General features: G+C 61.0%; 56 protein-coding genes and 1 tRNA gene (2 of these 57 cut by a window edge). 32 read left to right on the top strand and 25 right to left on the bottom strand.

Annotated elements, in window-relative coordinates; genetic code table 11:
* The 9 genes from ABWV42_RS14025 to ABWV42_RS13985 all read left to right on the top strand — a co-directional run.
* Window positions 1–541 carry the 3' portion of an adenylate kinase gene (locus ABWV42_RS14025; RefSeq protein WP_353340712.1) on the top strand. 146 nt of this gene lie to the left of the window's left edge, so only the last 541 of its 687 coding nucleotides appear in the window; its start codon lies off the left edge, out of view; the stop codon is at window positions 539–541.
* 76 nt (window positions 542–617) lie between these two features.
* Complete coding sequence (locus ABWV42_RS14020) at window positions 618–875, top strand: DUF4212 domain-containing protein (RefSeq protein ID WP_255106302.1); 258 nt, start codon at window positions 618–620, stop codon at window positions 873–875.
* 15 nt (window positions 876–890) lie between these two features.
* A complete protein-coding gene (locus ABWV42_RS14015) occupies window positions 891–2,678 on the top strand; it encodes a sodium:solute symporter family protein (protein WP_255106300.1) in 1,788 nt (595 codons plus the stop codon).
* A 108-nt stretch (window positions 2,679–2,786) separates the two neighbouring features.
* Window positions 2,787–4,613, top strand: a complete 1,827-nt coding sequence (locus ABWV42_RS14010; RefSeq protein WP_353340711.1) for a DUF294 nucleotidyltransferase-like domain-containing protein — start codon at window positions 2,787–2,789, stop codon at window positions 4,611–4,613.
* Window positions 4,614–4,691: 78 nt separating this feature from the next.
* Window positions 4,692–5,213, top strand: a complete 522-nt coding sequence (locus ABWV42_RS14005) for a hypothetical protein (RefSeq protein WP_353340710.1) — start codon at window positions 4,692–4,694, stop codon at window positions 5,211–5,213.
* The gene (locus ABWV42_RS14000; RefSeq protein ID WP_255106290.1) at window positions 5,213–6,625 is read left to right on the top strand and encodes a 3'-5' exonuclease; all 1,413 of its coding nucleotides are present in this window, start codon (window positions 5,213–5,215) and stop codon (window positions 6,623–6,625) included. Before ABWV42_RS14005 ends, ABWV42_RS14000 begins: the two co-directional genes overlap by 1 nt.
* Before the next feature lie 85 nt (window positions 6,626–6,710).
* Window positions 6,711–7,208: a flavin reductase family protein gene (locus ABWV42_RS13995; RefSeq protein WP_353340709.1), complete on the top strand. Its 498-nt coding sequence runs from the start codon at window positions 6,711–6,713 to the stop codon at window positions 7,206–7,208.
* A 161-nt stretch (window positions 7,209–7,369) separates the two neighbouring features.
* Window positions 7,370–8,341 (top strand): bifunctional enoyl-CoA hydratase/phosphate acetyltransferase, encoded by a 972-nt coding sequence (locus ABWV42_RS13990; protein WP_255106287.1) that lies wholly within the window; start codon window positions 7,370–7,372, stop codon window positions 8,339–8,341.
* Window positions 8,338–9,501 (top strand): acetate/propionate family kinase, encoded by a 1,164-nt coding sequence (locus ABWV42_RS13985; protein ID WP_353340708.1) that lies wholly within the window; start codon window positions 8,338–8,340, stop codon window positions 9,499–9,501. The genes ABWV42_RS13990 and ABWV42_RS13985 overlap by 4 nt, the downstream gene beginning before the upstream one ends.
* Window positions 9,502–9,620: 119 nt before the next feature.
* Here the strand turns inward: ABWV42_RS13985 and ABWV42_RS13980 are convergent, their stop codons facing one another.
* The 3 genes from ABWV42_RS13980 to ABWV42_RS13970 all read right to left on the bottom strand — a co-directional run bounded on the left by ABWV42_RS13980 (window position 9,621) and on the right by ABWV42_RS13970 (window position 15,064).
* On the bottom strand, window positions 9,621–10,196 hold the full coding sequence (locus ABWV42_RS13980) for a TetR/AcrR family transcriptional regulator (protein WP_353340707.1): 576 nt from the start codon (window positions 10,194–10,196) through the stop codon (window positions 9,621–9,623).
* A gap of 8 nt (window positions 10,197–10,204) precedes the next feature.
* Window positions 10,205–10,777, bottom strand: coding sequence for a dihydrofolate reductase family protein (locus ABWV42_RS13975; RefSeq protein WP_353340706.1), 573 nt, complete (start codon window positions 10,775–10,777; stop codon window positions 10,205–10,207).
* Between the two features lie 210 nt (window positions 10,778–10,987).
* On the bottom strand, window positions 10,988–15,064 hold the full coding sequence (locus ABWV42_RS13970) for a calcium-binding protein (protein WP_353340705.1): 4,077 nt from the start codon (window positions 15,062–15,064) through the stop codon (window positions 10,988–10,990).
* A gap of 282 nt (window positions 15,065–15,346) precedes the next feature.
* Between ABWV42_RS13970 and tyrS the strand changes: the two genes are divergently transcribed.
* The 4 genes from tyrS to ABWV42_RS13950 all read left to right on the top strand — a co-directional run bounded on the left by tyrS (window position 15,347) and on the right by ABWV42_RS13950 (window position 19,427).
* Entirely contained in the window at window positions 15,347–16,600 is a 1,254-nt protein-coding gene (tyrS, locus tag ABWV42_RS13965; protein WP_255106277.1) for a tyrosine--tRNA ligase, read from the top strand.
* Between the two features lie 225 nt (window positions 16,601–16,825).
* Window positions 16,826–17,581: a 3-hydroxyacyl-CoA dehydrogenase gene (locus ABWV42_RS13960; RefSeq protein ID WP_353340704.1), complete on the top strand. Its 756-nt coding sequence runs from the start codon at window positions 16,826–16,828 to the stop codon at window positions 17,579–17,581.
* A 559-nt stretch (window positions 17,582–18,140) separates the two neighbouring features.
* Window positions 18,141–18,770 (top strand): hypothetical protein, encoded by a 630-nt coding sequence (locus ABWV42_RS13955; RefSeq protein WP_353340703.1) that lies wholly within the window; start codon window positions 18,141–18,143, stop codon window positions 18,768–18,770.
* A gap of 63 nt (window positions 18,771–18,833) precedes the next feature.
* Window positions 18,834–19,427, top strand: coding sequence for a hypothetical protein (locus ABWV42_RS13950; protein ID WP_353340702.1), 594 nt, complete (start codon window positions 18,834–18,836; stop codon window positions 19,425–19,427).
* 189 nt (window positions 19,428–19,616) lie between these two features.
* On the opposite strand, the gene ABWV42_RS13945 is transcribed toward ABWV42_RS13950, so the two are convergent.
* From ABWV42_RS13945 to ABWV42_RS13935, 3 genes are all read right to left on the bottom strand, one after another.
* Entirely contained in the window at window positions 19,617–21,428 is a 1,812-nt protein-coding gene (locus ABWV42_RS13945; RefSeq protein ID WP_353340701.1) for an ABC-F family ATP-binding cassette domain-containing protein, read from the bottom strand.
* A 49-nt stretch (window positions 21,429–21,477) separates the two neighbouring features.
* Complete coding sequence (locus tag ABWV42_RS13940) at window positions 21,478–22,215, bottom strand: GNAT family N-acetyltransferase (protein ID WP_353340700.1); 738 nt, start codon at window positions 22,213–22,215, stop codon at window positions 21,478–21,480.
* Between the two features lie 67 nt (window positions 22,216–22,282).
* On the bottom strand, window positions 22,283–22,750 hold the full coding sequence (locus ABWV42_RS13935) for an outer membrane protein assembly factor BamE (protein ID WP_353340699.1): 468 nt from the start codon (window positions 22,748–22,750) through the stop codon (window positions 22,283–22,285).
* 87 nt (window positions 22,751–22,837) lie between these two features.
* On the opposite strand from ABWV42_RS13935, the gene ABWV42_RS13930 reads away from it, so the two are divergent.
* The 8 genes from ABWV42_RS13930 (at window position 22,838) to ABWV42_RS13895 (ending at window position 28,392) form a co-directional block, all read left to right on the top strand.
* Window positions 22,838–23,410 (top strand): YceD family protein, encoded by a 573-nt coding sequence (locus ABWV42_RS13930; RefSeq protein WP_353340698.1) that lies wholly within the window; start codon window positions 22,838–22,840, stop codon window positions 23,408–23,410.
* Window positions 23,411–23,618: 208 nt separating this feature from the next.
* Window positions 23,619–23,825 carry a 50S ribosomal protein L32 gene (rpmF, locus tag ABWV42_RS13925; RefSeq protein ID WP_255106261.1) on the top strand — a complete coding sequence of 69 codons (207 nt, stop codon included), beginning with the start codon at window positions 23,619–23,621 and terminating at the stop codon, window positions 23,823–23,825.
* A 21-nt stretch (window positions 23,826–23,846) separates the two neighbouring features.
* The gene (plsX, locus tag ABWV42_RS13920) at window positions 23,847–24,953 is read left to right on the top strand and encodes a phosphate acyltransferase PlsX (RefSeq protein WP_353340697.1); all 1,107 of its coding nucleotides are present in this window, start codon (window positions 23,847–23,849) and stop codon (window positions 24,951–24,953) included.
* Window positions 24,950–25,924: a beta-ketoacyl-ACP synthase III gene (locus ABWV42_RS13915; protein WP_353340696.1), complete on the top strand. Its 975-nt coding sequence runs from the start codon at window positions 24,950–24,952 to the stop codon at window positions 25,922–25,924. The genes plsX and ABWV42_RS13915 overlap by 4 nt, the downstream gene beginning before the upstream one ends.
* Window positions 25,925–26,044: 120 nt before the next feature.
* Window positions 26,045–26,347, top strand: coding sequence for an integration host factor subunit alpha (gene ihfA / locus ABWV42_RS13910; protein ID WP_255106256.1), 303 nt, complete (start codon window positions 26,045–26,047; stop codon window positions 26,345–26,347).
* 15 nt (window positions 26,348–26,362) lie between these two features.
* Window positions 26,363–27,109 (top strand): MerR family transcriptional regulator, encoded by a 747-nt coding sequence (locus tag ABWV42_RS13905; protein ID WP_353340695.1) that lies wholly within the window; start codon window positions 26,363–26,365, stop codon window positions 27,107–27,109.
* A gap of 59 nt (window positions 27,110–27,168) precedes the next feature.
* Window positions 27,169–27,245 (top strand) — tRNA-Pro (locus ABWV42_RS13900).
* A 70-nt stretch (window positions 27,246–27,315) separates the two neighbouring features.
* Complete coding sequence (locus ABWV42_RS13895) at window positions 27,316–28,392, top strand: 2'-deoxycytidine 5'-triphosphate deaminase (RefSeq protein WP_353340693.1); 1,077 nt, start codon at window positions 27,316–27,318, stop codon at window positions 28,390–28,392.
* Window positions 28,393–28,395: 3 nt separating this feature from the next.
* Here the strand turns inward: ABWV42_RS13895 and ABWV42_RS13890 are convergent, their stop codons facing one another.
* On the bottom strand, window positions 28,396–28,932 hold the full coding sequence (locus tag ABWV42_RS13890; RefSeq protein ID WP_255106250.1) for an Lrp/AsnC family transcriptional regulator: 537 nt from the start codon (window positions 28,930–28,932) through the stop codon (window positions 28,396–28,398).
* A 74-nt stretch (window positions 28,933–29,006) separates the two neighbouring features.
* On the opposite strand from ABWV42_RS13890, the gene ABWV42_RS13885 reads away from it, so the two are divergent.
* Window positions 29,007–30,155: an MFS transporter gene (locus ABWV42_RS13885; protein WP_353340692.1), complete on the top strand. Its 1,149-nt coding sequence runs from the start codon at window positions 29,007–29,009 to the stop codon at window positions 30,153–30,155.
* A 78-nt stretch (window positions 30,156–30,233) separates the two neighbouring features.
* On the opposite strand, the gene ABWV42_RS13880 is transcribed toward ABWV42_RS13885, so the two are convergent.
* The 7 genes from ABWV42_RS13880 to ABWV42_RS13850 all read right to left on the bottom strand — a co-directional run bounded on the left by ABWV42_RS13880 (window position 30,234) and on the right by ABWV42_RS13850 (window position 36,958).
* Complete coding sequence (locus ABWV42_RS13880; protein ID WP_353340691.1) at window positions 30,234–30,446, bottom strand: hypothetical protein; 213 nt, start codon at window positions 30,444–30,446, stop codon at window positions 30,234–30,236.
* Window positions 30,447–30,526: 80 nt separating this feature from the next.
* Window positions 30,527–31,222 (bottom strand): SMC-Scp complex subunit ScpB, encoded by a 696-nt coding sequence (gene scpB, locus ABWV42_RS13875; protein ID WP_353340690.1) that lies wholly within the window; start codon window positions 31,220–31,222, stop codon window positions 30,527–30,529.
* Window positions 31,215–32,012 (bottom strand): segregation and condensation protein A, encoded by a 798-nt coding sequence (locus tag ABWV42_RS13870; RefSeq protein ID WP_353340689.1) that lies wholly within the window; start codon window positions 32,010–32,012, stop codon window positions 31,215–31,217. Before ABWV42_RS13870 ends, scpB begins: the two co-directional genes overlap by 8 nt.
* The gene (nagZ, locus tag ABWV42_RS13865; RefSeq protein WP_353340687.1) at window positions 32,005–33,009 is read right to left on the bottom strand and encodes a beta-N-acetylhexosaminidase; all 1,005 of its coding nucleotides are present in this window, start codon (window positions 33,007–33,009) and stop codon (window positions 32,005–32,007) included. The genes ABWV42_RS13870 and nagZ overlap by 8 nt, the downstream gene beginning before the upstream one ends.
* The gene (locus tag ABWV42_RS13860) at window positions 33,006–33,944 is read right to left on the bottom strand and encodes an SPOR domain-containing protein (protein ID WP_353340685.1); all 939 of its coding nucleotides are present in this window, start codon (window positions 33,942–33,944) and stop codon (window positions 33,006–33,008) included. Before ABWV42_RS13860 ends, nagZ begins: the two co-directional genes overlap by 4 nt.
* 80 nt (window positions 33,945–34,024) lie before the next feature.
* Complete coding sequence (argS, locus tag ABWV42_RS13855) at window positions 34,025–35,770, bottom strand: arginine--tRNA ligase (RefSeq protein WP_353340683.1); 1,746 nt, start codon at window positions 35,768–35,770, stop codon at window positions 34,025–34,027.
* A gap of 51 nt (window positions 35,771–35,821) precedes the next feature.
* Window positions 35,822–36,958, bottom strand: a complete 1,137-nt coding sequence (locus ABWV42_RS13850; protein ID WP_353340682.1) for a deoxyguanosinetriphosphate triphosphohydrolase — start codon at window positions 36,956–36,958, stop codon at window positions 35,822–35,824.
* Between the two features lie 103 nt (window positions 36,959–37,061).
* Between ABWV42_RS13850 and ABWV42_RS13845 the strand changes: the two genes are divergently transcribed.
* Window positions 37,062–37,385 carry a HesB/IscA family protein gene (locus tag ABWV42_RS13845; protein WP_353340681.1) on the top strand — a complete coding sequence of 108 codons (324 nt, stop codon included), beginning with the start codon at window positions 37,062–37,064 and terminating at the stop codon, window positions 37,383–37,385.
* A gap of 10 nt (window positions 37,386–37,395) precedes the next feature.
* Here the strand turns inward: ABWV42_RS13845 and ABWV42_RS13840 are convergent, their stop codons facing one another.
* The 3 genes from ABWV42_RS13840 to ABWV42_RS13830 form a co-directional block, all read right to left on the bottom strand.
* A complete protein-coding gene (locus ABWV42_RS13840) occupies window positions 37,396–38,340 on the bottom strand; it encodes a DMT family transporter (protein WP_353340680.1) in 945 nt (314 codons plus the stop codon).
* Window positions 38,337–39,413: a DUF6902 family protein gene (locus tag ABWV42_RS13835; protein ID WP_353340678.1), complete on the bottom strand. Its 1,077-nt coding sequence runs from the start codon at window positions 39,411–39,413 to the stop codon at window positions 38,337–38,339. The genes ABWV42_RS13840 and ABWV42_RS13835 overlap by 4 nt, the downstream gene beginning before the upstream one ends.
* Before the next feature lie 68 nt (window positions 39,414–39,481).
* Complete coding sequence (locus ABWV42_RS13830) at window positions 39,482–40,045, bottom strand: hypothetical protein (protein WP_353340676.1); 564 nt, start codon at window positions 40,043–40,045, stop codon at window positions 39,482–39,484.
* 408 nt (window positions 40,046–40,453) lie between these two features.
* On the opposite strand from ABWV42_RS13830, the gene xth reads away from it, so the two are divergent.
* Window positions 40,454–41,260, top strand: a complete 807-nt coding sequence (gene xth, locus ABWV42_RS13825) for an exodeoxyribonuclease III (protein ID WP_353340674.1) — start codon at window positions 40,454–40,456, stop codon at window positions 41,258–41,260.
* Between the two features lie 57 nt (window positions 41,261–41,317).
* On the opposite strand, the gene ABWV42_RS13820 is transcribed toward xth, so the two are convergent.
* Window positions 41,318–42,490 carry an FAD-dependent monooxygenase gene (locus ABWV42_RS13820; protein WP_353340672.1) on the bottom strand — a complete coding sequence of 391 codons (1,173 nt, stop codon included), beginning with the start codon at window positions 42,488–42,490 and terminating at the stop codon, window positions 41,318–41,320.
* 72 nt (window positions 42,491–42,562) lie between these two features.
* Window positions 42,563–42,985 (bottom strand): RNA polymerase-binding protein DksA, encoded by a 423-nt coding sequence (gene dksA / locus ABWV42_RS13815; RefSeq protein ID WP_255106211.1) that lies wholly within the window; start codon window positions 42,983–42,985, stop codon window positions 42,563–42,565.
* Window positions 42,986–43,398: 413 nt separating this feature from the next.
* Here dksA and ABWV42_RS13810 point away from each other — a divergent pair, with 413 nt between their 5' ends.
* The 8 genes from ABWV42_RS13810 (at window position 43,399) to ABWV42_RS13775 (ending at window position 50,390) form a co-directional block, all read left to right on the top strand.
* Window positions 43,399–44,244 carry an AAA family ATPase gene (locus ABWV42_RS13810; RefSeq protein ID WP_255106209.1) on the top strand — a complete coding sequence of 282 codons (846 nt, stop codon included), beginning with the start codon at window positions 43,399–43,401 and terminating at the stop codon, window positions 44,242–44,244.
* Between the two features lie 183 nt (window positions 44,245–44,427).
* Window positions 44,428–44,964, top strand: coding sequence for a hypothetical protein (locus ABWV42_RS13805; RefSeq protein ID WP_353340670.1), 537 nt, complete (start codon window positions 44,428–44,430; stop codon window positions 44,962–44,964).
* 198 nt (window positions 44,965–45,162) lie between these two features.
* Entirely contained in the window at window positions 45,163–45,621 is a 459-nt protein-coding gene (locus tag ABWV42_RS13800) for a GNAT family N-acetyltransferase (RefSeq protein ID WP_353340668.1), read from the top strand.
* Window positions 45,618–46,976, top strand: coding sequence for a DUF2927 domain-containing protein (locus ABWV42_RS13795; protein ID WP_255106204.1), 1,359 nt, complete (start codon window positions 45,618–45,620; stop codon window positions 46,974–46,976). The genes ABWV42_RS13800 and ABWV42_RS13795 overlap by 4 nt, the downstream gene beginning before the upstream one ends.
* A 5-nt stretch (window positions 46,977–46,981) precedes the next feature.
* Window positions 46,982–47,149 carry a hypothetical protein gene (locus ABWV42_RS13790; RefSeq protein WP_255106200.1) on the top strand — a complete coding sequence of 56 codons (168 nt, stop codon included), beginning with the start codon at window positions 46,982–46,984 and terminating at the stop codon, window positions 47,147–47,149.
* A 5-nt stretch (window positions 47,150–47,154) separates the two neighbouring features.
* On the top strand, window positions 47,155–48,339 hold the full coding sequence (locus tag ABWV42_RS13785) for a vWA domain-containing protein (RefSeq protein ID WP_353340666.1): 1,185 nt from the start codon (window positions 47,155–47,157) through the stop codon (window positions 48,337–48,339).
* A gap of 178 nt (window positions 48,340–48,517) precedes the next feature.
* Window positions 48,518–49,666: a M24 family metallopeptidase gene (locus ABWV42_RS13780; RefSeq protein WP_353340664.1), complete on the top strand. Its 1,149-nt coding sequence runs from the start codon at window positions 48,518–48,520 to the stop codon at window positions 49,664–49,666.
* A gap of 37 nt (window positions 49,667–49,703) precedes the next feature.
* The gene (locus ABWV42_RS13775; protein ID WP_353340662.1) at window positions 49,704–50,390 is read left to right on the top strand and encodes a M48 family metalloprotease; all 687 of its coding nucleotides are present in this window, start codon (window positions 49,704–49,706) and stop codon (window positions 50,388–50,390) included.
* A 12-nt stretch (window positions 50,391–50,402) separates the two neighbouring features.
* Here ABWV42_RS13775 and ABWV42_RS13770 read toward each other — a convergent pair whose 3' ends face one another.
* The 6 genes from ABWV42_RS13770 to ABWV42_RS13745 all read right to left on the bottom strand — a co-directional run.
* The gene (locus ABWV42_RS13770) at window positions 50,403–50,954 is read right to left on the bottom strand and encodes an RSP_2648 family PIN domain-containing protein (protein WP_353340660.1); all 552 of its coding nucleotides are present in this window, start codon (window positions 50,952–50,954) and stop codon (window positions 50,403–50,405) included.
* Window positions 50,951–52,147: an RSP_2647 family RNA methyltransferase gene (locus ABWV42_RS13765; protein ID WP_353340658.1), complete on the bottom strand. Its 1,197-nt coding sequence runs from the start codon at window positions 52,145–52,147 to the stop codon at window positions 50,951–50,953. The genes ABWV42_RS13770 and ABWV42_RS13765 overlap by 4 nt, the downstream gene beginning before the upstream one ends.
* A gap of 37 nt (window positions 52,148–52,184) precedes the next feature.
* Window positions 52,185–52,844 (bottom strand): DUF6778 family protein, encoded by a 660-nt coding sequence (locus ABWV42_RS13760; RefSeq protein ID WP_255106184.1) that lies wholly within the window; start codon window positions 52,842–52,844, stop codon window positions 52,185–52,187.
* A 132-nt stretch (window positions 52,845–52,976) separates the two neighbouring features.
* Window positions 52,977–53,234, bottom strand: a complete 258-nt coding sequence (locus tag ABWV42_RS13755; protein ID WP_353340656.1) for a hypothetical protein — start codon at window positions 53,232–53,234, stop codon at window positions 52,977–52,979.
* 4 nt (window positions 53,235–53,238) lie between these two features.
* On the bottom strand, window positions 53,239–56,022 hold the full coding sequence (glnE, locus tag ABWV42_RS13750) for a bifunctional [glutamate--ammonia ligase]-adenylyl-L-tyrosine phosphorylase/[glutamate--ammonia-ligase] adenylyltransferase (protein ID WP_353340654.1): 2,784 nt from the start codon (window positions 56,020–56,022) through the stop codon (window positions 53,239–53,241).
* A 59-nt stretch (window positions 56,023–56,081) separates the two neighbouring features.
* Window positions 56,082–56,113: the 3' end of a DUF4440 domain-containing protein gene (locus tag ABWV42_RS13745; RefSeq protein ID WP_353340652.1), read on the bottom strand. 334 nt of this gene lie beyond the right edge of the window; 32 of the gene's 366 nt are visible here — the last part of the coding sequence; its start codon lies beyond the right edge, outside the window — the gene reads right to left on this strand; its stop codon occupies window positions 56,082–56,084.

The raw sequence follows: 56,113 nt of genomic DNA, 5'->3' as shown, positions 1-56,113 counted from the left end.
TGCTGCGGGCACCGAAGCCGGTCTGGCCGCCAAAGCCGTGATGGAAGCCGGGGATCTGGTCAGCGACGAAATCGTGATCAACATCCTGCGCGATCGCCTTGCCGATGAGGACTGCGCCAAGGGCGTGATCCTCGACGGCTTCCCGCGCACCACCGTACAGGCAAGCGCGCTGGACGATCTGCTGGCGGAAAGCGGCCAGAAGATCAACGCCGCCATCAGCCTCGAGGTCGAGGACGCCGCAATGGTGACCCGCATCTCGGGCCGCTACACCTGCGCCGGTTGCGGCGAAGGCTATCACGACGAATTCAAGCAGCCCGCCGTCGACGGCGTCTGCGACAAATGCGGAGGCACGGAAATGAAACGCCGCGCCGACGATAACGCCGAAACCGTGGCAAGCAGACTTGAGGCCTACCACGCGCAGACGGCACCGCTCATTGCCTACTACGAAGGCAAGGGCAGCCTGCAACGCACCGACGCCATGGGCGACATCGCTGTAATCGCAGGCAATCTGAGCGCGATTGTCGAAAAGGCAACCGCGTAAAGGGGAAGTGTAAAGAACGCGGGGCTGGTCCCCCGCGTTTCTTTGCGGAGGAAACGGAAAAGAGGGAGGAGCCATCATGGCCGACAACTCATCCAACAACGATTATTGGAAAGCCAATATTCGCATCATTCAGATCAGCCTCGTTATCTGGGCGCTGGTCTCTTTCGGGTTCGGCATCCTGCTGCGCCCGGCGCTGAGCGGCATCGCCGTCGGCGGAACCGACCTGGGCTTCTGGTTTGCCCAGCAAGGTTCGATCCTGGTCTTCCTGGCGCTGATCTTCTTCTACGCCTGGCGCATGAACAAACTCGACGCCGAACACGGCGTGGAAGAATAAGAGGACTGAGGGACAATGGATCAGTTTGTACTTAACTGGATCTTTATCGGTGCGAGCTTTGCGCTCTACATCGGTATTGCCGTATGGGCCCGCGCGGGCTCGACTTCTGAATTCTATGCTGCTGGCCAGGGTGTTCACCCCGTCGTCAACGGTATGGCAACTGGTGCTGACTGGATGTCGGCAGCGTCGTTCATCTCGATGGCCGGCCTGATCGCATTCACCGGCTATGACAACTCGTCGTTCCTGATGGGCTGGACCGGTGGTTACGTTCTGCTTGCTCTGATGCTGGCACCGTACCTGCGTAAGTTCGGCAAATTCACCGTTTCGGAATTCATCGGCGACCGCTTCTACTCGCCCACCGCACGCCTGGTGGCCGTTATCTGTCTGATCGTGGCTTCGACCACCTACGTGATCGGCCAGATGACCGGTGTTGGCGTTGCCTTCGGCCGCTTCCTGGAAGTTGACAACACCACCGGTCTGCTGATCGGCGCCTGTGTTGTTTTCGCCTACGCCGTTTTCGGCGGCATGAAGGGTGTGACCTACACCCAGGTTGCACAGTACTGCGTTCTGATCATCGCCTACACCATCCCGGCGATCTTCATCTCGCTGCAGCTGACCGGCAACCCGATCCCGGCCCTGGGCCTGTTCGGCGAGCACGCTGCTTCGGGTGAACCGCTGCTGGCGAAACTGGACGCAATCGTGACCGAGCTGGGCTTTGCCGAGTATACCGCACACCACGCCGACACGCTGAACATGGTTCTGTTCACCCTGTCGCTGATGATCGGTACCGCGGGTCTGCCCCACGTCATCATGCGCTTCTTCACCGTTCCCACCGTTTCGGCGGCACGTTGGTCGGCTGGCTGGACCCTGGTGTTCATCGCCCTGCTGTACCTCACCGCTCCGGCTGTTGGTGCAATGGCACGTCTGAACATCTCGGAACTGATGTGGCCGAATGGTACTTCGTCCGAGCCGGTATCGGTTCAGATGATGGAAGACGAAGCTCAGTATGACTGGATGGCCACCTGGCAGAAAACCGGTCTTCTGAACTGGGAAGACAAAAACGGCGACGGCAAAATCGCGTACTTCAACGACAAGAACGCGGACAAAGTTGCCGAAATGGAAGCCGCTGGCTGGGGTAGCGAGAACGAACTGGTCAAGTTCAACCGCGACATCCTGGTTCTGGCCAACCCGGAAATCGCCAACCTGCCGGGTTGGGTGATCGCCCTGGTTGCTGCCGGTGGTCTGGCTGCCGCTCTGTCGACCGCTGCAGGCCTCCTGCTCGCGATCTCCTCGGCGGTATCGCACGACCTCATCAAAGGCGCTATCAGCCCGAACATCTCGGAAAAAGGCGAACTGATGTCGGCACGTATCTCGATGGCTGTTGCTATCGCGGTCGCGACCTACCTCGGTCTGAACCCTCCGGGCTTCGCCGCACAAACCGTTGCTCTGGCATTCGGTCTGGCCGCTGCGTCGATCTTCCCGGCCCTGATGATGGGTATCTTCACCAAGGTGAACAACAAGGGCGCCGTTGCAGGTATGCTGGCAGGTCTGGTCGTAACCCTGATCTACATCTTCCTGCACAAAGGCTGGTTCTTCATCCCGGGTACCAACTCGTTCTCGGATGCTGACCCGCTGCTCGGCACCATCAAGTCGACCTCCTTCGGTGCAATCGGTGCAATGATCAACTTCGCAGTTGCCTTCATGGTCTCGAAGTCGACCGATCCGATCCCGGCCGAAATCGACGAACTGGTCGAAAACGTCCGTATCCCGAAAGGTGCAGGCGCAGCCGCCGCAGGTCACTAAGAGGCTCTGGTCGGGCAGTCCCCTGCGACTGCCCGCCATCTTTAAATTTGGTCCTGTCCGGTTCATATCGGACAGGACTTTTTTATTTCTCCTCCAAGGTCGATTCCCATGCCTCTCACCCAAGAACAGATCCTGCGTTTCCTGAAATCGGTTCACCCCTACGACGCCCTCGCCCCCGAGGTTCTCGAGGAATACGCCCCCCTGTTCGAAGCCTGGGAAATCGAAAAAGGCTTTTCGGTTTATGACCTTGGCGAAAAGCTCCCCGGCCTGTTTCTGGTCTACGAAGGCCAGATCGAGGTCTCGGATGAAAACGACGTGGTGGTCTCGCACCTCGGCATCCGCAACTCCTTTGGCGAACGCGGCCTCCTGCGCGACGGCATCTCCGTCACCAGCGCCCGCGCCGATGAACACTCCATCCTCCTGGTGCTGCCCCCGATCCCCTTCTACAAGCTGATCGAGGACCACGAGGTCGCCCGCAAGTTCTTTGACCGCACCCGCATCGAAAAACCCCGCGGCAACGATCTGGCCACCAGCCGCGTTGAAACCCTGATGGCCCACAGCCCCGTCACCTGCCCCCCCGATGCCACCGTACAGGACGCCGCTATCCTGATGCGCGACAAGGGCATTTCCTCGCTCTGTATCAGCGCCGAAGGCGACGCACTCACCGGCATTCTCACCACCCGCGACCTGTCTGGCAAAGTGCTGGCCAAGGCCCTGCCCGTCACCACCCCGATTTCGGATGTCATGACCCGTAACCCCGTCACGCTTGCGCCCACCGCCATCGGCTCGGACGTGCTGCACGCCATGATGGAGATGAAGATCGGCCACATCCCGATCGTCGAGGCGGGCAAACTGGTTGGCATCGTCACCCAAACCGACCTGACCCGCTTTCAGGCCGTCAGTTCGGCCGAACTGGTCAGTGAAATCGCACATGCCGACACCGCAGAAGAGATGGCCAAGGTCACCGACCGCATCCCGCAACTGCTGGTGCAACTGGTTGCCGGCGGCAACCGCCACGAGGTCGTCACCCGCCTGATCACCGACATCGCCGACACCGCCACCCGCCGCCTTCTGGCCCTTGGCGAACAGAAACTCGGCCCCGCCCCCGTGCCCTACCTCTGGCTGGCCTGCGGTTCGCAGGGGCGTCAGGAACAGACCGGCGTCAGCGATCAGGACAACTGCATCGTCCTGCATGACAGCGCCACCGAAGCCGACATGGCCTATTTCGCCGATCTCGCCACCTTCGTCTGCGACGGCCTCAACACCTGCGGATATGTCTACTGCCCCGGCGACATGATGGCCACCAACCCGCGCTGGTGCCAACCGCTCAAGGTCTGGAAGGGCTACTTCGACAAGTGGATCAACAAACCCGATCCCGAGGCCCAGATGCTGGCCTCCGTCATGTTCGACCTGCGCCCCATCGGCGGCCACCGCCACCTGTTCGACGACTTGCAGGAAGATACGCTCACCGCCGCCTCGAAGAACTCGATCTTCGTGGCCCACATGATTTCGAACTCGCTCAAGCACCAACCGCCGCTGGGTCTCTTGCGTGGCTTCGCCACCATCCGCTCGGGTGAACACAAGAACCAGCTCGACATGAAACACAACGGCGTTGTGCCGATCGTCGATCTTGGCCGCATCTACGCGCTTCAGGGCCAGCTGACCGAGGTCAATACCCGCGCCCGTCTCGAAGCCGCCGAACATTCCGGCGTGCTAAGTTCGTCCGGTGCCCGCGATCTTCTGGACGCCTACGACCTGATCGCCGAGACTCGCCTGCTGCACCAGGCCGAGCGCGTCAAGAACGGACTGGCGCCCGACAATTACCTGCTGCCCGCCGAACTTTCGGATTTCGAACGCAGCCACCTGCGCGACGCATTCGTCGTGGTGAAATCCCTGCAATCCGCCATCGGCCACGGCCGTGGCATGCTGGGTTAACAAAGATGACGGCACACCGTCCGGGGTGGAGGCCCCGGTCGGAGCGTGTCACGGGGCCATCCCCGAGGAGGAGAAGACATGTTTTTTGAACTGATCGCCACGCTGGTTGCCGGCATCGCCGCCGCCGGGATCGTTTTCGTGATCAACCGCAGCCTCAAGGGCCGCCTGCCCCGCTGGCTGATGCCGGTCGCCGCCGGTCTTGCCATGCTGGCCGCCACCATCAGCAACGAATACGGTTGGTTCCCGCGCCAGACAGACAATATGCCCCCCGAGTTCGTCATCGCCGAAAGCGTCGAAGCCACCGCCTTCTACCGCCCCTGGACCTATCTCTTCCCCTTCGTGGAACGCTTCGTCGCCGTCGACACCGCCACCATCAACCGCCACCCCGCCGTGCCTGAGCGCCGTATTGCCGAGATCTTCCTCTACTCGCGCTGGTCGCCGGTCAAATCGCTGGGCGTTCTCGCCGATTGCGAGGCCCTGCGCCGTGCCCCGATCACCGAGGCCGTGCAGATGAACGATGACGGGTCGGTCGAGGGCGTAAAATGGTCGACCGTCCCCGCCACCGACCCGATCCTCAAGACAATCTGCGAGGCAAGCTGATGTTTACCCAACTGAGCCTGCGCGTCCGCGTCTTCCTGTTCTTCGTCTTCATCGCCGTCGCCGGTGTTGCCCTGATCGGCCTCGCCCTTGCCCTCGGCTATCGCCGCGCCCTCGAAGGCGACATGATGTCCGGCTTCGTCTTCTCCGGCATCCTTGCAGGCTTTGGCCTGATCGGCCTCTCGGTCGGCATCTGGCTTCTGTTCGATGAAAACGTCGCCAAACCCATCGAACGTATCGCCGCGACCATGCGCACCAATGCCCATGCTGGCGTCGATTCCTCGGTCGACACCCATCAGGCACGCTATCTCGGCGATCTCGCTCCCGCCGCTCAGGCCGTCTCGACCCAGCTCAGCCAGACCACCCTTGATCGCGCCGAAGCCGTAGCCCAGGAAACCGCCCGCCTCGCCGCCGAAAAGGAACGTCTGACCTCGCTCCTGACCGACATTCCCGTGGCCATGGTGCTGGTCAACCCCGCCCACCAGATCGTGCTGTATGATGGTCAGGCGGCAAGCGTCCTTGGCCAGATCCACACCCCGCGCCTCAACGCCTCGATCTTCGATTACTTCCGCAAGGACGAAATCCTCGCCGCCTATACCCAGCTTGCAAAGACCGGCAAGGAAGTCGCCTTCGAGGTCCACGGCGTCGAAGGACGGCTCACTTTCGATGCCCGCCTGAAACCGGTCGGCCACGCCCCCGGCTATATGCTGCTGATCGATGAGGCCCATGCCGAAATCTCGCCCGACGCCGCCCGCCCGCTGATCTATGACTTCGACCTCATGGAACACGACAGCGAACGCGCGCTCGAGGACACGCCGCTCACCACCCTGAACTTCGTGGTGTTCGACACCGAAACCACCGGCCTCCTGCCGCACAAGGACGAGATCGTGCAAATCGGTGCAGTGCGCGTGGTCAACGGCCGCATCGTGCCCGGCGAAGAGATCAACCAACTGGTCAATCCCGGCATGAAGATCCCCGCCGCCTCGACCAAGGTGCACCACGTCACCAACGAAATGGTCGCCGACGCCCCCGGCATCGACACCGTGTCGCGCGATTTCCACAAGTTCGCCAATGGCTCGGTCATCGTCGCCCACAACGCCCCCTTCGACATGGCCTTCCTCAAGCGTCATGGCAAACGGCTTGGCGTGGCATGGGATCACCCGATCATCGACACCGTTCTTCTCTCGGCCGTCCTCTTCGGGGCCAGCGAAACCCACACCCTCGATGCCCTGTGCGACCGCCTCGGCGTGACCATCCCGCCCCACCTGCGCCACACCGCCCTTGGCGACGCGCAGGCCACCGCCGAAGTGCTGTGCAAACTGCTGCCCATGCTGCAATCGCGCGGCTATGCCACCTTCGGCGAGGTCATCCGCGAAACCCGCAAACACGGCCGCCTGCTCGAAGATCTCAACTGAACGCCGCGAAACCCCTTGCGCGTGGACACAAATAGCGTAAATGCGGGCAAACCCACCACGCGCGAACAACAAGGGTCAATCAGTCATGGTCATGCGGTTCTCACCGGATGAAGACAACACGCGCGCCTTTCGCGATGCGCTTGGGCGTTTTGCGACCGGCGTCACCGTCATCACCGCCCCGTCCCCGACGGGCGGCATCGGCATGACGGCCAACAGCTTCTCCTCGGTTTCCCTCGATCCGGCGCTGGTGCTCTGGGCCCCCTCCAAGACCTCGCTGCGCTATCCCCATTTCGAAACCGCCACGCATTTCGCGATCCACGTCATGGGCGAAGACCAGAAAGACATCGCGATGCGCTTTGCCAAACAGGGCGATGCCTTCGAAGGCCTGTCGGTGCACCTGAGCGACAACGGCGTCCCGCTGATCGACAACTGCCTCGCCCGTTTCGAATGCTCGACCTCGGCCCTGCACGATGCTGGCGATCATGCCATCATGGTCGGCCAGGTTGACCACGTCATGCTGAAAACCGGCAGCCCGCTGGTCTTTGCCAACGGCCAGTTCGGCAGCTTCCTTGCGGAAACCTGATTGCCCCCGTCGCGGCAGTTTCATGACAGCTGCATGAAATTTCACCATTCCGCCACGGCACCTGCGCCGCTTGGCCCAGGATTTGTCCTGTGTCATTTTCGCGTGACCCTTGGATGCATAATACCGCCACTGCACGAGTAACAACCGTAAGGAGCAAACCGGTGATACTCCCCGTTGACCAGACCAAGACCGAAGCCGAAATCCAGGACATGGGCGCAAGCTTTGCCCATATGCTCGAGGTCACCCGGCCGCTCGATCCGATCCCCACGGCCATCGTGCATCCCTGCGACGACACCTCCCTCGAAGGCGCTCTTGCCGCCCGCGATCACGGGTTGATCGTGCCCATCCTCGTCGGCCCCGAAGACCGCATCCAGGCCGCCGCCGATGAAGCCGGCCTCACCCTCGACGGCGTCGAGATCGTCTCGACCAAACACAGCCATGACTCAGCCAAGCAGGCGGTGCTGATGGTGCGTCAGGGCAAGGCTCAGGCCCTCATGAAAGGAGCACTCCACACCGACGAGATCATGTCCGAAGTGGTCCACAAGGAACGCGGCCTGCGCACCGAACGCCGGATGAGCCACGTCTTCGTGCTCGACGTGCCCACCTACCCCAAACCGCTCCTGATCTCGGATGCCGCGATCAACATCTTTCCCGATCTCGAAACCAAGGCCGACATCGTCCAGAACGCCATCGAACTGGGCCATGCGCTTGGGGTCGACCTGCCCAAGGTCGCGATCCTCTCGGCGGTGGAAACCATCTATCCCAAGATCCCCTCGACCGTCGAAGCCGGCGCGCTCTGCAAGATGGCCGACCGCGGCCAGATCACCGGTGGCCTGCTCGACGGCCCGCTCGCCTTTGACAACGCGGTCAGCAAGGAAGCCGCCGAAACCAAGGGCATCGTCTCCGAAGTAGCAGGCGATCCCGACGTCCTGATTGCCCCCGACCTCGAAGCGGGCAACATGATTGCCAAACAGCTGATCTACCTCGCCAGCGCCGACGCGGCAGGCATCGTTCTCGGCGCCCGCGTGCCCGTCATGCTGACAAGCCGCGCCGACGGCACCTTGTCGCGTGTCATCTCAGCGGCACTGGCGCTATTGCTCGTCCACCATCGCCAAGGAAAGGGCATCCTGTGACCAACGCCATTCTGGTTCTGAACGCGGGCAGTTCGTCGATCAAATACGCCATCTACAAGGCCGACTCCGATCGCAAGCTGATTTCCAAGGGCCTGATCGACCGGATCGGCCACGGCCCCGCGCACCACGGACCAAATCACAGCACCCCCCTGCCCGTCCCGCATGAGTCCGGCCACAAGGAAGCCCTCGCCTGGCTGACCGCCGACCTGCAAGAGCGCTTCCCCGATCTGCACGTGGTCGCCGCCGGTCACCGCGTGGTGCATGGCGGGCACGATTTCACCGGTGCCGCCTTGATCGACGCCGACGTGATCCAGCGCATCACCGCCCTTGCCCCGCTCGCCCCGGCCCACCAGCCGCACAACCTCTCGGGCATCGCCGCCCTCAGCGCGGTCTGGCCCGACCTGCCGCAGGTCGCCTGTTTCGACACCGCCTTTCACCGCACGCAGGATCGCCTTGCCCAGCTGTTCGCCATTCCCCGCGAACTCACCGATGACGGCGTGCTGCGCTACGGCTTTCACGGCCTCAGCTACGAATACATCGCCTCGCGCCTGCCCGATTTCCTCGACACCGAAACCCAGCGCCGCGTGGTTGTCATGCACCTCGGCCACGGCGCCAGCGTCTGCGCCATGAAAGACGGCAACTCGGTGGCCACCTCGATGGGCTACACCGCGCTTGACGGCTTGATGATGGGCAAACGCTGTGGCGAGATCGACCCCGGCGTGATCTTCCACCTGATCCGCGACATGGCCATGAGCGTCGACGAGGCCGAGGAACTGGTCTCCTCCAAGTCGGGCCTCTACGGCGTCTCCGGCGGCATCAGCAGCGATATGCGCGACCTCGCCGCCAGCGATGACCCGGCCGCACAGGAAGCCATCGACCTCTTCATCTTCCGCGCCTACCGCCAGATCGGAGCCATGGCCGCCGTGCTTGGCGGCATCGACGCCATCGTCTTCACCGCCGGCATCGGCGAAAACGCCGCCAACATCCGCGCCGGCATCCTCAAGGGCTGTGAATGGCTTGGCGCCGACCTCGACCCCGAAGCCAACGCCGCCCGCGGCCCCGTGATCACCACCCCCGACAGCCGTCTCAAAGCCCTCGTGATCCCCACCGACGAAGAAGGCGTCATCGCCGACCAAACCCTCGCCCTCCTGCAAGGGTGAAGAGGGATTGTCTGAGGGGGGATAACGCTCCCTTTGAAAACCACTGGTGGATCAATCTCCCACAGATCTTTGCGAGAGTTCAGAATCTCGAAACAGTCGCAATCCGGAAATGGTAGACGCTACCCTGTTTCTTTCGAATGCCCTGCTCCCTCGCCAACCGCCGCGTGCGCCAAAACCCAATCCACTCCACGCAAGTATTCATCTACACTTAACGTCGCGCCACTACCGCTAGTTGCGGAGAGAACAAACCCATGTGTGTAGTCGATGAGAAGGTGTAAGAGCACATTGTCATGGTCTCCATTGCCCAGTTCCCGAACACAGGACTGCAACTCATTCGTGATGTAGCGGAGTTCTCGCCCCATTAGTGAAACATCGTCGAGAACAGCCCGCAAAAGGTTGGCGTTTAGGACAGCGCGATGGAAATATGCGCTCAAAATGCTCCGAACCTTTTCAGCCGGGCAATCTCCACCAACACTTTGAAGCGTATTGTGAAAAGCCAATTCAACCAGTTCGGCTACTAGCTCTTTCTTACTACCAGAATGATAGGTCACAGCCATCGGTGTAACCTTCAACTTTTCGGCGATCAAACGGAATGACAGAGCATCCACACCCATGCTTTGGACAATTGGCAACGCGGCTTGAAGGATTACGCTCTTTGACAGGTGTTGACTTGATTTCGTAGGTCGGCCGGCCATTGGAGAACTCACTCGTTCTTCACAGAATAGTCGAGGTCAACCATGCCCGAAGGAAACGGTGTGGCAGAAATCAAATCCAAATCAATATCACCCCCGTTTTGTCCAAAAATCCGAATCCCATCCCCCAACAAAATCGGAACTATTGTGATCTTCATGTCTTGAACATAGCCTGCTTTGATGAAGGATTGCACAACTGCACCACCATCGACATAGACGCGGTTGAATCCTCGCTGATCGAGCGTCTTCCATAATTCTTGCGGTGTTTCGGTTGAAAACTCGATTCTTGTGCGAAGATGGTCAGGCAGGTCTTCGGTCGTCATGGATTGGCTCAGAACCACAACAGGTTTTGAATACGGCCACTCACCAAATCCAAGCACGGTTTTCAGCGATCCAGTCCCCATAACCAGTACATCGATACTGTCCATGAACACATTGAAACCGTGATCTTCGCCGGACGCAGGTTGCTTATTTAGCCAGTCGAGCGAGTGATCTTTTCTAGCAACAAATCCGTCAAGGCTCATTGCCATCATGACGTGTCCTGTGGGCATTGGCTCTTCCTCACAATTAAATTTATACGTCATATAATTTATTTCTCCAATGGCATCAAGCGCGCTTTTGATACGCACTACTTAGGTTGGTGAATTAGGAAAAGGCAGGCATTTGCCGCGCAGCAGAGGATGAGAATTCCAACCTCAAAACATCATTCCCCCGCACCCACCAACACCTATCCCTCCCAACAAAAACAAGGCGCCCGATCTCTCGGGCGCCCCATATCTCTCGCCAGACCTCGATCAAACGAAGTTGAAGTTGATCTCCGTCTCCAGCAGCTCCTGACCAGCGATGGTGATCGAGTTCGGGTGGAAGAAGTCACCGTAGTTGATCACCGTGTTGCCGCCTCCGGCCGAGACCGTCACGGTGGAGGTGCTCAGACCATTCAGTTCGATTTGCACCATGTCGTTCACCGCATCGAAGTTCAGCAGCACATCATCGCCCTGATCCACCCAGGAGTTGAAGACAAAGATGTCCGCCCCGTTGCCGCCGTCCATGGTGTCGTTGCCGTCACCACCGACAAAGACATCCGCGCCGGAACGGCCCACCATGTAGTCGTCACCGTCCAGACCGTCGAAGGTGTTGGCACCTGCATCGCCAAAGAACTGGTCGGCATGGTTGCTGCCTTGCAGGGCTTCGATCCCGACAAAGCTGTCGCCCGCCGCGTCGCCGGTGTTGAGCGCACCATTCAGCAGGTCAACGGTCACGCCGCCGCCAGAGGTATAGTAGCTCGCGACATCCGTCCCGGCACCGCCGTTCAGCTTGTCGCCACCGCCGCCACCGACAAGAAGGTCATCCCCATCGTTGCCGAACAGCGTGTCGACACCGTTGTCGCCAAACAGCGAGTCATTGCCGTCGCCACCGCTCAGGACATCGGCCCCGGCTTCGCCATAGAGCGCGTCGTGGCCACCTTCCCCGCGCAGGGTGTTGGCCGCTCCGTCGCCCGACAACTCGTCGTCATGCGCCGAGCCCTGGAGGTTCTCGATACCGATATAGCTGTCGCCGAGGGCCTCGCCGGTGTTCTCTTGCGGCTCCGACAGCGAGGCTTCGACACCGAACAGGGCATTGAGATAGCTGGCCGTGTCCACACCGGCCCCGCCATTCAGGACGTCAGCCCCTTCACCGCCTTCCAGCGTGTCGTTGCCGCCTTCGCCCTTCAGCGTGTCATGGTCGTCATCGCCATATAGCTTGTCGCCTTTCAGGCCACCCTTGAGCAGGTCGACACCGTCGCCACCAAACAACTGGTCCGCGCCGCCACCGCCCGACAGGGTGTCATCCCCGTCACCGCCATAGCCCTTGTCGGCCCCGTTGCCGAGGGTCAGCGAGTCATCGCCATCTTCACCCCAGACCTTGTTGGCCGCCCCATTGGCGCTCAGGATGTCGTCATGCGACGAGCCGATCAGGTTCTCGATCTTGAAGAACTTGTCCCCTGCCGCTTCGCCGGTATTGGCCGCGACATTGGTCATGACAACCTTCACACCGGCGCCGGCCCCCTGATAGCTGGCCGCGTCGATACCGTCGCCACCATTCAGGGTGTCCTTGCCCTTGCCACCGATCAGCGTATCCGCGCCGTTGTTGCCCAAGAGCTTGTCGTTGCCCTTGCCGCCGAACAGGATATTGGCGCCGCCGTCGCCGGCAAGCTCGTCAAAGAACGCGGTGCCGGACAGGTTCTCGATCGAGGTATAGCTGTCGCCAGCCGCCTCGCCGGTGTTGGTTCCGGCCGCGCCAAGCGATGCCTTCACCTTGGCCGAGGCCGTGCTGTAGTCCGCCGTGTCGGATCCGTCGCCACCAAAGAGCACATCGCCCCCGGCCCCGCCGTTCAGCACATCATCGCCGCCCAGTCCCCGCAGGGTGTCTGCGCCCCCACGGCCAAAGATCAGGTTGTCACCATCGTCGCCGGTCAGGTCATCCGCCGATCCCGAGCCAAGGAAACCTTCGATCTCGATATAGCGATCCCCCTGTGCCAGGCCGCTGTTGCCAACCGGATTCTGAAGGGATGCGGTCACGCCAGAGACACTTGCGCTGTAGTCGGCAAGGTCGATGCCGCGGCCCCCGTTCAGGATGTCAAAGCCCATGCCACCGTCCAGCATGTCATTGCCACGGCCACCCACAAGGATGTCGTTGCCGGCCCCGCCTTTCAGTTCGTCATCGCCACGGTTGCCATTGAGGATATCATTGCCTCCGGCCCCGATCAGCGTGTCTTTGCCCTGCGCACCAAGCAACAGGTTGTCCCCTTCGTTCCCGGTCAGCGAGTCATTGAAGTCAGACCCCAACAGACCCTCGATCGAGATAAAGGTATCTCCGGTCGCAGACGGACCGCCCGAAGGGATGGTTTCGGTCACACCGGCCGTCGCACTCTGGAACCCGACAAGGTCAAGCCCATCGCCACCGTCCAGAACATCGGTTCCACCTCCGCCTTCAAGGATGTCGTCGCCGTTGCCCCCCTCTAGGGTATCGGCCCCAAGACCCCCACGCAGGATGTCATCATTGTTGCCACCGCGCAGGATGTCGTTGCCGGCATCGCCCTGAAGCGTGTCATTGCCCCAGCCGCCTTCCAGCGTATCGGCACCCCCACGGCCCGACATGAAGTCCTCGTTCTGGCTGCCGAAAAAGCCATTGGCCCCGGCATCCCCGAACAGGTTCACATTCTCCCACGAGGCCTCGACGTTCTCGATGTTCATGAGAACCTTGTCGTCCATCAGGTTGCCGTTCCAGTCATAGGAGCGTGCGAACCCGGCCTGAAGGTCAACCGTCTGGCGGAAATGCTCGGCAAGGAAGGTATCCACCCCGCCACCGCCATCCAGCGTGTCATCGCCACCCAGCACGTCAAAGATCTCGTTGCGCGCACTGCCGACAATCACGTCGTCATTCTCTGTCGCAACCAGCTCGTCGATCGCGGCGGTGCCGGTGATCGTATCGACAAAGCCAAAGCCGTCATTGGCCACCACGCCGGTGCCGAGGTTGATGTCGAGACCCTGACCGGGGCTGGTCCACATCTGGTATCCATCGCGGCTGAAGTTCAGAATGACTTCACTGTTGCCAGCCGGATCATTCAGATCAAACAGGTCGTTGCCCTTGCCGCCGAACACTTCAAAGGTGCTCATGCTCGGCAGGTTCACCTGGAACACGTCATCATGCGCGCTGCCATAGAGCAACAGGCCGAAATCCATCTCGTGCGGGTGGAAGGGATCAAACGGCGGGGCTTCCGTCGCCTGAAGCGCGGCGTTCAGGTTGTGCAGCGTGTCAAAGCCGAACGCGCCCTGATCCGCCGTCGACATGTTGGTGGCCCCGTCAATCGCGAAAGTCACCGGCCCCGAGGCATCCTGGTAGGTCAGCGTGGTCAGCCCAAGCCCGTCACCGGTAAAGTCGATCAGGTCGCTGCCATCACCGGGATTGAAGATGTCCTCTCCACTCCCGCCCAGCAGGATATCATCGCCGTCACCACCGAGAAGGGTGTCGCGCTGGGCGCCCCCGTCAAGGAAATCGTCGCCATCCCCGCCGATCAGCTGGTCATAGCCATCGCCACCGATCAGCTGGTCATTGCCGGCATCGCCTTGCAGCATATCGCTGCCACCGTTGCCTTCCAAAAGGTCATTGCCGTCGCCGCCCTGCAGCGTGTCGTTCTCCTTGCCACCGACAAGGTCATCATTGCCGGCACCGCCATAAAGCTTGTTCCAGCCGTCACCGCCTTCGAGACTGTCGTTACCGCCTTCCCCGTAGATCGTGTCATTGCCCGCGCCGCCAAGGCCGGTGTCATTGCCATCCCCAAGGAAAAGCCGGTCATTGCCAAGACCGCCATCCAGCAGGTCGTCGTCGTCACCAAGCTGCACCTCGTCATGATCCGAGGTTCCACTCAGCGGCAAACCCGCCAGAGAAATCGGCGTATTGGGAAGATAGGACGGCAGGGTCGAAACCCCGGCACCGGTGATGCTGGCCGCCCAGGCATCATAGGCGCCCGTCCAGGTAAAGCTGGGCAATATGCTGCCCGCAAGACGCACGATAAAGGAACGGTCGCTGGACGGATCCTCGAACATCAGGATCGTCGTCACTTCGCCCGCGCCCCAGGACACATCGCCCAGACGCACATTCGCATCCGGTCCAAGGGCGCTGAACAAGGCGCCGTCAACGCGTACCGTCAGGGCCTCCGGCTCAAACTCGACAATCGGCAACTCACCACTCGGAGACGCAAGAACGGAATACTCGACCGTGTTCACCCCCTCGGCAAACACCAGATCGACATCGGCAACCCAGACGGATGTCGCAAGGTCCGTGTTCGGATCGATTGAAACCGCTGAAGCTGACATCGTAAAAGTCGGCATAGAAAGTCCTCCACTCAACTTGGTGCTCTTCGAAATTTTCTGAGCGAGCCCCTTTGCTCGACGCAATTTTAAAACATTCCATCGCAGGAATGCTTTGAGACATATCAAATTCAAGATATCTGAAATTCGGAATGACTTTACGTCACCCCACCCGTGGGCTCCGCGCAACTTCCCGCAATAAGACCGCGCTCAACGATTGTAGTGTTGGGGCGGGTTTGCTACCTAGCCACAAACCAAACCGTCCCCGCCTTTGGGGCAAACAGAACAAGGCCTGTACCACCCATGACCTACCACCCCAAATCGGACTTCATGGCCGTGATGATCGAACGCGGCTTCCTTGCGGACTGCACCGATTATCAGGGCCTCGACGAGGCGCTGATCAAGGGCGTGGTGCCGGGCTATATCGGCTTTGACGCCACCGCCAAGTCGCTGCACGTCGGATCGCTGATCCAGATCATGATGCTGCGCTGGCTGCAAAAGACCGGTCACAAGCCGATCACCTTGATGGGCGGCGGCACCACCAAGGTGGGCGACCCCTCCTTCCGCGCCGACGAGCGCCCGCTGCTGACCCCGGACCAGATCGACGACAACATCGCCGGCATTAAGAAGGTCTTTGCCAAGTACCTCGACTACGGCGACGGCGCCACCGACGCGCTGATGCTCAACAACGCCGAATGGCTCGACGATCTGAACTACCTCGACTTCCTGCGCGACATCGGCCGCCACTTCTCGGTCAACCGCATGCTTTCGTTCGAGTCGGTGAAATCACGCCTCGACCGGGAACAATCTCTCTCGTTTCTCGAGTTCAACTACATGATCCTGCAGGCCTATGACTTCCTCGAACTGAACCGCCGCTACGGCTGCCTGGTCCAGTTCGGTGGCTCGGACCAATGGGGCAACATCGTCAACGGCATCGACCTCACCCGCCGCGTGATCGACAACCAGATCTTCGGCCTGACCTCGCCCCTGCTGACCACCTCGGACGGCAAGAAGATGGGCAAATCCGCCGATGGCGCGGTCTGGCTCAACGCCGACATGCGCTCGCCTTACGAGTTCTGGCAATTCTGGCGCAACACCACCGACGCCGACGTCGGCCGCTTCCTCAAGCTCTACACCGAGATGCCGCTGGATGAATGCGACCGCCTCGGCGCGCTCGCAGGCTCCGAGATCAACGACGCCAAGATCATCCTCGCCAACGCGGTGACCACCCTCTGCCACGGCGCCGAAGCGGCCGCCGCCGCCGAGGCCACCGCCCGCGAAGTCTTTGAAAAAGGCGGCATCGGCGATGACCTGCCCACCCTGACGCTCACCGCCGAAGACGTGGCCGAGGGCATCTCCATCGTCCAGCTGATCGTCAAGGCAGGCCTCGCCAAATCCGGCAAGGACGCCAAACGCCTGATCGGCGAAAACGGCGCCAAGCTCGACGACGCCCCCCTCACCGATCCCGGCCTGCGCCTCGACGCCGCCGCCCTGGCCTCGCCAATCAAGCTCTCCGCCGGCAAAAAACGCCACGCGCTGGTGCAGCTCGAAGGCTGAAGCCAAACACACACAACGTATCAAGGGCCCCACAGCGGGCCCTTTTTTCTTCTTGGCCCAAGTACCCCGGGGTGAATTGCCCCGAACGGGGCAAGAGGGGCAGCGCCCCTGCCACCCGCACACCCGCCCCGCGTTTCTACCCACTGGACAGACCCCTCGGCTTCCGGCTATTTGAACACACGTTCATTTCATGACGACCATCACAGCTTTCGGGAGGCAAGCCCCATGAAAATCGAAAACACCTGCGCCGTGATCACCGGTGGTGCCTCGGGCCTCGGCGAAGCCACCGCCCGCCACTTCGCCGCCAATGGCGCCAAGGTTGCCCTGTTCGACCTCAACGAAGAGGCCGGCGAAAAAGTGGCCGCGGAACTGGGCGGCACCTTCCACAAGACCGACGTCACCAACGAAGACTCGGTCAAGGCCAGCATCAATGCCGCCCGCGAGGCCATGGGCACCATCAACGCCGCCGTGAACTGCGCCGGCATTGCCCCCGCCTCCACCACCGTTGGCAAAAAAGGCCCGCACCCGCTCGACATGTTCCAGAAGACCATCGACATCAACCTCGTGGGCTCCTTCAACGTCGCCCGCCTCGCCGCCGAGGTCATGGCCGAGAACGCCGCCGACGATGACAACGCACGTGGCGTGATCATCAACACCGCCTCGATCGCCGCGATGGACGGCCAGCGTGGCCAGGCCGCCTATGCCGCCTCCAAGGGCGGGATCGTCGGCCTCTCGCTGCCAATGGCCCGCGACCTCTCCAAGCTGGGCATCCGCGTCATGGCCATCGCGCCGGGCATCTTCCTGACCCCGATGCTCATGGGCCTGCCGCAAGAGGTGCAGGACACGCTGGCCGCCGACGTGACCTTCCCCAAACGCCTCGGCAACCCCAACGAATACGCCCGCCTCGCCCAGTTCATCGTCGAATGCGGCTACATGAACGGCGAAGTCATCCGCATCGACGGCGCCCTGCGGATGCAATAACTCCGCATTGGCCGGGGATCACGGCGCCCCTGTGGCAAGCTGACACATCCCCGGCCCGCGCCCCCGCGCTAGCTGCCCGTGCATACGCAACAGTACAAGGGAGCGCGCAAAATGTTCAAAGGACTAGGTATCTCGGTCACGCTGATCGCGGCAGGCATGTTCGGCCTGCCGATCCTGTTCCTCCAGCTGTTCGGCTGACCGGGACAACAGGGCGTCCCTGTCACGGGGCCGCCCCACCTGCTGGTGTCCTGCTGAGGGTGGTGTACATCGCTTGCCCGATGCCGTGAATTAGCCACATCCCCAAGAGCAGCAACACGCTTGAGCCTCTCTGCGGTCTAGAAAGCTTCTGCCCTTCGCGCCCCGCGCGATTAGCGCGCCCTTAGGGCTTACTGAAGCCTTCTCTGCGCTCAACGCAGCCCTCCACTAAAGGCAGAATTCAGAGTGTTGATTCATTGAGAAACTCTATTACGATGGTCAAAATCAAATTCTAAGTGTTTAAAATAATGCGAAAATCATCACTCGTTTGAATTAGAGGACCATAGTTATCAACTTCTTCTTCATGTTTTGGCCAATTGCGTTCTGGGCCTTTATCGGGATCGCTCTAAAGATTTCAGCGAACCCAGTGCTCAGGTCCGTCGCATTCGTCCTTCTCGGGACAATACTCGGTGCTTTTCTATGGAGTATGTTCTCAACACATCCATTACTCGCAGTCCTGGGGTCTGCCTTCTTCCCGGTGACGTTCGGATTTGGCATGTTCGCATACATCGCCACTTATGCTCTTTTCGCACACACTTTGACCGTTTCGGCAATGCTGTTGACGACACTCGGCGTTTTGGTTTTCTGGAAACCGAAGGTTCCCATCTTGACCGTGTTCCTGTCGGCACTGGCTGTTCTCATCGCATTTGCCGCGCTGTTGTTTGCTGCCGATCACACCTACAAGCAAGAGATTTGCACCGTCGCTGCCAAGCAGGACGTTGAAGACGTCAAGGTTCACAGCTTACTGCGCTACATGACGCGAGATCAGCAAAGCAGTTTTCCTTATCCAGAGGGTCTCGGTCCACTGGCAGCCGGTCAGAAAGACAGAAAAACACTGAGCTGGGATCGAGAGACACAAAGCTTCAAGCACCTGGACTTAGGCGAATACTACCAGTTTAAGTCGAGACCAGGCGTTTCGGGGTGCCAGGATTGACGCCACACCGCAATCTTCCATGCGCCCCTTGCCCCACCCCACAATCCTCGCCACACTCTTCCCATGCCGCTGCAAAACCGTGTCCAGCCCACAGGAGAGTTCCTCGCCCACCCTGCCCGTGGCGGCTTCATGGGCAATCGCGGTGTGCTGCATGATGACCATCGCCGCCTGACCACCGCGCGCTGGCGGCACAAGGCCTGGGTCTGCTGTCTGACCGAATTCAAGAACCGCCGGCGCACCCTGATGACCCCGAACCGCTATACCGAGCTGTTTTTTCATGACGAGGCCGTGGCGCTGGCGGCGGGGCACCGTCCCTGCGGTGAATGCCGCCGTGCCGCCTATCGCGCCTTTCTCGACGCCGCCGGTCACAGCGGCAGCATCAAGCTGTTCGATCACCACCTGCACGCCGCACGCGCCATCCCGCGCCGCTTTGAACAGCGCCGCCACACAGCAGAGGCGCAGGACCTTCCCGACGGCGCCTTCATCCTGACCGCCACCGGCCCTGCCCTGATCTGGCAGGACGCGCAGCTGCCCTTTGCGCCCGAAGGCTACGGACCGCCCCAGAAACGCCCACAAGGCCGCGTGACCTTGCTCACTCCACCGCCAACCCTGAAGGCGCTGCGTGCAGGTTATCGCCCGCAGATCTCGCTGCCCTGAAAATCTTCTCGAAGATTTTGCCACCCTGGATTTTTCGCGAAAAATCCGCCCCGCCACCGCGGGAAAACCCGTTAACCCACGCGCGCTGCGTTAACTATCGAACGCGGCCTTAACACCCGGATTTTCAGCCATCCATACCGTCGCAATACCGACGTAATACCGACGTGGCACTGACAGCCGAAACCGGCGTTAACCGGCCTCGGCCTTCTCTTCCAGAATCAGCCAATCTTCCTCGGCCTCCGCCAGCGCCTGCTGTCGTTCAACAAGCGCATCCGTGGCCTTCTGGAACTTCAACGGCTCCTTGGTGAACAGTTCCGGATCCATCAGGAACTCTTCCAGCTTGGCAATCTCCGCCTCCAGCCGTTCCATCACCCCCGGCAGCGCCTCAAGACGGTGTTTCTCGGTAAAGCTAAGGCCCGTCTTCGCGGCCTTTTCCTGCTTTACCTTCTCCGCCTTGGGCTTTGATTTTTCTTCCTTTTTCGGCGCATCACTGTCGCCGCGCTGTGCGCGATAATCGCTCCAGCCACCGGCATAGACCACCGCCTTTCCATTGCCTTCCATCGCCACCGTCGTGGTCGCCACGCGATCAAGGAAATCGCGGTCGTGGCTGACCAGCAGCACGGTGCCGTCATAGTCATCCAGCAACTCCTGCAACAGATCGAGCGTTTCTACGTCGAGATCGTTGGTCGGTTCGTCCAGCACCAGAATGTTGCTTTCCCGCGCCATCAGCTTGGCCAGCAACAACCGCGCCTTCTCGCCCCCCGACAAACTCCGCACCGGCGCCCGCGCCTGCCGCTCGTCGAACAGAAATTCTTTAAGGTATCCAACAACATGCTTGGGATTGCCGCGCACCATCACCTGATCGGCCTTGCCCGAAACACGCATCTCGGGATCACCGGTCAGGCTGTCCCACAGGCTCATCTCCGGATCAAGCTGCGCCCGGCTCTGATCAAAGATCGCGGGGATCAGGTTGGTGCCAAGCGTCACACTCCCCGCATCCGCAGGTTCCTGATCCATCAGCATCTTGATGACCGTGGTCTTGCCCACCCCATTCGGCCCGACAAAGGCCACGCGATCCCCGCGCTGCACCGTGATCGAAAAGTTCGACACAATGGCCTTGTCACCAAAGGCCTTGGTCAAACCCTTGGCATCAATCACTTTTTTACCCGACTTCGGACCGGATTGCAGCTCCATCGCCGCCGATCCCTGCCGCTTAATCATCGCCGCGCGCTCGGCCCGCAGATCCTGAAGCGCCCTCACGCGGCCCTGGTTGCGCTTGCGCCGCGCGCTGATGCCCTCCACGGCCCACCGCGCTTCGGCCTTGATCTTGCGATCCATCTTGTGGCGCGCGATGTCTTCCTCTTCCCAGATCTTGTCGCGCCAGGCCTCGAACCCTTCAAAGCCCTTTTCCTGCCGCCGCACCATGCCCCGATCAATCCACAGCGTCGCCCGCGTCAGCGCCCGCAGAAAGGCCCGGTCGTGCGAGATCAACACATAGGCCGCCCGCGTCGAGGCCAGCTCGCTTTCCAGCCAGGCAATCGCCTCGATATCAAGGTGGTTGGTCGGCTCGTCCAGCAGCATCAACTCCGGCGCTTCGGCCATCAGCTTGGCCAGCGCAGCACGCCGCCGTTCCCCGCCAGAAGCCGTGTCGACGGGACGATCCGGATCAAACTTCAGCCCCTCACTGGCCCGCTCCACCTTGTAGAGTTCTCCCGGCTCCAGCCCTGAAGAGGCAAACTCTCCCAGCGTGGAAAACCCCGCCATGTCAGGGTCTTGCTCCATGTAGCCAACCCGCACACCGGGTGGCACGACAATGTCGCCCCGGTCGGATTCGACCAGCCCCGCCATGACTTTCATCAGGGTCGACTTGCCCGACCCGTTCCGCCCCACAAGCGCCACCCGATCACCGGGCTGCACCACAAGGCTCAGGTCGTCGAAAACAGGATCTCCACCGAAGGTCAGGGAGATATCGCTCATTTGCAGAAGAGGTACACGTGCCATGAAAGACGGGCTAAACCGCCGCCTTCACAGGGTCAACACCCCATCGCTCTCAGGCGCCGATTGCCCGCAACAGACGCTTGCGTGCCGGGGGAATGGCCCTGATCTCGAGGCCGGTGAAAACATGCAGTGTATTCATCTGGCGATCCACAACCGCATGGTCGCTCACCCAGCCGCCCATCATCAGGTAGGTCCGCAGCAAGGGCGGCATCCGCATCTGGGCCAGCTTCAGGTCGGGCTTGCGCCGCAAACGCGCGGCAAAGCGGAACACGTTCGGCGCCTTCACACGCGGCAACCAGCGCTTCGGCGCCAGGTGGCGATCGCGCAGCATGGCAAAAGCATCGAAATACCGCTCGGCATCCGTCCCCGCAAAAGACGAACAGCCAAACAGCATTTCCACATTGTTTTCATCCACATAGGCGGTCATTGCCCCCCAAGCCACGCGCAGGATGTCCGGGTCGTTGCAGTCGGGATGAATACAGAACCGGCCCATCTCGACCATCGGCCCGTCAAAGTCGCGCAGGGCGCTCAACTCGTAGAACTGCGCTGAATAGCTACGGTCGATTTCCGCCCCACCCGCCAAAGGGAGAATGCGGAAACAACATACCAGTCGCCCGCTCGCACGTTCCTCGACAAGCACATGGGTGCAAATCGGATCAAACGCATCCTGATCCAGCGCCCCGTCTTCATCACCAAGAAAGGCCAACTGCCTCAGGCGTTGTGCCGCCAGAAGGTCTTGTTCCGTGTCTGCGATACGGGCGACATACCGCCCCTTCGTCAATGCAACCATGGATGCCTCGCAACTCTGTTGTTCCCATCAATATAGGCAAAGCCGCGTAACACCCTAGTGACAAGGTTTAGAAATCCGTGTTGGAGTTCGAGTTGAAGCCACCAAAGTTGCCAATGTTCGCCAGCAGTTGTGCCAGAACACCGCGCTCTTCAACGCCACCATCGGTCACGCGGCGCGAGAGTGGAACAACCTGCCCGTCTTCCAAGGAATACTCGGCAACATTTCTCACGACACCTCGTTGATCGAAGGTCACCGCAACAACACGGCGCTCGACAACCTTGGGTTTACGCGCTCCATAATGGCGGACACGGCTACGCACGTAGTAGTACCCGCCTTCGTCCAGAACTCCCGAAGCAGATGGGGTTCCAATGGTTTCGGCTACGCTGTCGCGCGTATCAACCCCGACAACAACTTCCTCGAGATCCTGCGAGGTCGGCACGTACCCATGATTGCGGTATTGCGTTGTACAGGCCGTCGCTGCCAAAAGGCATACGCCCAAAACTGCCGATTTGAAGCCCTTGGTCGGTCCTGTCATAACTGCCCTCTTGTGTTGGCCTTGCACGCCTTCTATCCCGCTTACAGAATGAACGCCTCTGGTTCAAGAATGGAAGCACCTCGTAACATGAGCGAAATGACGCCTCAGACCACAAATTTTCGTGTCGCGGACCTGCCGCAGAACCAACCGACCAAGTTCGAAATCATACCGAACAAGGAAACGCTGGCAGCTCTTGCTGCCGAACTCGATCTTAAGGACCTGCGCAAAGTGCGTTTCAAAGGTGAGATCAGCGGCTTTGGCAAGGCCGACTGGCAATTGAACGCGCGTCTTGGCGCAACCGTCATTCAATCCTGCGTGGTTACCCTTGCGCCGGTGACAACGCGGATCGAGGTCGACATCCAGCGCCGCTTCGTCTCGACCATCGAACTGCCCGAGGAAGTTGACGGAGAGGTCGAGATGCCGGAGGACGAAAACGCCGAACTCCTTGGCACGCACATCGACGTCGATCAGGTTCTGGCAGAGGCCCTCGCCCTCAACCTTCCGCTCTACCCGCGTGCCGACGGTGCCGAGATCTCCGAATCTGTTTTTACAGAGCCGGGCAAGAAAGCGATGACCGATGAAGATACCCGCCCCTTCGCGGGCCTGGCATCCCTGCGCGACAAACTCGCGGGCAGCGACGGCGATCAGGGCGAAAACTGACACGAAATCAGAACGCTGCGCTTGCGCCATACCGGCAAACCGCCTATACGGCGACGGATGTGAAAATACCTCTTGCGAAATGCGAGTTTCCCAGTATTTTCGCGCGCTCATTGGAATTTAGAGTTGGACTCGGTCACGCAAGTCGCGTATTGGCTCGGGACGCTCAGGAAATCGGGCACGACGCCCCAGTAAATCGAAGGTTGCGACAATGGCTGTCCAGCAGAATAAAGTATCGAAATCGCGCCGCAACAACCGCCGTGCTCACGACGCGCTGGTTGCCGGCAACCCGAACGAATGCCCGAACTGCGGCGAACTGAAACGCCCCCACCACGTATGCGCGTCCTGCGGCCACTACGACGACCGTGAAGTCGTTGCGATGGTCGAAGACATCGATCTGGACGAAGACGCAGCATAAACCAACTGGGATTGCGCCCGCATGACGGCTCAGACCGAAACCGTGAAATCGGGTGCAGGGCGCATCGTCATCTCAGTTGACGCCATGGGTGGCGACCGAGGGCCGGCAGCAGTTGTTGCCGGCATTTCGCGTTCTGCCAAGAAGAATCCCGACATCGCCTTCCTCCTGCACGGCCCGAAGGACACCCTGACCAAGCTGGTGGCCAAGAAAAAGCCGCTGGCCGGACGGGTTGAGATTCGCGACGCCGAAGGCGTGGTGACGATGGAGGACAAGCCCAGCCAGGTGATGCGCCACGGCAAGTCGACCTCGATGTGGTCGGCCATCGAATCCGTGCGCAACGGCGAGGCCGATGTCTGCGTGTCCTGCGGCAATACCGGCGCCCTGATGATGCTGTCGGTGGTGCGCCTTCGCAAACTGCCCGGCATCAATCGCCCCGCCATTGCGGTTCTGTGGCCGTCTCGATCGGCAAGTGGTTTCAACATCATGCTCGATGTAGGTGCCGACATCCGCGCCGACGAACATGACCTGCTGCAATATGCGCTGATGGGCGCCTCCTATGCCCGCAACGGCATGGAGTTGAAACGCCCCCGCATTGGCCTGCTGAACGTCGGCACCGAGGAACACAAGGGACGCGCCGAACTCAAGGCCGCCCATGACATGATTTCGGAGAACGCCGACACGGCCAACTTTGAATTCGTGGGCTTTGTCGAAGGTGGCGACATTCCCGGTGACGTGGCCGACGTGATCGTGACCGATGGCTTTACCGGCAACATCGCGTTGAAAACAGGCGAAGGCACGGCGAGCCTGATCGGCTCTCTCCTGCGCGAAGCCTTCAAGTTCTCGCCCCTGTCGCGCCTTGCTGCCCTTCTGGCCTATACCTCACTGCAACGCCTGAACAAGCGGATCGACCCGCGCCGCGTCAATGGCGGCGTCTTTCTCGGGCTGAACGGAACCGTCGTGAAATCACACGGAAGCTCTGACGCGACAGGCGTATCCGCAGCCGTGAAACTCGCCTTTAAATTGTCCCAATCCGGCTTCTCGGAAAAACTCGCGGCAAGGGTTGCATCCGCCGTGAGCCTGCCCCAAGATGCCGCAACGTCACAGGACAATAACGGAACAACATCATGACACTACGCGCCGTCGTCAAAGGCGTTGGGCATTATTTGCCAGAACGAATTGTTCCTAATTCGGAGTTCGAAAGCTTCCTCGATACATCGGATGAGTGGATTCGCTCCCGTTCCGGAATCGAGCGTCGCCGCTTCGCCGCCGAAGACCAGACCACCTCGGATCTGGGCTACGAGGCCGCCAAGGCCGCGCTGGAAAACGCGGGCCTGCAACCCGATGACATCGATGGCGTTGTTGTTGCCACATCCACACCCGACCTGACGTTTCCCTCTGTCGCCACCATGTTGCAGCAGAAACTAGGCATGACGCGCGGCTTCGGCTTTGATGTTCAGGCCGTCTGCGCCGGGTTCATCTATGCCCTGACCAATGCCAATGCCCTGATCCTGTCTGGCCAGTGCAAGACCGTGCTTGTGGTCGGCGCAGAAACCTTCAGCCGCATCATGGACTGGCAGGACCGCGCGACATGCGTTCTGTTCGGCGACGGTGCCGGGGCGCTCGTGCTTCAGGCCGAAGACGGCAACGGAACCAACGAAGATCGCGGCATCCTCGCCGCCGACCTGAACTCGGACGGTCGCTACCGCGATATGCTCTATGTCGATGGCGGTGTGTCGACGACCGGAGATTCCGGCAAACTGCGCATGCAGGGCAACGCCCTCTTCCGCCAGGCTGTCGAGAAACTGACCTCCACCGCGCAAACCGCCCTTGGCAAGGTCGGCTTGACCGATGACGCGGTCGATTGGATCGTGCCGCATCAGGCCAATATCCGCATCATCCAGGGCACCGCCAAGAAAATGGGTGTCCCGATGGATCGCGTGATCGTCACGGTTCAGGACCACGGAAATACCTCTGCAGCCTCGATCCCATTGGCCCTTTCTGTGGGTGTCACCGACGGCAAGATCAAGAAGGGCGACCTTCTCGTGACCGAGGCAATTGGCGGTGGTCTGGCTTGGGGATCGGTAGTTCTGCGCTGGTAACGGCACAGTTTCCACGATTCTCCCCTCTCAACCCGACATAAACAGCCCCAGACAAGTGGTTGATATTGACTCGTAAAATTCCTTGCCTCTACAGTTGTCCAAGGAAAAGCGGGGAGAGACATGAGCGAAAAAACACTCACACGGATGGACCTGAGCGAAGCTGTCTTCAACGAAGTCGGTCTGTCACGTAACGATTCCGCCCAACTGGTCGAGAGCGTTCTGACACATATGTCGGATGCTCTGGTACGGGGCGAGCAGGTCAAGATTTCGTCTTTCGGCACCTTCAGTGTCCGCGACAAGGCAGCCCGCGTGGGCCGTAATCCCAAGACCGGCGAAGAGGTTCCGATCAACCCGCGCCGCGTTCTGACCTTCCGCCCGTCCCACCTGATGAAAGACCGTGTCGCGGCGGGGAACAAAAGCTAAGACGGAACAACCCCAATGAGCAAATCTCCCGACGCCTTTCGCACCATTAGCGAAGTGGCTGAGTGGCTCGACACCCAGGCGCATGTCCTGCGCTTCTGGGAAAGCAAGTTCACCCAGGTGAAACCGGTCAAACGTGCCGGCGGGCGGCGGTATTACCGTCCGTCCGACATGATGCTTTTGGGGGGCATCAAGAAACTGCTGCATGACGATGGCATGACCATCAAGGGGGCCCAGAAACTGCTGCGCGAAAAGGGCGTGAAATACGTCGCCAGCCTGTCTCAGCCCGTCGATGGTGAGGAACAGGACCCCGTCGAGGAAATCATCGCCGATATCGTGCACGTCGACACCCCGGAAGAGCCGGAAACGGCACAGGTTCTCGCCTTCCAGCGCACGGAGGACCCCGAGCCCCCCGCTGCGGATGATCCGCAACCGGAGCTGACACTCGAGGCTGTCGATCCCGAAGAGGCCCCCGCGCCTGTGGAAGACACGGTGGTCGAAGATCAGCCCGAGTCGCCCGCCCCCGAGGCGGACACAGCCGAACAACCTGCTGATTCTGAACCGGAAATTGATTCGCCTTCAGAACCCGAAGAAACCGTCGCTGCCGCCGATGAGGCCGACCTGCGCACCGAACCCGGCCCCTCGCTCCTGTCCGACCTCTGCCGAACAACCGGCATTGCCCCGGAAAACCGCGAAGATGTGGCCGCGCTCCTGGCCCGGATCGAAGCTCTGCGCAGCCAGATCGCGCAATCCGCGAACCACTGACAAAAGTTGCGATTTTTGACTTGCCCCCGCCCTCAAAATCGCTATGAACACCCCATCGTCGGGCTATGGCGCAGCCTGGTAGCGCGTCCGTCTGGGGGACGGAAGGTCGCAGGTTCGAGTCCTGCTAGCCCGACCATCAAAAACCGCCCGTGGCCTTTTGGCCCGGGCGTTTTTTGTATCTGCTTTGTGCCTTTAGGGAGGACCTCATGACCGGTGTATTGCCCAGCCAGACCATCGAAACGATGCTCTCCTCCGGCCAGATCAAGACAGATCAACCGCCCCTCCCCGGTCAGGTACAACCCGCCAGCCTTGACCTGCGTCTCGGCACCGTGGCCTACCGCGTCCGTGCGTCCTTCCTTGCAGGGGGTGACCGTACCGTCGCCGACCGCCTGCAGGAATTCGAAATGCACCAGATTGACCTCACCGACGGGGCCGTTCTGGAAAAGGGATGCGTTTATGTCGTGCCCCTGATGGAAAGCCTCGACCTTCCGGGCGACATTCAGGCCGTGGCCAACGCCAAAAGCTCGACCGGCCGCCTCGACCTGCTGACCCGTACCATCACCGATGGCGGCACAGAGTTCGACCGCGTCCAGCCCGGCTATAGCGGCCCGCTCTACGCCGAGATCTGCCCCCGCTCCTTCTCGGTGCTGGTGCGCCCGGGAATGCGGCTGAACCAGATTCGGTTCCGTCAGGGCCAAAGCGCCCTCACCGACCAAGACCTGCGCGTCCTGCACGACCGCAGCCCCCTTGTGGACGGCGAAGCCGTGATCGACGATGGCCTCGGCTTTTCGGTCGATCTGCGACCCGCATCCGGCGATCTTGTCGGCTACCGCGCCAAGCCCCACACCGGTGTCATCGACCTTGATAACATCGGCCACTACGATCCGGCGGAGTACTGGGAAGAGGTACGTTCAAGCGACGGTAAGATCATCCTCGATCCCGGCGCCTTCTATATCCTCGTCAGCCGCGAGGCGGTTCACATCCCGCCCGCCTATGCCGCCGAAATGGCGCCCTATCTGGCCATGGTCGGCGAATTCCGCGTCCACTATGCAGGCTTTTTTGACCCCGGCTTCGGCCACGACGCGGCAGGCGGCGCAGGCTCGCGCGGTGTGCTCGAAGTGCGCTGCCACGAAGCCCCCTTTGTGCTGGAACACGGACAGGTGGTCGGCCGGCTTGTCTACGAACGGATGGCGGACGTCCCGGAACAGCTTTACGGCTCCGGAATCGCCTCGAACTATCAGGGCCAGGGCCTGAAACTCTCAAAACATTTCAAAGCAGTATAACCCCTACTTGAGGTGATCCCCCTGCGAGAGTTCCGGCGTAATACCCGCCTGCACCCCGCGCTCAAGATGCGTTGACAGCACGACATAGGTCCGCGTGCTGCGCACCCCCGGCATGTCGTAAAGCCGCCAAAGAAAGCCCTCCATAGCCTCCGGGCAGTCCATCCGCACCTTGAGGATCAGACCGGTATCCCCCGTCACCGCGTGCACCTCTTCCACCTCGGGCAATTCGGCAAGTTCGATCACCCCTTCGGTCTTGCCCCAGCCCGCCGCTTCGACATGCACGAAGGCAAGGAAATCCTTGCCCAGCGACGGCCCGTGCAGATCGGCGCTCGTGCGCTTGATCACACCATGCGCCCGCAACCGTTTCACCCGTTCATGCACCGCCGGGGCCGACAAACCCACCTCCTGGCCAAGATCGGCATAAGACCGCGTCGCATCCTCGGTCAGCGCGCCTAATATTTTTCGATCCAACCCATCCAGCGGACGCCCGCCGCCCCTGTTTGACCGAAGATTATCTGTTTCTTGTCGACCAGAGCTCATGACCCATTCCCTGAATTCTGTTTTGCAGTATCTTCTACAACCTAACGCAATTCAGCCGCACAAGTGAACCGCCGATGATTATCTTGCTGATGCTCTCCATAGGTCTGATTGGGGCCAACTCGCTCGTCCTGTCGCCCATTGCCGCCGAAGTGGCACTGGGCCTTGGCGCATCCGGCCCCGCCGATGTCATGACCGCTGCCGCCCTCTACGGCGCGGGCGTCGCCATCTCGGCGCTGCTGCTGGCACCACGCGCCGACCGCATCGGCCCGCACAAGGCACTGGTTCAGGCGCTGGTGCTCCTGCTTGCCGGCCTTGGCCTCAGCACCTTTGCCCCCACCCTCCTTGTCCTCACCGCGGGTCAGGCTCTCGCCGGTATCGCCGTCGGCATGGCCCTTCCCGCGATCTACTCGCTGGCGGCAATCATCGCCGAGCCCGGCAAAGAAGCCCGCACCATCGGCTTTGTCCTCACCGGCTGGACGGTCTCGATGGTTGGCGGCGTCACCCTGTCGGCCTATATCGCCGATTTCTTCGGCTGGCGGGCGGTGTTCGCAACCCTTGCCCTTGGTCTGCTGGCAATCTTCGCGGTCCTGCGGGCCACCACCTTTCCGGCCCATACCCCCGCCGCCAATCCAACCTCGCCCATCAGCGGCCTGCGCGTGCGCGGCATCCTGCCCGCGCTGTTCTCGGTCGCGGCCCTCGGAACGGGTTTCTACGGCATCTACAACTACCTCGGCGCACACCTCACCGAACACCTGTCACGCCCCGTCAGCGATGCTGGCTGGCTCACTCTTTCCTATGGCCTCGGCTTTGGGGCGGCGATGCTGTTTGATCCCTGGCTCGACCGCGCCGGCCCGCGCCGTGGCCTTCTCGCGGTCTTCTCGGCCCTTGCGGCCTATTACACGCTGATGTCGGGCTGGGCGCATGATTACACCGCCCTGATTGCGCTGATGTTCGGCTGGGGCGTTCTGCAACACCTTGGCCTCAACCTCACCGTCAGCCGCCTGAGCATGCTTGATCCCGGCCAGCGGGGCGCGGTGATGGGCCTGAACTCCTGTGTCATGTACCTGAGCGTTTTCGGCGCGACGGTCCTGTTCCGCCCGCTCTACGAAATGGACGGCCTGACGCTGTGCATTCTCGCATCAGCAGGGCTGGCTGTCCTCGGCGCATCCGAAGCCCTCATCGCCCGCCTGAAAGCCAAACGAACACTGGAACCCTCGCTCTGAACACAAAAAGCCCGGCATCATCGCCGGGCAATTCCAGTGTTTCAGGATCACATCTCCAAGGGGCAAATCCCTGAGATATCAGAACTTATTCATCCGCCGCATCATGCGCGCGGCCTTGCGGGCCTGTTTCGCGCCAGACTGAAGGTTCTGCGCTTTACGCTGCTCCTGCGGGGTGGCACGGCCCGCACTGTCAGACCGCGACATGGCGTTGATCCCGGCGTTCACACCCCGGTTCACGGCTTTGCGCACGAACATGCGCAGGATCATATTGATAATACGGTTTGCGTTCATGACGCCCTCCGTTCATTTCGTCACTTCAAACTAATCTAGTTAATAATTGTGGAAAAAGTAAGACTGCGGCGAAAATCCACCTATTCCTCGAACATTTCCGACTGTCCGCGCGCCTCTGCGTCCTCCTCGTCATCCTCCGGCGTCAGCGATGGCATAGAGCCCGGTGGCGGGCGGTTCTCGAGCAGACCAGCCGCCCGAAGTTCCTTGAGCCCCGGCAGGTCCCGCGCGCTCTCAAGGCCGAAATGATCCAGGAACTCTGCCGTCACGACAAAGGTCACGGGCCGCCCCGGCGTCATGCGCCGTCGGCCAAACCGGATCCATTCCATCTCCAGCAACTGATCCACCGTGCCCCGGCTCACGCTCACGCCCCGGATTTCCTCGATCTCGGCCCGTGTCACCGGCTGGTGATAGGCCACGATGGCCAGCGTCTCGATCGCGGCCCGGCTAAGTTTGCGGGTCTCGACCATTTCCTTCTGCATCAGGAACCCGAGATCCGGCGCCGTGCGCATCGCCCAGGCATCGCCAACCCGCACCACGCGCACACCACGCCCTTCATAGCGTTTGCGCAGATGCACCAACGCCTCGGCCGCGTCACAGCCATGCGGCATCCGCGCGTTCAATTCCTTCACCGTCACCGGCTCTGCGCTGGCAAACAGGATCGCCTCGCACATCCGCTCCTGTTCAGCGATGGGCGGGGCTTCGAACAGGCTCTCTTCCTGATCCTCTACCGCGATCTCTTCAGCATCTACCTGGTTTTCTTCGATTTCTTCAGACATCGTTCTGCTCTTTCCGTCGCACCTGGATCGGTGCGAAGTTCTCTGTCTGGCGGATATCCACCTGCCCCTCCTTGGCCAGCTGCAACGAGGCCGCAAAGGTCGCCGCCGTCGCCGAGCGCCGCTTCTTGGGGTCGTTCTCCCATCCGGCAGGCAGGTAACTCAGGATATCGGTCCACTGTCCGGCAAACCCGATCAGCCCCCGCATCCGGTCAAGCGCCTCTTCCATGGTGAACACGGAATCGCGGTCCATCACGAAGGGGCGGAATTCATCCTTGGTGCGAATACGGGCATAGCCCTGCATCAGGTCCAAAAGGGTCGCCGTATAGGTTACCCGCTTGATGCGCGTCACATCCTCGGGAATGCCGCGGGCAAAGAAATCACGGCCCCGACGGTCCCGCGCCATCAACTTGGCCGCCGCATCCCGCATCGCCTGCAAACGCTCAAGCTGAAAGGCAAGGTGCGCCGCCAGTTCTTCGCCCGTCGGCCCCTCTTCCGTGGGGTCGGGTGGCAACAACAGGCGCGATTTCAGGAACGCCAGCCAGGCGGCCATCACGAGGTAATCCGCCGCCAGTTCGATCCGCAGTTCCTTGGCCTTTTCCACAAAGGCCAGATACTGCTTTGCCAGTTCAAGAATGGAAATCTTGCGCAGGTCCACCTTCTGGGTACGCGACAGGGTCAGCAAAAGGTCAAGCGGCCCCTCGAACCCGTCGACATCCACGATCAGCGCCTCGGCCGCAAGCCGCGCCGCCACCGCATCGCCAAAATTTAGGGTCCCTGTTTCCTCAGCCATTCTCTCGCCCTGACACCAGGGCTTCAAGTTCGGCAGTGAGCGCCGCAATGTCAACAGTTTGAGGCATGGGCCGCGCCTTCAGCACCGCCTCTGCCCGTCGTTCGGCAGCCCCGGTCATGTCCCCGGCAGCCTCGGCCACCTCGCGCATTTCGCCAAGATCGCCGTTGCAATGCAGGATCACATCACAGCCCGCCGCGATCGACTGGCGCGCACGGTCTGCCAAAGGCCCCGAAAGCGCCTTCATCGAGATGTCATCGGTCATGATCAGCCCGTCAAAGCCGATGTCTGCGCGGATCATTCCCATCACCTTGGGCGATGTGGTCGCCGGCGCATCATCCAGCGCCTCGTAAACGATATGGGCGGTCATCCCCATCGGTAGGTCATTCAGGGCTTTGAACGGCGCAAAATCCTGCAACAGGTCTTCCGCCGGCGCATTCACGCGCGGCAGGTCCAAATGGCTGTCAGATTGCGCACGACCATGGCCCGGGATGTGCTTCAGCACCGAATACACCCCACCATCGGCCATCCCATCCGCCACCGCACGTCCAAGCGCGGCCACGGTCTCGGCCGTCATACCATAACAGCGGTTTTTCAGAAACGGATGCGTTTCAGCGCAGGCCACATCCACCAGCGGCGCGCAATTCGCATCCACGCCCACCGCCATCAATTCATGCGCCGTGATCCGGTAGCGAAGGTACATCGCCCGCACGGCGGCCTCCCCCGCGGCCTCGACAAACTCAAGCGGCGGCGTCCATTCGGTAGCCAGGGGGGCGCGCAACCGCTGCACCCGCCCGCCTTCCTGATCAATCAGGATCGGCGCATCATACCCGACACAGGCGCGCAACTCGTCGCAAAGCGCGCGCACCTGATCGGCACTCTCGATATTGCGGGCAAAGAGTATGAACCCAAACGGGCGCACATCGCGAAAAAAGGCCTTTTCCTCACCGCTCAGGCGCAGGCCGTCGCAGCCAAGGATCGTCGCTCCGAACCGGCTCACCGCGAGGTCACCGGGATACAATCCGCATTCTCGGCCTTCAGCGCGGAACACAGGCGACGCGCATCACTCACATCCGCAAAGCCCATCGCCCGCAGACGATAGAACACGCGCCCGCCGCTGGTGGCTTTCTGGATCACCCGCGTCTTGTCGCCAAGATAGTCCCCGAACTTCGCGCTCAGCTTGTCCCATTCCTTCTTGGCAATATCCGAACTGGCATAGGCCCCCAGCTGTACCATCCGCGTGCCCGCAGGCACGGCATCGCTGGCCACATCCTTGATGCTCGGCGGGGCCACCGGCGTGGCCGAGGCCACCTTGACCGAATTCGCAAGATCAGCAGGGCGCAACTGCGGGCGTAGCGACCGCCCCAGCCCGCCTTTCACCACAGGCGTGGTTTTCTCGACCTTGGTCTCCTTGAGCGGCGCAGGCTCCGGCGCGCTCAGCGGGGCCACATTGGCGGCAATCTGTTCGGCCAGCACATCGATATCACTGTCCTCGCCAATCGTGATCGGCGGCGGCGCGACAATGTCGGCCTGCGTGGACGTGTTCGCATTCCGTGTCGGAGCCGCAGCAGTGCCCGGCAGGCTCACCTGCGTCACAACCGCGTCTTCCTCGGCAAGCTTGATCGGCGGCGGCGCCAGCACAAGACGGTCCGCAGGCGCCCCCGCGGTCCCTTCGGCGGCAACCGTGTTCACCGACAGCCCCTGATGCGCGGCCTGGCTGCCACCGGGGTCATCCGGCTGCACGCGCATCGGCCCTTCGACCGCCCGCACCACCGGCACGCCGCTGACATCGCGCACCATGAGCTGGTAGCCCCAGACGCACGCACCAACAACCAGACCAAGCGACACTGCCGCTCCGGCCCAGTTCACAAGTGTTCCAATAGACTTTGGTTCTGTAGCGGGCATTGCCTGCCCGCCCATCGGAATCTCAGCCATGTATCGCCTCGCTGCCGCGGCGATACGTTGTCGCCGGGGTCATCTTGCCTTTGCCTCAACCCCGCGCGACGTGCTGTTTTTTACCGCATCTCCTGCGCAGGAGTTACGCCAAGAATACCAAGACCGGCAGAAATAACAATGGCCACGGCACGTGCCAGCGCGATTTTCGCCTGAGATGTGGCCGGATCGCCCTCCTGCACGAAACGCAGGCTGTGATCGTCATCACCCTTCTTGTAGTGGCTGTGCAATTCGCTTGCCAATTCATAGAGATAGAAGGCAACGCGATGCGGCTCGTTGGTACGACCCGCGATCTCGACAAGACGCGGCCACTCGGCAATCTTCTTGGCCACGTTGATCTCGGCCTCGCTGTCCAGCTTGCCAAGGTCGGCCGCCGACAGGGTTGCGTCATCAGCGGTGATGCCGGCCTCTTCGGCCTTGCGGATCACCGAACACACCCGCGAATGCGCATATTGCACATAGAACACCGGGTTGTCCTTGGAGCTTTCCAGAACCTTGTCGAAATCAAAGTCCAGCGGCGCGTCGTTCTTGCGGGTCAGCATCACGAAACGGGTTACGCCAGGACCAACCTGATCCACCACATCGCGCAGCGTCACGAAATTGCCCGCGCGTTTCGACATCTTGAACGGCTCGCCGTTCTTCCAGAGCTTCACCAGCTGGGTCAGTTTGATATCCAGCGGCGTCTTGCCGTCGGACAGCGCCGAAACCGCCGCCTTCATACGTTTGACATAGCCGCCATGGTCCGCGCCGAACACGTCGATCAGCGCATCATAGCCACGGGTCACCTTGTCATAGTGATAGGCGATATCCGGCGCGAAATAGGTCCATGCGCCGTCCGACTTCTTCACCGGGCGGTCCACGTCATCGCCATGTTCGGTTGATTTGAACAGGGTCTGCTCGCGCGGCTCCCAGTCTTCCGGCTTCTTGCCCTTCGGCGGCTCAAGCACGCCTTCATAGATCAGGCCCTTGTTCTCCAGCGCCTCAAGCGCGGCCTCGATGCGGCCTGTGCCATAAAGCGATTTCTCGGAATAGAACTTGTCCATCTCGACGCCAAGCGCCTTCAGGTCATCGCGGATCAGGTCCATCATCGCGGCGGTCGCGAACTCGCGGATCTCTGCCAGCCAGACATCTTCGCCCTTGCCAACATAGGCATCGCCCACCTTGGCCTTCAGCGCCTCACCAACTTCGATCAGGTACTCACCCGGATAGGTGCCGTCCTCGAACGCCACGTCCTGACCATGCGCCTCAAGATACCGCAGGTATACAGAGCGCGCCAAAACATCGACCTGCGCGCCACCGTCGTTGATGTAGTACTCGCGGGTCACGTCGAAACCGACGAAATCAAGCAGGCTCGCCAGCGCATCGCCAAAAACCGCGCCACGGGTGTGACCCACGTGCAGCGGACCGGTCGGGTTGGCCGACACGTATTCCACGTTCACGCTCTTGCCCTGCCCCATCGACGAGCGGCCAAAATCGCTGCCCGCATCCAACGCGGCTTTCACGACCCCCTGCCAGAGCGAAGCCGCAAGACGCATGTTCAAAAAGCCCGGCCCCGCAACTTCGGCGCTTGTCACACGCGCATCCGCCGCCAGCTTGCCCGCCAGCACCTCGGCAATGTCGCGCGGTTTCATCTTGGCCGGCTTGGCCAGCACCATCGCGGCGTTGGTCGCCATGTCGCCATGCAGCGCATCACGCGGCGGCTCCACCGCAACATTGGTGAAATCAAGCCCCTCGGGCAGCGCGCCCTCGGCCTGCATCTGTTCAAGCGACGCGATTACAAGCGCGCGCATTTCCGTAAAGAGGTTCATCGGACCTGTCCTTTTGATTTGCAGGCGGGTTTACCACTCCAAACTCTCAGGTCAACCGATCAGCCGCGCATGTTCCTGCAACGCAAAGCGATCGGTCATCCCCGCAAGGTAATCCGCCACGATCCGCGCCAGCGTGGTCTCATCCTCCGCCGCTGCGATCTCGGCGTGCCACCGCGCCGGCAGAAGGCTCGGGTCATTCAGGTAGGTCGGGAACAGATCCTTCACCACCTCCGTCACCTCCTTGCGCATCTTCACAACAGACGGCGCACGATACATGCGGGTGAAGAGGAATTCGCGAATTTGTTTCAGATCCGACCAAAGCGGTTTTGAGAACTGCACAACCGGCGCGCCATTGGCGCGGATATCGGCAACCGATTGGGCCCCGCTCTCTTCCAACAGCGCCCGCGAGGTGTCGATCACATCCGCCACCATGACACCGAAAACCCGCCGCAAGGCCTCGTGTCGCCGCCGGATCGGCTCAAGCCCCGGATAGGTCTTGTCGACCTCCACATAGGCCTCTCCGACAATCGGCAGCGCCGCAATCTCTTCTTCCGTGAACAGCCCCGCGCGCAACCCGTCATGCAGGTCGTGATTGTTATAGGCCACATCATCCGCCAAAGCCGCCACCTGCGCCTCGGCACTGGCATAGGTGTGCAGCTCAAGATCATGGATCGCGTTGTAATCGGCCAGGGCATAGGGCAACTCCCCCAAAACCGGACCATTATGTTTCGCAATCCCTTCAAGGCTTTCCCAGGTCAGGTTCAGCCCGTCAAACTCCGCATAGTGTTTCTCAAGCGCCGTCACGATCCGGATCGCCTGCGCATTGTGATCGAACCCGCCATAAGGCGCCATCAACAGGTTCAGCGCGTCCTCACCGGTATGTCCGAAAGGCGTGTGCCCAAGATCATGCGCTAGGGCCACCGCCTCGGTCAGCTCCGGATTCAGCCCCAGCGCCCCGGCAATTGTCCGCGCCACCTGCGCCACCTCGATGGAATGCGTCAGCCGGGTGCGAAAGTTGTCACCCTCATGCTCAACAAAAACCTGCGTCTTGTGCTTCAGGCGGCGAAACGCGCTGGCATGGATAATGCGGTCACGATCCCTCTGGAAACACGAGCGAAACGAACTTTCCTCTTCCGGCACCCGCCGTCCCCGGGCGGTGGCAGGATCAGATGCATATGCGGCACGCATGGGTTTGGTCCTTGTGGCCTGTCGTCCTCATTTCTATATATTGCACCTTAGAGGCGTTTCAGAATGCCGCAACCCGCGCGAACCCATTGTCAGGAGTGACAAAATGCAGCTACCGCCGAAAGTGACCGACCGTGCCTTCGAACGTCTTGCCGAGATCGGGGCCTCCGATCAGGGCCAGGCCCTGCGCGTCGCCGTGGAAGGTGGCGGCTGTTCCGGCTTCCAGTACGAGATCAAGCTCGACACCCCGAACGATGATGACCTCGTTCTCAAGGGCAATGGCGAAGCGGTGCTGATCGACGCGGTCTCGCTGCCGTTCCTGACCGACGCGGTGATCGATTTCACCGAAGAACTGATTGGCGCCCGGTTTGTCATCAACAATCCGAACGCCACAAGCTCCTGCGGATGCGGAACCAGCTTTTCAATGTAATCACAAACCGTTAGTCGACGGTCTTCACCACGAACTTGAGGATGGGAAACCGGGTGCCAAGGCGCGTGACCCACGGGTAAGGCGTGCCTTCCGGCTGCATCTGATCGTAGACAAGGAACACGCCTGACGCGATCACGATCGCCACCCCAAGATAGATATTGGCCGCCGGAACCTCGCCAAAAAACACCGCACCCAGAACCACCATCCACACGAATTGCAGGTTCATCAGGGGCGTCACCGCATAGGCCGCCAACAGGCGTAGCGCGATCACCGAAAGCCAACGCGCCGCAAACAGGAACCCCGCATAGGCCCCCACCCAGGCCAGATCGGACATGGGCATCGGCTTGTAAACAAAGGGCAATGCCATCGCCATGGCAAGGAACAGGGCAAGGTTTGGATAAAACACCTGCGCCAGGGAATTGCTTTCGTGTTTGCCGATATAGCGCGCCAGCACCATCGAAAGCGTTCCGGTCACACAGGCAAACAGCGCCACCAGATGGCCAAGCGACACCGAGGCCAACCCGCCCGGGAACAGGCACAAGACCCCAACAAACCCGGCCGCCAAGGCGCCCCATGCCAGCGGCCGCACGTGCTCTCCCAGAACCGGCGCGGAAAACAACCCTGCGAAAATCGGCATCATGCCGATGAAAACAAACACCTCGGCAAAGGGCAAAAGCTTGAAAGCATAGAAAAAGGCGACCGATCCGACCACCGTCAAAGCCGCCCGCAGCGCCATCGCCCTCGGGCACGTGGTGCGCAGGCTCTGGCCCTCGCGTTTCATCCTCGCCCCGATCCACGACATTGCCACAACAACCGCCCCCGAAAAGGCAAAAAGTTGTGGCGCAGCATAGCCTTGCGCGACGAACTTCGTGATAGCATCTGCCGAGGAAATCGCCAGCGTGTAAAGCACGACCAACGCCGTGCCCAGAAGTGTCGTGCGTCCCAATCCGGTCATTGCATCCTCCCCATTGCTTGCCCCGCCCGCGCGAACCCCTGGAAAAAGGCGTCGAACTGGTCCGAGGAATGTTCCGCCCAGGACACCACCGCCTGCGCGTCTTCCGACAGATGGTCGAGAACAACAGGCCGCATCGCCTGCCAGTCGTCCGAACGCTGGTCCATCTTGAACATGCATTCCGACAATTCACGCAGCGGACCGGCATTCGACTGCGCCCGCCGAAACGCCATGCGCTCTCCCAGCATCGGCTTAATGAAACTGCGATGCCCGCAGGCCTGCATCATCCAGTTGCAGACAAGAAACTCGTGATAGTCATCCTGAACGCCGATATGGTCGCCGCCCTCCACCCCGAACAGATGGGTATGGCGCACCAGCCAGGCCTCCCAAACCTCGGGAACGTCGAACCCGCCAAAGCGCAGCGCGATACAGACTTCGGCCAAAAGGTCGGCATTCTGTTCCAGAAAGGCCAAAAGCCCCGTGAACTCAAGCGAGGTCCGCGTTTCGCTGTTCAGACAGGGGTCTTTGCGCCCGTATTCCGACAGGTAAAACACTGCATGGGTCAGCTCATAAGCCGCTTTCTTGTTGGGCATCGAAAAGGTGCCCGAACGGGAAATGAAGGCCCGTACCCGATCTTCCAGTCCCCGATCATCCGCCAGCGGATCAACACCCCGGCGCATCATCAGGCGACGCGCTTCCATACGTTGAAGATCTGAAAGTTCCGACCGGGCAAACCCTTGATCCGAAACCCAATTCGCCAGAACCTCGCCCTTCCAGCCCTCCATCCCCAGATCTTCAAGATCAAGGCAAATGGACAGGAGGAAGCGGTAATACTGTGGAAAGAACTGAAGCCGTTTCTCGACCTGGCCATAAAACCCGCGATAGGCCGCAAGGTCCGCATCCGCCAGCTTGCGCCCCGAACACTCAAGAATGTTGAGAAGCTCTGCATTCTCCTTGAGCCAGAACACATCATCCCCGGTCCGGCGGTGCGAGGCGAAACACTGCATCAGCGCGACATCACGCTCTTTCTGTGTCTGCCGTTGCGATGCGATATTGAGTTTTACGACATTGGTCATCTGGTGTCTCCCCGATTGCGGACACAGCGGCGCGGGTTTCCCCGCGCCCCCGTTGTCATGGCCTGCGATCAAAGACCCGAGGTGAACAGCTCGGCACCCTCGCCGGCTTCGGCCTTGGCCTCTTCTTGCGGCGCAAGACCCGAGGTGAACATCTGCACCAGACCGGATGTGAACATTTCCACGGCCTCGCCAGCTTCTGCCGAGGTGCCGCTGGCCGAAAGGCCCGAGGTGAACATCTCCACACCCTCACCGGTCACCGCTTCGGCGGATGCACTTGGGGCAAGGCCCGAAGTGAACATCTGAACAAGTCCGGATGTGAACATTTCGACGGCCTCGCCAGCTTCCGTCGAGGTGCCGCTTGCCGAAAGACCCGAGGTGAACATCTCCACGCCTTCACCGGTCACGGCTTCGGCCGATGCGGTCGGAGCAAGGCCCAAGGTATACATCTGCACAAGGCCAGAGGTGAACATTTCGGCACCGTCTCCGGCCATGGCGTCAGTGGCCATTTCCGGCGAAAGACCAGAGGTGAACATCTCGGTGTGAGAGCCGTCATGGATGTTGCTTTCGTGCTGTGTTACAGCGCTGTCCGCAACGGTTTCACAGGTCATTTCGACTGATTTTTGAGCGAGCATTTGGAACCCTCCAAGTTGAAGTTTTGAGCGGGTTCAGGCTTGCACGCAGCCTTATTTTTTCAAACGGAAAATTCTACCAAATCGGGATTCAAAATTCAAGTTACACGTTAAGGTTGAGTCACAATCCTCTGATAACTTTGTCCTCTAAGCTATTCCGATTGTTTCCAATTTTTCCACATTTTTTTCTGAAAATTCTTCATATTTTCCTGTTCACGAACAAATTCTACCACGAATCTCTCTCCATGTATCCAGAATCCATGCGCGGAATCTGCGGAATCCGCCCCCGCGAATCCCCGAATCCGATTCGCATCAGACCCCGCCTTTCACACCGCGCTTCGACGTCAGAGACAGACTTGAAACAGCGTCTCCCATGCGTGATACAGGCATCAACGCGGCAGGGAGACGGACATGAAAATCGCGACATTCAACATCAATGGCATCAAGGCGCGCGCACAGGCCCTTCCCGCCTGGCTCGACGAGGCCCAGCCCGACGTCGCCCTGTTGCAGGAAATCAAGTCGGTCGACGAGGCCTTCCCCCGCGAGCTCTTCGAAGACCGCGGTTACACCGTCGAAACCCATGGCCAGAAAAGCTTTAACGGCGTCGCGATCCTGTCCAAGCTGCCCCTCGAAGATGTCACCCGCGGCCTGCCCGGGGATGACAGCGATGAACAGGCCCGCTGGATCGAGGCGACGGTGATCGGCAAAACCCCGATCCGCGTCTGCGGCCTTTATCTGCCCAACGGCAACCCGGTCGAACTCCAGGACGACGGCACCCCCGTGCCCGGCGGGAAATACGATTACAAACTGCGCTGGATGGAGCGCCTGCACGCCCGCGCCCAGGAGCTTCTGGCCGGCGAGGAACCCTTCCTGATGGCGGGCGACTACAACATCATCCCGCAGGACGAAGACGCCCGCCGCCCCGAAGCCTGGCAGCAAGACGCCCTCGCCCGCCCCGAAAGCCGCGCCGCCTTCCGACGCCTGATGAACCTCGGCTTCACCGAGGCCTTCCGCGCCCGCACCTTCGGCCCCGGCCACTATTCCTTCTGGGATTACCAGGCAGGCGCATGGAACCGCGATGACGGCATCCGCATCGACCACTTCCTGCTCAGCCCCGCCTGCGCCGACCTTTTGCGCGACTGCCAGATCGACAAGGACGTACGCGGCCGCGAAAAACCCTCCGACCACGTTCCGGTTTGGGTCGACCTCGACGCCTGAAGACAGTCAAATTTTCTGGAAAATTTGCAGCACCGGACACTCTTCCAGAAGAGTGTCCTACCCCTTGGTCACATCGTGACGGTAAATCCAGTCGAATTGCTGCATCAGTTTCTTCGGCGCCAGCTTCGAAACCACCCGCAGCCCCATATGGGCGCCGAAACGCATCGGCGGGAACGACAGGTGATACTTCCACGCATTGCCGTTGGCGGTTTCGACAATCTTCTTCACCCGGTCTTCCCGTCGCGCCTGATAGGCGGCCAGCCCGGCCTCAACCGTGTCCGCGTGCTCCAGTGCATCGGTCAACACCCAGGCGTCTTCCATCGCCATTACCGCGCCCTGGGCCATGAACGGCAGGGTGGGATGCGCCGCATCGCCAAGGATCGCCGTATGGCCCCTGTGCCAGACCGGTGCCACCGGGTGGCGGAAAAGCCCCCAGAGCCCGACGTCCTCGACCGCTGCAAGCATCCGCTTGGCATCGCCGCCGAAATCACCGAACGCCCGACGCAGGTTGGCGGGGTCATCCTTGTGCTGCCAGCCCTCTTCGGCCCAGCCGGTGCGCTCCTGCACCGCCACGATATTGATCAACTCCCCGCCCCGCAGCGGATAGGTCACCATGTGCCGCTTGGGCGCCATGTGAACCCGCGACACGTTGGGGTGGCCGATCACATTGGGAATGATCGCGCGCCACGCGGTCTGGCGGGTAAAGAACGGCGCGGTCACCCCGTTCAGAACCGGACGCAGCCGCGAATGCAGGCCATCCGCCCCGATCACGATATCGGCCTTCATGTCGGCACCGTTGGCGAGATGCACAACAGGCGTTTCCGTGGCCTCAACCGTATTCACCTTTTGCAAAAGGCGGATCTTCACACCTTCCGCACGGGCCGCATCGGCCAGAATGTCGACAAGATCGGCGCGGTGCACGAAGAAATAGGGCTGATCCTCGGGTAGCAACCCCAGATCCAGACGGGCCACAAGGCTGTCGGCGCGATAGTCGCGCAGCTCGACCGCCTGCCCCTGAACTGCAATCTGTCGGAACCTGTCCCCCAGCCCAAGGGCCCGCAATACAGCGAACCCGTTCGGGCTGACCTGGATACCCGCCCCGACCTCGGTGATTGCCTCGGCCTGCTCAAGCACCGTGACCCAGGCACCGCGCTTGCGCAGCGCGATGGCCGCTGTCAAACCCCCGATGCCGGCACCAATAACCGTGATTTTCTTACCCGAAAGACTCATATGCGTCTTTTGAAACGAAAAACGCCGAGGTGAAACCCTCGGCGTTCAGATTTTTCTCTCGAAACCGGCGCTTTAGTCGTCGCGGTGCACTTTTTCGCGGCGCTCGTGGCGCTCCTGCGCCTCAAGGCTCATGGTTGCAATCGGACGCGCGTCCAGACGCTTGAGCGAAATCGGCTCACCCGTCACTTCGCAATACCCATACTCGCCCTCGTCGATGCGACGCAGGGCCGAGTCGATCTTGGCAACAAGCTTGCGCTGACGGTCACGGGTCCGCAGTTCCAGCGCCCGGTCGGTTTCCTCGCTGGCGCGGTCTGCGACATCGGGAATGTTGCGGGTGCTTTCCTGAAGGCCCTCGATCGTGTCGCGGCTGTCTTCGAGGATTTCTTCTTTCCAGTTGATGAGCTTTCTACGGAAATACTCGATCTGGCGTTCATTCATGAACGGTTCATCTTCTGCCGGTCGATAATCGTCGGGCAGGAAAGTCTCGGCTTTCATGGCTGCTCCCTCATCGTGGCTAACGTCCGTCATAATAGTTTCCTCAGACATCAGGCCCCCCTTACTCTGCGCTCGCAATAGCCCACGGCGCACGGATTGTCACTAGGCAAAGCGTCAAAACGATGCGAACGGGCATCACGATTTTCAACAAAGCCGTAGGCAAGGCGAAAAAAGATGCGCGAAATTGCCCCGCCGAAAAACCTCGTTCCGATTTTCCCTGTCTTTTCAATGAGACGCAACATAATCAATGGAAACAGTTTATTTCGCGCGTTCAACGGCATCTGGGAACGGATTTAGGACGATCCCCCGCCATTTCAAAACGACGCAGCGGCGCACCTTGCCAAATCCCGTTGCCGGCTTTACCCAATTGCCTGACAAATCGGACATGCGCGCAACCGGCAGGAAGGACGAAGATGACTCACCGTTTTGAAGGCACCGAAAGCTATGTAGCCACCGACGACTTGACGGTGGCCGTCAACGCTGCCGTCGCGCTCGAACGCCCGCTTCTGGTCAAGGGGGAACCGGGCACAGGTAAAACCGAACTGGCCAAACAGGTTGCCACCGGTCTGGGCCTGCGCATGATCGAATGGAACGTCAAATCGACCACCAAGGCGCAACAGGGCCTCTACGAATATGACGCCGTCAGCCGCCTGCGTGACTCGCAGCTTGGCGAAGAGCGCGTGCATGACGTGAAGAACTACATCAAGAAGGGCAAGCTCTGGGAGGCCTTCGAGGCCGACGAAAAGGTCGTTCTGCTGATCGACGAGATCGACAAGGCCGACATCGAATTCCCCAACGACCTTCTCCAGGAACTCGACAAGATGGAGTTCCACGTCTACGAGACCGGCGAGACGATCAAGGCCAAGCAGCGCCCGATCATCATCATCACCTCGAACAACGAAAAGGAACTGCCCGACGCCTTCCTGCGCCGCTGTTTCTTCCACTACATCCGCTTCCCCGACCACGACACGATGAAAGCCATCGTCGAGGTGCACCATCCGGGCGTGAAAGAGGCGCTTCTGACCACCGCCCTGACCCAGTTCTACGAGATCCGCGAAACCCCGGGCCTAAAGAAGAAACCCTCCACCTCCGAAGTGCTCGACTGGCTCAAGCTGCTGCTGGCCGAAGACCTCGATGCCGAAGACCTCAAGCGCGACGGCGCCAACGCCCTGCCCAAACTGCACGGCGCGCTCCTGAAAAACGAACAGGACGTCCACCTCTTCGAACGCCTCGCCTTCATGGCGCGCTCGCAACGCTGAGGAAAAGCCACGGAAGTCGCCTGATTTCCCACGGAATTCCCACCTCGGCGGGCGCAAGCTCTCCCGCTGAGGCAGACACATTACTCCACAATTTCTCCATTTTGTTGTAGGCTACAGCCACCGACGCTGCCGCCGTCTTGGGCCTGTGTTCGGACAACTTATTAATTTTATTGGAGAAAATTGATGACTTTCAGTGAATTTATCAAAAGATCTTCGCCAACAGATTGGATACAAACGATTTTTGGCCTGCCCGCATTTGTCGTGGCCGTCTATGCACTGTACCAGTCAGGAACGGCGAACGACGAAGTCGATAAGGCCACGCAGAAAGCTGGCGAGGCAGTTCGCGAGGCTGAAAAGGCAATTGATCTCGCCGATAAGATTGGTCTGGATGCACCAGCGACCAACCAGTTGCCAGAAGACTCTGACCTGCTCGTCCTTCAAATGGCATCCTATCGCCTGCCGAATTGTTCAACAGCGCAAGCCGAAGCCGACGGATACGGCAACGAATTTGGCGCCAAACCTACTCTGTGGCTTAGTCCGGGCGCGAAATATGTGGTCGTTGGAATACAGGCACAAACAAACGAGCAAGCGATTGAACTAAGAGACAAAGCGAGAGAACTTTCGAAATTGGACCAGTTCAGCAACGAGGATCTGGAAAACGCGCGCATCCGGGTGAACCCCGACTGGACGCCAATCGCAGGTTGCAGTTCTCTAAAGTAAAATCCGGCGGCAAGGGAAATAGTAGTCGTTTAGGCAATCGCAGTTTCCCACCGCTAAGCCCCCCGCTTGTCATCAGGCCCTCCCCGGTCCATCATGGCGTGAAAATTGACGAGGCCAGTCACATTCCTGCCCTAAAGGAAGGCTAGCTTCAGCAAGGTCCGACATAACCCGGACCCACGAAAGACCCGGAGCAGCCAGATGACAGCAGACAGCCAGATCACCATTCGTCCGCTCAGGGCCGAAGACGAGGCTGACTGGCGCGTGCTCTGGACGGGCTATCTCGACTATTACGAAACCTCGGTTCCGGAAGAGGTCTACCAGACCACCTTCGCCCGCCTGCTTGGCGACGCCCCTCAGGATTTCTCCTGCCTTGTCGCCGAACGCGATGGCAAGCTCTTGGGCCTGACCCACTACCTGTTTCACCGCCACGCCTGGAAGGTCGAGAATGTCTGCTACCTGCAAGACCTCTTCGCCGCCCCCGAAGCCCGTGGCACCGGCATCGGCCGCGCCCTGATCGAGGCGGTCTATGACGCCGCCGACAAGGCCGGCGCGCCCGCCGTCTATTGGCTGACGCAGGATTTCAACACGACGGCCCGCCAGCTCTATGACCGCGTCGCCGCCCTGACCCCGTTTATTCGCTACAATCGACCTTTATGAAACAACTTGTTGTCCCCTTCCTTCTGACCCTCGGGGCCTGTGCCCAACCGCAGAGCGAAGCGCCAAGCCGCGCTGCCATTTCCGAGTCCTCGCTGCCCCCGATGAAGGTCTTTGCAACGCCGCGCCCCGTGGCCCCGGCCCGCGCCAACGGCGACATCGCACGCGATTTCCTTGACCTTGCCTTCAAGATGGAAAGCGGTCGCGAGCTGCCGGTGATGACCCGCTTCGAAGGCCCGATCACGGTCCGCGTCACCGGGTCTCCGCCGTCAAACCTCGTTCCTGATCTCAAGCGGCTGATGGCCCGCCTGCGCCGCGAGGCCGGGATCGACATCCACCTGGCAACCTCAGGTGATGCCAACATCACCATCGAATCCGTCACCCGCACCCAAATCCGCCGCGCCCTGCCGCAGGCCGCCTGTTTCGTGGCCCCCAACGTCTCGTCCCTGTCGCAATACCGCGCGGCCCGCCGGTCGCCGCGCACCGACTGGACCCTGCTGCAAGACCGCGAACGCCTGTCGATCTTCCTGCCCAACGACACCAGCCCGCAGGAAGTGCGCGACTGCCTGCACGAGGAACTCGCCCAGGCCCTTGGCCCGCTGAACGATCTCTACCGCCTGCCCGACAGCGTCTTCAACGATGACAACGTCCACGCGGTCCTGACCGGCTTTGATATGCTGATCCTGCGCGCCTATTATGACCCTGCCCTGAAAAACGGCATGACACGCGCGCAGGTGGCCTCTCGCCTGCCCGCCATCCTCGCCCGCATCAACCCGCGCGGCCAGTCTGTCTCGCCGCTTCAGCCCTCGGCCACCCCCCGCGCATGGATCAACGCCATTCATCGCGCACTTGGCCCCGGGGCCAATCCCGCCGAACGGCGCACTGCGGCCCGTCTTGCCCTGCAAATCGCCAAACAGGAAGGCTGGCAGGATCACCGCCTCGGGTTTACCCACTACGCCCTTGGTCGCCTGCTTCAGGGCGTCGATGCCGAGCAGGCCTACACCCAGTTCCTGCTCGCCGATCAGGCCTACCGTCGATCTCCCCATGCCACCCTGCACCGCGGCTATGTAACGGCCCAGCTTGCAGCACAGGCCATTTCCTCGGGCCGCGGGCAAGAGGCGCTCGCGCTGCTCAACCCGCTGATCCCCGTCGCCGCCCGCCACGAGAACGCCGAACTCCTCGCCACGCTCATGCTCCTGCGCGCCGAAGCCCTCGAATTGCAGGGCAAATCGCAGGAAGCCGGTGCCGTCCGACTGGACAGTCTTGGCTGGGCAAGGTACGGCTTTGGCCCGGACTGGGCCGTCCGCGCAAAACTGCGTGAAATCGCATCGCTCAGCCCGCTCAAAGGGAGATACTGAGAAAGATGATCCTTCTCGTCAGCGCCGTTCTGGGCGCTCTTATCGGTGGCCTGATCGCAAAAAGACGTAAGGGCAAAACGCTTGATATCCTGCAATATGCCGTTGTTTACGCAATGGCCTTTGCTATCCTTGGCCTGTTCATCACCGTCTTCGTTGAACGCAGCCTCGGATAAACCCCATGTTTCTTCCCTTCTTCGAAAATCTCAGGTCCGGCGGCGTGCCGGTATCACTGCGTGAATACCTGGGCTTTCTCGAAGGGGTGAAAGCCGGGCTTACCACCTACGACATCGAATCCTTCTACTTTCTGGCCCGCACCATCATGGTCAAGGACGAGCGCAACCTCGACAAGTTCGACCGCGCCTTCGCCGCCACCTTCAAGGGCCTCGAGGACATCAATGTTCAGGACGTCCTGAACGCCGTGGACATTCCCGAGGAATGGATCCGCAAGATGGCCGAGAAACACCTCAGCGCCGAGGAAATGGCCGAGATTGAATCTCTGGGCGGTTTCGACAAGCTGATGGAAACGCTCAAAGAACGCCTCAAGGAACAGGAAGGCCGCCACCAAGGGGGCAACAAGTGGATCGGCACCGCCGGCACCTCGCCCTTTGGCGCCTATGGCTACAATCCCGAAGGCGTGCGCATCGGCCAGAAGGAAAGCCGCCACCGGCGCGCGGTCAAGGTCTGGGACAAACGCGAGTTCAAGAACCTTGACGACACCATCGAACTGGGCACCCGCAACATCAAGGTGGCCCTGAAACGCCTGCGCCGCTGGGCACGGGATGGCGCGGCCGACGAACTCGATCTCGACGGCACCATCCGCGCCACTGCCGAACACGGCTATCTCGATGTAAAAACCCGTCCGGAACGCCGCAACGCCGTCAAGGTGCTGCTGTTCCTCGACGTGGGCGGTTCCATGGACCCGCACATCCGCGTCGTCGAAGAACTCTTCTCCGCCGCCCGGGCCGAGTTCAAGCATCTGGAATACTACTACTTCCACAACTGCCTCTACGAAGGCGTCTGGCGCGACAACAAACGCCGCTGGCAGGAACAGATCCCCACCCACGAAGTGCTGCGCACCTACGGCCCCGACTACAAGTGCATCTTCGTCGGCGACGCCTCCATGTCACCCTACGAGATCGCCTATCCCGGCGGTGCCAACGAGCACTGGAATGCCGAATCCGGCCAGGTCTGGCTCGAACGCGCCCGCGATCAGTGGTCCTCGAACCTCTGGATCAATCCGGTGCCGGAAAAATACTGGGGTCACACCCATTCCATCAAGATGATCCGCGACATCTTCGAAGACCGCATGGTACCGATGACCCTCCAGGGCATCGAATCCGGCATGAAAGACCTGACGCGCTGATTGGCGATCACCTCAGCCATTTATAGGGTCTCGCCTGATTTCGCACCTCCGCGATACAGCCGTAATACCGACGCAATACCGACGTCGTTTTTTGACGATTTCGACGTCGTGAACCGAAGTGCGCCAAAGGCCCCGATACGCAAGGCTGACCACAGGAATTTCACCAACAGGATCACCCATGCCACGCCATTTCACCCCCGAAGAATACACCGCCCGCCAATCCCGCGCCCGCGCTGCCCTTCTGGAAAATGGCCTCGATGCAATCCTGCTGTTTGCGCCGGAAAGCCACTATTGGCTGACCGGTTATGATACCTTCGGATTTGCCATGTTCCAGTGCATGGTGATGACAGCAAAGGGCGACATCCACCTCTTCACCCGCGCGCCTGACCGCCTGCAAGCCCTTCAAACTTCGACACTTTCCGAAGACCAACTCCATATCTGGGTGGATATCGAAGGGGTTGATCCGGTCTCTGGTCTGGCCAACCTCCTTGGCGATCTCGGGGTACGCAACGGGACGCTGGCCTTTGAATCGCGCACCGCGGGCCTCACCGATTTCTGGGGCCAACGCCTGCGCGCCGCCCTGCCCGATATACAGGACGGCTCCGGCATTTTCCCCGCCCTGCGCCGCCTGAAATCCGACGCCGAAGTCGCCATGCACCGCCGCGCCGCCGAACTCTCCGACGATGCCCTCGACGCCGCCATCGCCACCACCCACGCCGGCGCCTTCGAAGGCGACATCCTCGCCGCCATGCAAGGTGCTGTTTTTAAAGGAGGAGGTGACTACGCAGGCAATGAATTCATCCTCGGATCGGGGGACGCAGCGCTGCTCTGTCGCTCGGCCTCCGGCCGCCGTCATCTCTCGGATCAGGACCAGATGACCATCGAATGGTCCGGTGCCTACGCCCGCTACCACGCCGCCATGATGCAGACCCTGATTGTCGGCACCCCAAGCGACGCCCACAAGCGGATGCACACCGCCGCCTCCGAAGCCCTCGCCGCCTGCGAAGCGGCCATCCGCCCCGGTGCCCCGATGGGCGACGTCTATGACGCCCACGCCCGTGTCTTCGACGCCCACGGCCTGCGCAACGCGCGCCTTAACGCCTGCGGTTACGGCATGGGTGCGGTCTATGGCCCGATCTGGGTCGATTTCCCGATGTTCTACGAGAACAACCCGACCATCATGTTGGAAAATCAGGTGTTTTTCCTGCACATGATCCTGATGGACGATGCCACCGGCAACGCCATGTGCCTTGGCCATTCGGTTCTCTGCCGCGCAGGCGGAGTCGAAAGGCTCTCGCGCCACGCCCCCGATCTGATCACCTGTTGACCTTGCGACGGACCGCCTCCTGCGCCATATCAGGGGTATGCTTCGCTTTACGCCAATCCTGCTCGCCCTGATCTATGGCATCGTGCTCTACCGCTTTTCCGCGTGGCGCACCTCGCGCGAGCTGGATGCTCGGTCCACCGAAATGGCCGACCCTAGCCTCGTACCCCTGATCAAGGACATGGCCAAGGCCCTCGACCTGCCCCGCATCCGAGTCCACATCTACGAGATCGAACCCGTCAACGGCCTTGCCGCACCGGATGGCCGCATCTTCATCACCCGTGGTTTCTATGACCGCTACCGCGCCGGCGACGTCAGCGCGGAGGAACTCGCCAGCGTGATCGCACACGAGTTGGGCCACGTTGCCCTTGGCCATTCCCGTCGCCGCATGATCGATTTTTCGGGCCAGAACGCCCTGCGGACCGCGCTCGCCATGGTGCTTGGCCGTATTCTTCCCGGCATCGGCCCGTGGCTCGCCGGAATGGCCATGCGCCTGTTGTCCGCCCGCCTCTCGCGCAGCGACGAATACGAGGCCGACGCCTATGCCGCCGCCCTTCTGACCAAGGCCGGGATCGGCACCGAAGCCCAGAAAACCCTGTTCCACAAGCTCGAAGGCCTGACACAGGTGCGCGGGGCGACACCGGCATGGCTGCTCAGCCACCCAAAGACCACCGAACGCATCAAGGCAATCGAGGACCTGGAAACAAAATGGGGTACAATCGGCTAAGTTTTCAGCCGCTTAGCCGCGTCCCGAAACCGCTTTGGCCAGGCGTGGCAAACGCGCCTTCTTGAGCAGCTTCCGGGTGTCCCAGGCCTCCCCCGACAACCGCTCCGCCTCCTGACGCACGGCTTCGACCACCGCTTCCACCATCTCGGGCGCATCTTCCCATACACCCCGCAACAGGGCATCTGGATCGATCCGCTCAAGGCCTTCCTCGGCAAGGGTATGGCGCGGAAAATCCTTGGCGTTCACGGTGACAATCGCGTCCGCCGATCCGGCAATCGCCGCCGCCAGAACATGCACATCCGCCGCATCCGGCAGGTACAGACGGTCTTCCAGCGATGGCTTCCACGTCACCTCGGCCTTGGGCCAGGCCGCGCGCACAAGGGCGATTTCCCCCCGTGCCTGCGCTTCGCCCGTCGGGCCGATCTTGCGCGCCGCCCGCGCCCATTCCTCAAGGATACGCGCCGACCACATCGGCTGGAACGCCCCTGCCCTGGCCACCCCCAGAAGCACCTCGCGCATCACCGTCGGATAGATGACGCAGGTATCCAGCAGCAACCGTTTCACAGGCGGAAGAACAGGGATTTGAGATAGCCACTTTCGGCCAGTTGCGGCATCAGCGGATGATCCGGTCCGGCAAATCCGGTGTGCAGCAACTGCCCCTGCCGCCCGGCACGGCCAATCCCGCGCACCGATGCGCCGCGAAACTTGGAAAGGTCGGCCGCATGGGAACAGGAACACAGGCCAAGATAGCCCCCTTCCTTCACCAGAGGTGCCGCCAACCGCGCCACGCGCTCATAGGCCCGCAGCCCCTTTTCAAGCGCGGGTTTCGACGGCGCAAAGGCAGGCGGATCGCAGATCACAACATCAAACTGTGCGCCCTCTTCGGCCAGCGCCGTCAGCACGTCAAACGCATCACCCTTGCGGGTCGAAAAGCGATCAGACACCCCGGCCTGCCGCGCGCCTTCTTCGGCCAGCGCCAGCGCCGCGGCAGAGCCATCCACCGCCATAGCCTCGGCAGCGCCCCCCGCCAGCGCAGCAAGGGAAAAGCCGCCTACATGCGAGAAAACATCCAGAACCTTTGCATCCTTGCAAAGCCCGGCGGCAAATCCGTGATTGGGACGTTGATCATAGAAAAGGCCAGTCTTCTGCCCGCCGGTCAGGTCGGCCATATAGGTCGCACCGTTCATCACCACGGGCACCGGCGCGTCGGGGGCCGTGCCCACCATCACGCGGCTGTCTTCGTCCAGCCCCTCAAGGCCACGCGCCCGACCGGACCCGTTTTTCAGAACCGTCGTGACACCCGTCGCGGCAACCAGCGCCGCGACCATCTCGTCCAGCAGAACTTCGGACCACGCCGCATTCGGCTGGATCACGGCCACATCGCCAAAGCGGTCGACGATCACTCCCGGCAGCCCGTCTGCCTCGGCGTGAATCAAGCGATAGAACGGCGCATCGAACAGGCGCTCACGCATCTCGCGCGCCCGCACGAACTTGGCGGTCAGCCAGTCCCGGTCAATCGTGGCCTCCACATCGCGCTCAAGCATCCGGCAGGCAATGCGCGATCCGGCGTTGAACGCGACAAGGCCAATCGGGCGGCGTTCACCATCTTCCAGCAGCACGATGGAACCGGCGGAAATTTTCTTGGTACGCCGGTCAATCACCAGCTCATTATCATAGACCCAGGGAAAGCCGTGGCGGATCGCACGGGTATTGGCTTTGGGTTTCAGGCGGACAACAGGAAAGGAGGACGACATCATGCCGCCCTCCTAACGTGTTCCTGCGATCAAGAAAAGATCAGAGTGCCTGCACCGGGCTTAGCGGCTGGATGCGGGCCGTCACGCCGCCCTGCGGCTTGACCCAGCCGGTTGCGAGGCTCATCTCGTCGCGCACCACTTTGGCAAGGTGCTGGGTGATGCGGTACTTCTGGGTCAGGCCACGGGCCTCGGCCTGAAGCGCCTTTGAGCCGCCATAGCCAACAAGGTCGGCCTTGATCTCGCGCGGGCCGCGCACAACGGCACCGGTCAGCGGATCACGGATGGTCATCACGAACTCGATCGAGTGAATACCACCAACCGAATAGCGGGTCTTTTCGGTCAGCGCGTGGAAGCGCTTGACCTCGATCTCGACAACAACCGGCAGTGCGCCTTCCAGCGGACGGGCACCGATTTCGATGGCGTTTTCGAAGATTGCGCCCACCTGCTCATAGCGGTTGCCAAAGGCATCGCCGCGCCAGACGATGTCACCGCCCGGATAATAGCTGTTGGCTTCTGAAACTTTGAGGGTTGTTGGGACACTTACGTCATATCCAACGAGCTGAAACGACGGGGCCGGCGCGGCCGTTTCCGTGGTGATCTGCTCAAGCGGGATGTTCCGCGTCGCGGTGTCTACCGATGCGCATGCCGAAAGGCCCAGTCCGAGGGCCATCATAACTGCTGTCAGTCGAGCGCGGGTCATTGTCTTGTCTCCTTGGGCTTCTGCTCCAAACTCTTCGAAGACAATTTGCTCTCGAAATGAGGCAAGATTGGGACAAATCCCGTTCGTTTCAAGGGAATTCGGACCTAGCCCCGGCGGCCAGCGCCCCTGTGTTCACCGTTCGCGCGACCGCCAACCGCCGCGACGACGCGGTTCCGACAACTTGGCCAGCCCGTCCTTCAGGATCGCAGTCATCGGATGGTCCGGATTGTCGGTACCATAGGTTTCCAGAAGGCCGGCAATGGCCACCTGGCTGTCGATCCCGACACTCAATGCCCAATCCAGAAAGATCGAACGGCACTCGCTCTCGGTGATCCCCTCGATCCGGTAGCTCTCAAGGATCAGTTCCTTCGGGTCATTCTGGTCCGCCACGCGCCTATTCCTTTTCACGGTCCTTGCCGAGAACCAGATCGACAAGGTCGCCTGACCGTTCCGCCGCATCGACAAGGGCACCTGCGAGGCGTTCCATCACCTCTTCCCCCGTTTCCCGCAGCACGAACGCGGCACCACCTTCTCCGATCACCTCGGGGGACAAGTCCTGTTCACTCAGCAGCTTGGACGCCACCTGCACTTTCCAGAAAAGGTCATAGTCCGCTTTCAGAGCAATACACTGAGCGTCATCCAACCACCCAATCGCGACACCGGCGTCCAGCCCATCGAAAACGCTGCGCAGCGGCGTTCCTGCCATCAAGGCACAAGTCTGCGACACCAGCTCGATATCCTGCAACCGCCCACGCCCGATCTTGGCATCCCAAACACCCTTGGGTGCCTTGGCCGCCGCGATCCTGTCGCGCATCTCGTTGACATCCGCCTTGATCTTCGTGCCATCACGCGGCGCGGCCAAAAGCTCCTGCCGGAAGGCCTCGACCTCATCCATCAGAGACTCCTCGCCCGCGACAGGGCGCGCCCGCGTCAACGCAAGGTGTTCCCAGGTCCAGGCCTCACTCTTCTGGTAGTCCTTGAAAGAAGTGACAGAGGTCGCAACCGGCCCCTGCGTGCCCGAGGGCCGCAAGCGCATGTCCACCTCATAAAGTCGCCCCTGCGCCATCTGCGCCGTCACCGCCGTGACCATCGCCTGCGTCAGGCGCGCATAGTAGGCACGGCTTGCCAATGGCCGCCTTCCTTCCGAGAAATCGACCCCGTCGGCATCATAGATCACGATCAGATCAAGGTCGGACGAGGCATTCAGACGGCGCGCGCCCAGCGATCCCATACCCAGAACCATCGCGCCCCGCCCCGGGCAAGGCCCGTGTTTTTCCGCGAACTTCTCTTGCACCACCGGCCAAAGCGCCGCGACCGAAGCCGAGGCCAGATCGGCATAATGCTCGCCCGCCTCCTTGGCCGAAATCAACCCACGCAGGTGATGCACGCCGACGCGAAAATGCCATTCCTTGGCCCACCGCCGCGCACTGTCCAGCTTGCGTTCGTAATCATCGCCTTCATGCGCCAGAACGTCGGCCAGTTCCGCGCGAAGCCCGTCTTCATTGGGCCAGGGCGTGAAGAACGATCCGCCAATCACCGCGTCGAACACACCGGAATTGCGCGACAGGTGCTTGGCCAGCGCCGGAGCCGTGCCGACAATATCCACCAACAGGTCAATCAACTGCGGATTGGCCTCGAACAGCGAAAACAGCTGCACACCGGCAGGAAGCCCCGCAAGGAACCCATCCAGCGACAAGAGCGCCTGGTTGGGATGGGCCGTGTTCGACAAGCGATTCAGAAGGTCAGGCTTCAACCGGTCAAAGATCGCCACCGCCCGTTCTGACCGAAACGCCGGATAGGTCTGCCACCGCGCGATGATCTCACCATCCAGCTCCGAAACCTCCTGCGGCTTGGCGGCATCCGGCGCAAAGAACCCTTCGGTCAGCTCGTGTACCTCTTCCAGCCGGTCAACGATCTCGGCCTTCAATTCCCCAAGATCGCGGCCCATCAGGCAGGCAATCCGCTGCATCCCGTCGTCGGACTTGGGGAAATCATGGGTCTGGGCGTCGTTGATCATCTGGATACGATGCTCGACCTCACGATGCGACCGGTAGTGCCGCGCAAGAATCGCCGCCGCCTCTTCCGGCACCCACCCCTTTTCAGCCAGATGCCCCAGTGCCGGCACCGTGCGATTGTCACGCAGCGAAGGATCACGCCCACCGGCAATCAGCTGCCGCGTCTGGGTAAAGAACTCGATCTCGCGAATCCCGCCACGCCCAAGCTTCATGTTGTGGCCTTCCAGAGTGATCTTGCCGCCAAGCCCCTTGTGCTCGCGGATGCGCAAGCGCATGTCATGGGCATCCTGAATGGCCGCGAAATCCAGATGCCGCCGCCAGACAAAGGGCTTCAGCGTCTGCAGGAACCGCCCCCCCGCCTCAAGATCACCGGCCGATGGCCGCGCCTTGATATAAGCCGCACGCTCCCATGTGCGCCCAAGGCTCTCGTAATACCGCTCGGCCGCTTCCATCGCGAGACAGACAGGCGTCACCGCCGGATCAGGCCTCAGGCGCAGATCGGTGCGGAACACATATCCATCGCCCGTCAGGTCATTCAGCATCGACGACATCTTGCGCGTCGCCCGCACAAACGAGGCCCGCGCATCATGGTAGTCCGCAGGATCAAACCGCGTTTCGTCAAACAGGCAGATCAGGTCGATGTCGGAACTGTAGTTAAGCTCGTGCGCCCCCATCTTGCCCATGGCAAGCGTGACCATGCCACCCGCCGTGGCCACGTCATCTTCGGTCTGGCCGGGCAGCTTCTTACGCCTGATCTCGTTGGCAATCGCCGACTTCAAGGCCAGGTCGCTGGCCAGATCGGCATAATCCGTCAACGCGCCGGTCACCTGTTCCAGCTCCCAGACCCCGGCAATATCAGCCAGCGCCGTCATCAGCGCCACGCGCCGCTTGCCCATGCGTAGCGCCGCGCCCAAAGCATCCGGCGCAACCTCGGCAAGCTCGTCAAACAGGGTCGCAAGCGCCGCCTCGGGATCGTCAAAAGCACCGGGCAGCCAGTCTTTCTCTTTCTCGATCAGGGACTTGAGGTAAGGGCTGCAGCCTGCGGTGCCGTGCACAAGCTTGCCCAGATCCCCGGACAACCCGGGAACAAGCGCAAGCGTGTCATCGCCACGTTCGGAATCAAAGGCGGTTGGGAGGCGGGTGATACGTGTCTCGAAACTCATGCGCCGACCATGCGAATCCGCTGCGCAATGGTCAATGACCTGTCGCAAGTTCCGCCGCCCTATGCCGCAGGCGTGTCCTGTGAAAAACTGT

This window comes from Pelagimonas sp. KU-00592-HH (assembly GCF_040369695.1).
Classification (GTDB): domain Bacteria; phylum Pseudomonadota; class Alphaproteobacteria; order Rhodobacterales; family Rhodobacteraceae; genus Shimia.
This window is presented reverse-complemented; position numbering and strand designations above follow the sequence as displayed.

Excerpts from the sequence above, each read along its gene's own strand:
- ABWV42_RS13955 (WP_353340703.1), top strand. The coding sequence starts at position 18,141 with ATGTTTTGGCCAATTGCGTTCTGGGCCTTTATCGGGATCGCTCTAAAG.
- ABWV42_RS13950 (WP_353340702.1), top strand. The coding sequence starts at position 18,834 with ATGCCGCTGCAAAACCGTGTCCAGCCCACAGGAGAGTTCCTCGCCCAC.
- ABWV42_RS13780 (WP_353340664.1), top strand. The coding sequence starts at position 48,518 with ATGCCACGCCATTTCACCCCCGAAGAATACACCGCCCGCCAATCCCGC.
- ABWV42_RS13935 (WP_353340699.1), bottom strand. The coding sequence starts at position 22,750 with ATGACAGGACCGACCAAGGGCTTCAAATCGGCAGTTTTGGGCGTATGC.
- ABWV42_RS13930 (WP_353340698.1), top strand. The coding sequence starts at position 22,838 with ATGAGCGAAATGACGCCTCAGACCACAAATTTTCGTGTCGCGGACCTG.
- ABWV42_RS13785 (WP_353340666.1), top strand. The coding sequence starts at position 47,155 with ATGTTTCTTCCCTTCTTCGAAAATCTCAGGTCCGGCGGCGTGCCGGTA.
- ABWV42_RS13945 (WP_353340701.1), bottom strand. The coding sequence starts at position 21,428 with ATGGCACGTGTACCTCTTCTGCAAATGAGCGATATCTCCCTGACCTTC.
- tyrS (WP_255106277.1), top strand. The coding sequence starts at position 15,347 with ATGACCTACCACCCCAAATCGGACTTCATGGCCGTGATGATCGAACGC.
- ABWV42_RS13820 (WP_353340672.1), bottom strand. The coding sequence starts at position 42,490 with ATGAGTCTTTCGGGTAAGAAAATCACGGTTATTGGTGCCGGCATCGGG.
- ABWV42_RS14015 (WP_255106300.1), top strand. The coding sequence starts at position 891 with ATGGATCAGTTTGTACTTAACTGGATCTTTATCGGTGCGAGCTTTGCG.
- dksA (WP_255106211.1), bottom strand. The coding sequence starts at position 42,985 with ATGAAAGCCGAGACTTTCCTGCCCGACGATTATCGACCGGCAGAAGAT.
- rpmF (WP_255106261.1), top strand. The coding sequence starts at position 23,619 with ATGGCTGTCCAGCAGAATAAAGTATCGAAATCGCGCCGCAACAACCGC.
- ABWV42_RS13980 (WP_353340707.1), bottom strand. The coding sequence starts at position 10,196 with ATGGCCGGCCGACCTACGAAATCAAGTCAACACCTGTCAAAGAGCGTA.
- ABWV42_RS13840 (WP_353340680.1), bottom strand. The coding sequence starts at position 38,340 with ATGACCGGATTGGGACGCACGACACTTCTGGGCACGGCGTTGGTCGTG.
- xth (WP_353340674.1), top strand. The coding sequence starts at position 40,454 with ATGAAAATCGCGACATTCAACATCAATGGCATCAAGGCGCGCGCACAG.
- plsX (WP_353340697.1), top strand. The coding sequence starts at position 23,847 with ATGACGGCTCAGACCGAAACCGTGAAATCGGGTGCAGGGCGCATCGTC.
- ABWV42_RS13805 (WP_353340670.1), top strand. The coding sequence starts at position 44,428 with ATGACTTTCAGTGAATTTATCAAAAGATCTTCGCCAACAGATTGGATA.
- ABWV42_RS13860 (WP_353340685.1), bottom strand. The coding sequence starts at position 33,944 with ATGGCTGAGATTCCGATGGGCGGGCAGGCAATGCCCGCTACAGAACCA.
- ABWV42_RS13960 (WP_353340704.1), top strand. The coding sequence starts at position 16,826 with ATGAAAATCGAAAACACCTGCGCCGTGATCACCGGTGGTGCCTCGGGC.
- ABWV42_RS14005 (WP_353340710.1), top strand. The coding sequence starts at position 4,692 with ATGTTTTTTGAACTGATCGCCACGCTGGTTGCCGGCATCGCCGCCGCC.
- ABWV42_RS13905 (WP_353340695.1), top strand. The coding sequence starts at position 26,363 with ATGAGCAAATCTCCCGACGCCTTTCGCACCATTAGCGAAGTGGCTGAG.
- ABWV42_RS14010 (WP_353340711.1), top strand. The coding sequence starts at position 2,787 with ATGCCTCTCACCCAAGAACAGATCCTGCGTTTCCTGAAATCGGTTCAC.
- ABWV42_RS13970 (WP_353340705.1), bottom strand. The coding sequence starts at position 15,064 with ATGCCGACTTTTACGATGTCAGCTTCAGCGGTTTCAATCGATCCGAAC.
- ABWV42_RS13995 (WP_353340709.1), top strand. The coding sequence starts at position 6,711 with ATGGTCATGCGGTTCTCACCGGATGAAGACAACACGCGCGCCTTTCGC.
- ABWV42_RS13880 (WP_353340691.1), bottom strand. The coding sequence starts at position 30,446 with ATGAACGCAAACCGTATTATCAATATGATCCTGCGCATGTTCGTGCGC.
- ABWV42_RS13835 (WP_353340678.1), bottom strand. The coding sequence starts at position 39,413 with ATGACCAATGTCGTAAAACTCAATATCGCATCGCAACGGCAGACACAG.
- ABWV42_RS13810 (WP_255106209.1), top strand. The coding sequence starts at position 43,399 with ATGACTCACCGTTTTGAAGGCACCGAAAGCTATGTAGCCACCGACGAC.
- ABWV42_RS13975 (WP_353340706.1), bottom strand. The coding sequence starts at position 10,777 with ATGACGTATAAATTTAATTGTGAGGAAGAGCCAATGCCCACAGGACAC.
- ABWV42_RS13940 (WP_353340700.1), bottom strand. The coding sequence starts at position 22,215 with ATGGTTGCATTGACGAAGGGGCGGTATGTCGCCCGTATCGCAGACACG.
- ABWV42_RS14020 (WP_255106302.1), top strand. The coding sequence starts at position 618 with ATGGCCGACAACTCATCCAACAACGATTATTGGAAAGCCAATATTCGC.
- ABWV42_RS13760 (WP_255106184.1), bottom strand. The coding sequence starts at position 52,844 with ATGACCCGCGCTCGACTGACAGCAGTTATGATGGCCCTCGGACTGGGC.
- ihfA (WP_255106256.1), top strand. The coding sequence starts at position 26,045 with ATGAGCGAAAAAACACTCACACGGATGGACCTGAGCGAAGCTGTCTTC.
- ABWV42_RS14000 (WP_255106290.1), top strand. The coding sequence starts at position 5,213 with ATGTTTACCCAACTGAGCCTGCGCGTCCGCGTCTTCCTGTTCTTCGTC.
- ABWV42_RS13795 (WP_255106204.1), top strand. The coding sequence starts at position 45,618 with ATGAAACAACTTGTTGTCCCCTTCCTTCTGACCCTCGGGGCCTGTGCC.
- ABWV42_RS13790 (WP_255106200.1), top strand. The coding sequence starts at position 46,982 with ATGATCCTTCTCGTCAGCGCCGTTCTGGGCGCTCTTATCGGTGGCCTG.
- ABWV42_RS13885 (WP_353340692.1), top strand. The coding sequence starts at position 29,007 with ATGATTATCTTGCTGATGCTCTCCATAGGTCTGATTGGGGCCAACTCG.
- ABWV42_RS13800 (WP_353340668.1), top strand. The coding sequence starts at position 45,163 with ATGACAGCAGACAGCCAGATCACCATTCGTCCGCTCAGGGCCGAAGAC.
- argS (WP_353340683.1), bottom strand. The coding sequence starts at position 35,770 with ATGAACCTCTTTACGGAAATGCGCGCGCTTGTAATCGCGTCGCTTGAA.
- ABWV42_RS13870 (WP_353340689.1), bottom strand. The coding sequence starts at position 32,012 with ATGGCTGAGGAAACAGGGACCCTAAATTTTGGCGATGCGGTGGCGGCG.
- ABWV42_RS13895 (WP_353340693.1), top strand. The coding sequence starts at position 27,316 with ATGACCGGTGTATTGCCCAGCCAGACCATCGAAACGATGCTCTCCTCC.
- ABWV42_RS13850 (WP_353340682.1), bottom strand. The coding sequence starts at position 36,958 with ATGCGTGCCGCATATGCATCTGATCCTGCCACCGCCCGGGGACGGCGG.
- ABWV42_RS13890 (WP_255106250.1), bottom strand. The coding sequence starts at position 28,932 with ATGAGCTCTGGTCGACAAGAAACAGATAATCTTCGGTCAAACAGGGGC.
- ABWV42_RS13775 (WP_353340662.1), top strand. The coding sequence starts at position 49,704 with ATGCTTCGCTTTACGCCAATCCTGCTCGCCCTGATCTATGGCATCGTG.
- scpB (WP_353340690.1), bottom strand. The coding sequence starts at position 31,222 with ATGTCTGAAGAAATCGAAGAAAACCAGGTAGATGCTGAAGAGATCGCG.
- ABWV42_RS13830 (WP_353340676.1), bottom strand. The coding sequence starts at position 40,045 with ATGCTCGCTCAAAAATCAGTCGAAATGACCTGTGAAACCGTTGCGGAC.
- ABWV42_RS13765 (WP_353340658.1), bottom strand. The coding sequence starts at position 52,147 with ATGATGTCGTCCTCCTTTCCTGTTGTCCGCCTGAAACCCAAAGCCAAT.
- glnE (WP_353340654.1), bottom strand. The coding sequence starts at position 56,022 with ATGAGTTTCGAGACACGTATCACCCGCCTCCCAACCGCCTTTGATTCC.
- ABWV42_RS13845 (WP_353340681.1), top strand. The coding sequence starts at position 37,062 with ATGCAGCTACCGCCGAAAGTGACCGACCGTGCCTTCGAACGTCTTGCC.
- ABWV42_RS13915 (WP_353340696.1), top strand. The coding sequence starts at position 24,950 with ATGACACTACGCGCCGTCGTCAAAGGCGTTGGGCATTATTTGCCAGAA.